Annotated in this window: 44 protein-coding genes, 1 other RNA gene and 1 pseudogene; 23 read left to right on the forward strand and 23 right to left on the reverse strand. The window is 42.9% G+C overall.

Features of this window, described 5'->3' with window-relative positions:
* The 4 genes from ACE1AT_RS07395 to ACE1AT_RS07410 all read left to right on the forward strand — a co-directional run.
* Positions 1 to 319: zinc ribbon domain-containing protein (locus ACE1AT_RS07395; RefSeq protein ID WP_374866822.1), on the forward strand; the 319-nt coding region annotated here is incomplete at its 5' end.
* A gap of 517 nt (positions 320 to 836) precedes the next feature.
* On the forward strand, positions 837 to 2000 hold the full coding sequence (locus ACE1AT_RS07400; protein ID WP_374866824.1) for a GuaB3 family IMP dehydrogenase-related protein: 1164 nt from the start codon (positions 837 to 839) through the stop codon (positions 1998 to 2000).
* Between the two features lie 441 nt (positions 2001 to 2441).
* Positions 2442 to 2789, forward strand: coding sequence for a thioredoxin (gene trxA, locus ACE1AT_RS07405; RefSeq protein WP_374866901.1), 348 nt, complete (start codon positions 2442 to 2444; stop codon positions 2787 to 2789).
* 491 nt (positions 2790 to 3280) lie between these two features.
* Positions 3281 to 4357, forward strand: coding sequence for an LOG family protein (locus ACE1AT_RS07410; protein ID WP_374866826.1), 1077 nt, complete (start codon positions 3281 to 3283; stop codon positions 4355 to 4357).
* A 147-nt stretch (positions 4358 to 4504) separates the two neighbouring features.
* On the opposite strand, the gene ACE1AT_RS07415 is transcribed toward ACE1AT_RS07410, so the two are convergent.
* From ACE1AT_RS07415 to ACE1AT_RS07430, 4 genes are all read right to left on the reverse strand, one after another.
* On the reverse strand, positions 4505 to 5986 hold the full coding sequence (locus ACE1AT_RS07415; protein ID WP_374866828.1) for a leucyl aminopeptidase: 1482 nt from the start codon (positions 5984 to 5986) through the stop codon (positions 4505 to 4507).
* A 107-nt stretch (positions 5987 to 6093) separates the two neighbouring features.
* Complete coding sequence (locus tag ACE1AT_RS07420; protein WP_374866830.1) at positions 6094 to 6579, reverse strand: GNAT family N-acetyltransferase; 486 nt, start codon at positions 6577 to 6579, stop codon at positions 6094 to 6096.
* Between the two features lie 60 nt (positions 6580 to 6639).
* A complete protein-coding gene (locus ACE1AT_RS07425; RefSeq protein WP_374866903.1) occupies positions 6640 to 7239 on the reverse strand; it encodes a tRNA-(ms[2]io[6]A)-hydroxylase in 600 nt (199 codons plus the stop codon).
* 285 nt (positions 7240 to 7524) lie between these two features.
* Positions 7525 to 8016, reverse strand: coding sequence for an Hsp20/alpha crystallin family protein (locus ACE1AT_RS07430; RefSeq protein ID WP_374866832.1), 492 nt, complete (start codon positions 8014 to 8016; stop codon positions 7525 to 7527).
* 245 nt (positions 8017 to 8261) lie between these two features.
* Between ACE1AT_RS07430 and ACE1AT_RS07435 the strand changes: the two genes are divergently transcribed.
* From ACE1AT_RS07435 to ACE1AT_RS07445, 3 genes are all read left to right on the forward strand, one after another.
* Positions 8262 to 8915: a helix-turn-helix domain-containing protein gene (locus ACE1AT_RS07435; RefSeq protein WP_374866834.1), complete on the forward strand. Its 654-nt coding sequence runs from the start codon at positions 8262 to 8264 to the stop codon at positions 8913 to 8915.
* 503 nt (positions 8916 to 9418) lie between these two features.
* Positions 9419 to 10819, forward strand: a complete 1401-nt coding sequence (locus ACE1AT_RS07440) for an amidase (protein WP_374866836.1) — start codon at positions 9419 to 9421, stop codon at positions 10817 to 10819.
* 261 nt (positions 10820 to 11080) lie between these two features.
* The gene (locus ACE1AT_RS07445; protein WP_374866838.1) at positions 11081 to 13465 is read left to right on the forward strand and encodes an AAA family ATPase; all 2385 of its coding nucleotides are present in this window, start codon (positions 11081 to 11083) and stop codon (positions 13463 to 13465) included.
* 162 nt (positions 13466 to 13627) lie between these two features.
* Here the strand turns inward: ACE1AT_RS07445 and ACE1AT_RS07450 are convergent, their stop codons facing one another.
* A complete protein-coding gene (locus ACE1AT_RS07450) occupies positions 13628 to 14533 on the reverse strand; it encodes a CoB--CoM heterodisulfide reductase iron-sulfur subunit B family protein (RefSeq protein ID WP_374866840.1) in 906 nt (301 codons plus the stop codon).
* A 250-nt stretch (positions 14534 to 14783) separates the two neighbouring features.
* Between ACE1AT_RS07450 and acpP the strand changes: the two genes are divergently transcribed.
* The 4 genes and pseudogenes from acpP to ACE1AT_RS07470 form a co-directional block, all read left to right on the forward strand.
* Positions 14784 to 15035, forward strand: coding sequence for an acyl carrier protein (acpP, locus tag ACE1AT_RS07455; protein WP_374866842.1), 252 nt, complete (start codon positions 14784 to 14786; stop codon positions 15033 to 15035).
* A gap of 162 nt (positions 15036 to 15197) precedes the next feature.
* Positions 15198 to 16448, forward strand: a complete 1251-nt coding sequence (gene fabF / locus ACE1AT_RS07460; protein WP_374866844.1) for a beta-ketoacyl-ACP synthase II — start codon at positions 15198 to 15200, stop codon at positions 16446 to 16448.
* 414 nt (positions 16449 to 16862) lie between these two features.
* Entirely contained in the window at positions 16863 to 18875 is a 2013-nt protein-coding gene (tkt, locus tag ACE1AT_RS07465) for a transketolase (protein WP_374866846.1), read from the forward strand.
* A 190-nt stretch (positions 18876 to 19065) separates the two neighbouring features.
* A pseudogene (locus tag ACE1AT_RS07470) lies at positions 19066 to 19206 on the forward strand (transposase); the annotation flags it as partial.
* Positions 19207 to 19451: 245 nt separating this feature from the next.
* Here ACE1AT_RS07470 and ACE1AT_RS07475 read toward each other — a convergent pair.
* Both ACE1AT_RS07475 and ACE1AT_RS07480 read right to left on the reverse strand, forming a co-directional pair.
* Entirely contained in the window at positions 19452 to 19787 is a 336-nt protein-coding gene (locus ACE1AT_RS07475) for a XisI protein (RefSeq protein WP_374866848.1), read from the reverse strand.
* Complete coding sequence (locus tag ACE1AT_RS07480; RefSeq protein ID WP_374866850.1) at positions 19775 to 20191, reverse strand: element excision factor XisH family protein; 417 nt, start codon at positions 20189 to 20191, stop codon at positions 19775 to 19777. Before ACE1AT_RS07480 ends, ACE1AT_RS07475 begins: the two co-directional genes overlap by 13 nt.
* 765 nt (positions 20192 to 20956) lie before the next feature.
* On the opposite strand from ACE1AT_RS07480, the gene ACE1AT_RS07485 reads away from it, so the two are divergent.
* Positions 20957 to 21085, forward strand: a complete 129-nt coding sequence (locus ACE1AT_RS07485; protein WP_374866852.1) for a hypothetical protein — start codon at positions 20957 to 20959, stop codon at positions 21083 to 21085.
* A 361-nt stretch (positions 21086 to 21446) separates the two neighbouring features.
* Here ACE1AT_RS07485 and ssrA read toward each other — a convergent pair.
* The 10 genes from ssrA to ACE1AT_RS07535 form a co-directional block, all read right to left on the reverse strand.
* Positions 21447 to 21836: a transfer-messenger RNA gene (gene ssrA / locus ACE1AT_RS07490) on the reverse strand.
* Positions 21837 to 21977: 141 nt separating this feature from the next.
* Positions 21978 to 22925: a F0F1 ATP synthase subunit gamma gene (locus tag ACE1AT_RS07495; protein WP_374866854.1), complete on the reverse strand. Its 948-nt coding sequence runs from the start codon at positions 22923 to 22925 to the stop codon at positions 21978 to 21980.
* Positions 22926 to 23045: 120 nt separating this feature from the next.
* A complete protein-coding gene (gene atpA, locus ACE1AT_RS07500) occupies positions 23046 to 24566 on the reverse strand; it encodes a F0F1 ATP synthase subunit alpha (protein WP_374866856.1) in 1521 nt (506 codons plus the stop codon).
* Between the two features lie 237 nt (positions 24567 to 24803).
* On the reverse strand, positions 24804 to 25358 hold the full coding sequence (gene atpH, locus ACE1AT_RS07505) for an ATP synthase F1 subunit delta (RefSeq protein ID WP_374866858.1): 555 nt from the start codon (positions 25356 to 25358) through the stop codon (positions 24804 to 24806).
* A 2-nt stretch (positions 25359 to 25360) separates the two neighbouring features.
* On the reverse strand, positions 25361 to 25906 hold the full coding sequence (locus ACE1AT_RS07510; protein ID WP_374866860.1) for a F0F1 ATP synthase subunit B: 546 nt from the start codon (positions 25904 to 25906) through the stop codon (positions 25361 to 25363).
* Between the two features lie 156 nt (positions 25907 to 26062).
* Positions 26063 to 26494, reverse strand: a complete 432-nt coding sequence (locus ACE1AT_RS07515; RefSeq protein ID WP_017311143.1) for a F0F1 ATP synthase subunit B' — start codon at positions 26492 to 26494, stop codon at positions 26063 to 26065.
* Positions 26495 to 26716: 222 nt separating this feature from the next.
* The gene (gene atpE / locus ACE1AT_RS07520) at positions 26717 to 26962 is read right to left on the reverse strand and encodes an ATP synthase F0 subunit C (protein ID WP_008233924.1); all 246 of its coding nucleotides are present in this window, start codon (positions 26960 to 26962) and stop codon (positions 26717 to 26719) included.
* Positions 26963 to 27075: 113 nt separating this feature from the next.
* Entirely contained in the window at positions 27076 to 27831 is a 756-nt protein-coding gene (gene atpB / locus ACE1AT_RS07525) for a F0F1 ATP synthase subunit A (protein ID WP_374866864.1), read from the reverse strand.
* Positions 27832 to 27930: 99 nt separating this feature from the next.
* Entirely contained in the window at positions 27931 to 28389 is a 459-nt protein-coding gene (locus ACE1AT_RS07530) for an ATP synthase subunit I (RefSeq protein ID WP_017311142.1), read from the reverse strand.
* A 207-nt stretch (positions 28390 to 28596) separates the two neighbouring features.
* A complete protein-coding gene (locus ACE1AT_RS07535; protein WP_374866867.1) occupies positions 28597 to 29781 on the reverse strand; it encodes a class I SAM-dependent methyltransferase in 1185 nt (394 codons plus the stop codon).
* A 42-nt stretch (positions 29782 to 29823) separates the two neighbouring features.
* Here ACE1AT_RS07535 and ACE1AT_RS07540 point away from each other — a divergent pair, with 42 nt between their 5' ends.
* The 5 genes from ACE1AT_RS07540 to ACE1AT_RS07560 all read left to right on the forward strand — a co-directional run bounded on the left by ACE1AT_RS07540 (position 29824) and on the right by ACE1AT_RS07560 (position 35758).
* A complete protein-coding gene (locus tag ACE1AT_RS07540) occupies positions 29824 to 30039 on the forward strand; it encodes a 2-phosphosulfolactate phosphatase (protein WP_374866869.1) in 216 nt (71 codons plus the stop codon).
* A gap of 304 nt (positions 30040 to 30343) precedes the next feature.
* Positions 30344 to 33757, forward strand: a complete 3414-nt coding sequence (locus tag ACE1AT_RS07545) for a phycobilisome rod-core linker polypeptide (RefSeq protein WP_374866871.1) — start codon at positions 30344 to 30346, stop codon at positions 33755 to 33757.
* A gap of 537 nt (positions 33758 to 34294) precedes the next feature.
* Positions 34295 to 34780: an allophycocyanin subunit alpha gene (gene apcA / locus ACE1AT_RS07550; protein ID WP_374866873.1), complete on the forward strand. Its 486-nt coding sequence runs from the start codon at positions 34295 to 34297 to the stop codon at positions 34778 to 34780.
* Between the two features lie 65 nt (positions 34781 to 34845).
* Positions 34846 to 35334, forward strand: a complete 489-nt coding sequence (gene apcB, locus ACE1AT_RS07555; RefSeq protein WP_374866875.1) for an allophycocyanin subunit beta — start codon at positions 34846 to 34848, stop codon at positions 35332 to 35334.
* Between the two features lie 220 nt (positions 35335 to 35554).
* Positions 35555 to 35758, forward strand: coding sequence for a phycobilisome linker polypeptide (locus ACE1AT_RS07560; RefSeq protein WP_035114929.1), 204 nt, complete (start codon positions 35555 to 35557; stop codon positions 35756 to 35758).
* Between the two features lie 158 nt (positions 35759 to 35916).
* On the opposite strand, the gene ACE1AT_RS07565 is transcribed toward ACE1AT_RS07560, so the two are convergent.
* From ACE1AT_RS07565 to ACE1AT_RS07580, 4 genes are all read right to left on the reverse strand, one after another.
* Positions 35917 to 36801, reverse strand: coding sequence for a metallophosphoesterase family protein (locus ACE1AT_RS07565; protein ID WP_374866877.1), 885 nt, complete (start codon positions 36799 to 36801; stop codon positions 35917 to 35919).
* 131 nt (positions 36802 to 36932) lie between these two features.
* Positions 36933 to 37343, reverse strand: coding sequence for a cupredoxin family copper-binding protein (locus tag ACE1AT_RS07570; protein WP_374866879.1), 411 nt, complete (start codon positions 37341 to 37343; stop codon positions 36933 to 36935).
* Positions 37340 to 37633: a peptidase gene (locus tag ACE1AT_RS07575; protein WP_374866881.1), complete on the reverse strand. Its 294-nt coding sequence runs from the start codon at positions 37631 to 37633 to the stop codon at positions 37340 to 37342. Before ACE1AT_RS07575 ends, ACE1AT_RS07570 begins: the two co-directional genes overlap by 4 nt.
* 23 nt (positions 37634 to 37656) lie before the next feature.
* Complete coding sequence (locus tag ACE1AT_RS07580; RefSeq protein ID WP_374866883.1) at positions 37657 to 38013, reverse strand: hypothetical protein; 357 nt, start codon at positions 38011 to 38013, stop codon at positions 37657 to 37659.
* Between the two features lie 766 nt (positions 38014 to 38779).
* On the opposite strand from ACE1AT_RS07580, the gene ACE1AT_RS07585 reads away from it, so the two are divergent.
* The 4 genes from ACE1AT_RS07585 (at position 38780) to ACE1AT_RS07600 (ending at position 42320) form a co-directional block, all read left to right on the forward strand.
* Positions 38780 to 39454: a sigma-70 family RNA polymerase sigma factor gene (locus ACE1AT_RS07585; protein ID WP_374866885.1), complete on the forward strand. Its 675-nt coding sequence runs from the start codon at positions 38780 to 38782 to the stop codon at positions 39452 to 39454.
* Between the two features lie 3 nt (positions 39455 to 39457).
* Positions 39458 to 40183 carry an anti-sigma factor domain-containing protein gene (locus tag ACE1AT_RS07590; protein WP_374866887.1) on the forward strand — a complete coding sequence of 242 codons (726 nt, stop codon included), beginning with the start codon at positions 39458 to 39460 and terminating at the stop codon, positions 40181 to 40183.
* 180 nt (positions 40184 to 40363) lie between these two features.
* Positions 40364 to 41533 (forward strand): FtsW/RodA/SpoVE family cell cycle protein, encoded by a 1170-nt coding sequence (locus ACE1AT_RS07595; protein ID WP_374866889.1) that lies wholly within the window; start codon positions 40364 to 40366, stop codon positions 41531 to 41533.
* A gap of 196 nt (positions 41534 to 41729) precedes the next feature.
* Positions 41730 to 42320, forward strand: coding sequence for a hypothetical protein (locus ACE1AT_RS07600; RefSeq protein WP_374866891.1), 591 nt, complete (start codon positions 41730 to 41732; stop codon positions 42318 to 42320).
* 116 nt (positions 42321 to 42436) lie between these two features.
* On the opposite strand, the gene galE is transcribed toward ACE1AT_RS07600, so the two are convergent.
* Positions 42437 to 43435 carry a UDP-glucose 4-epimerase GalE gene (galE, locus tag ACE1AT_RS07605; protein ID WP_374866893.1) on the reverse strand — a complete coding sequence of 333 codons (999 nt, stop codon included), beginning with the start codon at positions 43433 to 43435 and terminating at the stop codon, positions 42437 to 42439.
* Between the two features lie 302 nt (positions 43436 to 43737).
* Here galE and ACE1AT_RS07610 point away from each other — a divergent pair, with 302 nt between their 5' ends.
* Together ACE1AT_RS07610 and ACE1AT_RS07615 are read left to right on the forward strand one after the other, a co-directional pair.
* Positions 43738 to 44388, forward strand: coding sequence for a hypothetical protein (locus ACE1AT_RS07610; protein ID WP_374866895.1), 651 nt, complete (start codon positions 43738 to 43740; stop codon positions 44386 to 44388).
* 73 nt (positions 44389 to 44461) lie between these two features.
* Positions 44462 to 46213 (forward strand): ABC transporter ATP-binding protein, encoded by a 1752-nt coding sequence (locus tag ACE1AT_RS07615; RefSeq protein WP_374866897.1) that lies wholly within the window; start codon positions 44462 to 44464, stop codon positions 46211 to 46213.
* Positions 46214 to 46337: 124 nt separating this feature from the next.
* Here the strand turns inward: ACE1AT_RS07615 and hemN are convergent, their stop codons facing one another.
* Positions 46338 to 47720 (reverse strand): oxygen-independent coproporphyrinogen III oxidase, encoded by a 1383-nt coding sequence (gene hemN / locus ACE1AT_RS07620; RefSeq protein WP_374866899.1) that lies wholly within the window; start codon positions 47718 to 47720, stop codon positions 46338 to 46340.
* Between the last annotated feature and the right edge of the window lie 208 nt (positions 47721 to 47928).

The raw sequence follows: 47928 nt of genomic DNA on the forward strand, positions 1-47928 counted from the left end.
GGCGTTTTACCAATTGAGGTTGTTTGTTGAGTACAAAGCGTCGATTGCTGGTGTACCAGTGGTGTTTGTCCCACCCGCATATACCAGTCAGACTTGCTCTAGGTGTGGACATGTTCACCCCATTAAAGGCAAATCTTATCGGTCTGGTAAATCGTTTAAGTGTGGACATTGTGGTTTTGAGCATGACGCTGATATTAATGCTGCTTTAAATATTGCAGCTTTGGGGTTGTCCGTAATCCAGCCCAAAAGTCCGGGGATTAGTTGTCAGTTGAAAGGACAGTTAAATCTGTTTTCGACTAACTACTTTGAACTGGGCTGAAGCCCATCGGCTTTTAGCCGTGGGTTGCTTACGTGAGTGTCTAATTTCTATAATTTGATTAATATCTGATTTGAATAATCTGAAATTTATCCTAGCAATACAAATCCCTCCATGGGTTACTCTCAAAGGGTGAAATTTCCGTATTGGTCAAAAAAAGAGCTGTTGGGGAGTAAGGATATAGGAGTGTAATAGGATTCTGTGGCTGTGGGGTAAAAATCTCGGCGTATTTTAAAGAGATGAATGTAAGAAAAATTCTTGTTTTTTCTTACACTCTCACACCCTTACATCTTCACACCCTTATCCCTCACATCCTCACATCTTTACACCCTTTTGCCCTCATTAACTAACATCAACCTGAAGTAAAAAAAGATGCAAAAACTGATTCATTCAGCCTTGTTGTTTACCTTGATTTTTGTTGGCGTTTTTTGTAAGTTAGGTGGTTAGTTTAAAAAAAATCGCTGCAAATCTTCTCACAATTTGATACCCTAGCTTAAACAGATTTGGGAACATTAACAGCGTGGAAACTCAAATTGGGCGGGGGAAAACAGCTCGTAGGGCTTACGGCATAGATGAAATAGCTTTGGTACCTGGAAACAGGACGCTAGATCCAAGTTTAGCAGACACCAAATGGCGTATTGGTAATATTGAGCGAGAAATCCCAATTATTGCCAGCGCTATGGATGGTGTGGTAGATGTTCGCATGGCCGTGCTTCTGTCAAAATTAGGAGCATTGGGTGTATTGAATTTAGAAGGAATTCAAACTCGTTATGTGGACCCAGAACCGATTTTAGACAAAATAGCTTCGGTGGGCAAAGAAGAATTTGTTCCCTTGATGCAAGAACTTTATGCTGAATCCATTAAACCAGAATTAATTGAACAAAGAATTAGAGAAATTAAACAACAAGGCGGTATAGCCGCAGTTAGTGCGACTCCCGCAGGCGCAAGTAAATATGGTGCAGTAGTTGCAAAAGCAGGGGCAGATTTATTTTTTGTACAAGCAACAGTAGTTTCTACATCACATCTGTCCCCAGAATCTATAGTACCCCTTGACTTGGCTCAATTTTGCCGAGAAATGCCCATACCTGTGATTTTGGGTAATTGCGTGACTTATGAAGTCACACTCGACTTAATGAAAGCAGGGGCTGCTGCGGTTCTTGTCGGTATTGGTCCCGGTGCTGCTTGTACTTCCCGTGGCGTGTTGGGAGTGGGTGTACCACAAGCAACTGCGATCGCAGACTGTGCAGCCGCCCGTGAGGAGTATTATCAACAAACAGGTAAATATATTCCAGTAATTGCTGATGGTGGTTTAATCACTGGTGGTGACATCTGTAAGTGCATTGCATGTGGTGCCGATGGAGTCATGATCGGTTCTCCTTTTGCAAGGGCTGCTGAAGCGCCAGGACGAGGCTATCATTGGGGTATGGCAACTCCTAGCCCTGTGTTACCTCGTGGGACACGCATTCGCGTAGCTACAACTGGTACTTTAGAACAAATTCTTGTTGGTCCAGCCCAGCTAGATGATGGTACTCATAATCTTTTGGGAGCCTTAAAAACTAGTATGGGAACATTAGGAGCCAAAAACATTAAAGAAATGCAGCAAGTTGAAGTTGTGATTGCTCCTTCCTTGTTAACTGAGGGTAAAGTATACCAAAAAGCTCAACAACTAGGTATGGGTAAATAAAATAAGTTAGTTGTAGTAAGGAGAGTATGGAGAGTGTGGGTAGTAACTGTAAAAAAATAACCTACCATCAACTACCAACTACCAACTACCAACGACTATAAAAAAATTTTTCCAGACTCTAAAACATTTCCTGGAAAAATCACATATGTCGCCTACAATAGAAATAGCGGAGACGCATGTTTCCGTTCACTCCTCACACCACACTCCGCCCGGACTACTGTTCGGGCGGTTCCTTTTGTTTATAAAAAAATGCTAAAACCATATACTTTTTGTAAAAAGCAGAGATAAGGTTACACAGTAACGGGTAGAGGAAAATAAAAACTCTTTAACCTTTCCTCAATTATTGAAAGAATAACTTTTGCAAAAGATATCATATACAAATCTATCTTTCTCACTCCAAGCAGTGCTTTTTGCTATGGTAGAATTTCAGCACGATCAAAAATATATAGGCAAAGGTTTGTAGCCATGTCAGCAGCCGCACAAGTTACCGACTCCACTTTTAAGCAGGAAGTATTAGACAGCGAAGTTCCTGTTTTGGTTGACTTTTGGGCACCCTGGTGCGGTCCTTGCCGGATGGTAGCCCCAGTTGTAGATGAAATAGCAGCTCAATACGAAGGTCAGCTCAAGGTAGTTAAGGTCAATACCGATGAGAATCCTAATGTTGCTAGTCAGTACGGTATCCGCAGCATTCCCACATTGATGATTTTTAAGGGTGGACAAAAAGTTGATATGGTAGTAGGCGCTGTACCAAAAACTACATTAGCTAATACATTGGAAAAATATCTTTAAAGTTTCAGTTACTGCAAATACTTTTGGAGTGTTTTTCACTCCAAAAACATCCTAAATATTTGCCAGTAAAAATAAAGGAATACTGACCTTGGTTTCCTAAGTCTAATATTTTTCCAACTATGTAGTTTGCACTGTGTTTAACTACTAAACACACAATAGCAATAAAGCCTACCCTAAAAAAGTCATCTGTGATTCATTTTTCACCTTTGTTTGTCCTTTCACCAGTAGAAAAACTAGTGCAAAAGGTAAAAATACAAAGCTGTAAAGCTTTTCTAGCAATCTTTTAGCTTATTTTTACTGTTGTAGCCATTTTTGGCACGCTGCACTAGATTTATGTTGTTGCAAAGCAATTTTTGGTTGGTAAGGAAGTAGTAGCGCCTTAGTTTTTATAACTGGAGGTGCTTTTTTATTTCAATCAAAGGGCTTTCCAGAGAAATGTCATATTAGATCAAATTTAGGTAAAATATAATGCCGCATTGGCTACAGTTCTCATGACCTCATCTGCGTCGTTTAACATACTAGAGTTAGAGTCTCTCCAAACCGATATCGCCGAATTATTTGAGCGTTTACCAAAGTTGAAGAATCGACAATATATTCAGCAGGCGCTAGCTACCATAGTGCGTCTGGCTGAGAGCGAAGTCGATCGCCTGGATTGGAAAATTATGTCGGCTGCTTTAATAGATATGGAGCGTGGTTTCGAGCTCTTTCATGATTACCGACATGTCCGAAAAGTGACCATATTTGGCTCGGCTCGCCTATCACCAGAAAGCCCAGAATATCACATGGCTGTTGACTTCGCCCGCTATGTTACTCAACTGGGATTCATGGTTATGACCGGTGGTGGTGGTGGGATTATGCAAGCCGGTCACGAAGGTGCTGGACGAGAAAATTCTTTTGGTCTAAATATTCAACTACCTTTTGAACAGCAAGCAAACCCAATTATTGAGGGTGATCCAAAGCTGATTCATTTTAAATATTTCTTTACTCGCAAGTTATTTCTTTTAAAAGAAAGTGATGCTGTTGCTTTATTTCCCGGTGGATTTGGGACTCAAGATGAAGCTTTTGAGTGTATGACTTTAAGCCAAACAGGTAAGTTTGGCCCAGTACCCGTAGTCTTAATTGATCGTCCTGGTGGAGGCTACTGGCGAGCTTGGAGCGAATATATTGATAAACAATTGGTGCAAAATGGCTTGGTAAGTCCCGAAGATCCAAGTCTATATACAGTGACAGATGATTTGGTCGTAGCTTGTAATGCTATTACCCGCTTTTACCAGGTTTATCATTCTAGTCGTTATGTAGGCGATCGCTTAGTAATTCGCCTCAGAACAAATTTATCTGATGCGGAGGTCGAGCAATTAAATGCTGATTTTAGTGACATTCTGGTAACAGGACGAATTGAAAAAAGCCAAGCTTTACCTCAAGAAGGACAAGATGAAACTTTGGAACTACCCCGCTTAGTTCTTTACTTTAATCAAAGAGATTTGGGGCGTCTTTATCAAATGATTGCTGTTATCAATAGTATGGGTGCGCCTTCATTAGAAGATAGAGCGCACCCAGAATTGAAGTGACATTTAAATTTTGTAGAGACGCGATATATCGCGTCTCTACATACCAAAATTATGACGAAAAATCCTTAACCGAGGAGTATTTGGGTAGTTTGCCTACCCCTTGCAAATAAAAAATTAATTTGCTGATTCTGAAAAGAATAGTTGAATTTACGAATAACTCAACACCCAATTTACAAGAGTGCGAACACCGAAACCAGTTGCACCAGGCCCGTTATAACCATTTTCTTTGTCAGTCCAAACAGGCCCAGCTACATCCAGATGCGCCCAAGCCACAGTATCTTTGACGAATTGTTTTAAAAATAAAGCAGCAGTAATCGAACCACCAGGACGAGGCCCTGTGTTTTTCATGTCGGCAATACCAGATTTTAGTCCTTCAAAATACTTCTCTTCCATTGGCAACCGCCAAATTTTCTCCCCTGCACCCTGGGCTGCTGTTTCTAATTCTTGGGCTAAAGTATCATTAGGTGTAAACAAACCAGCAATCTCATCACCAAGGGCAATTATACAAGCACCGGTGAGGGTGGCTAAATCAACGATCGCATCGACTCCGAGTTTCTCAGCAAATACCAAAGCATCCGCTAGAGTTAAACGTCCCTCAGCATCAGTGTTATTAACTTCAATTGTTTTACCGTTAGATGCTTTGAGAATATCACCAGGGTGCATGGCACGGCCGCTAATCATGTTCTCAGTGACGGCGGAGATAAAGTGAACTTCCACATCTGGCTTGAGTTGACCAATTGCTTTGGCTGCACCAAAAGTTGCTGCTGCACCGCCCATGTCAATTTTCATGGTTTCGATCCCGCTACCTGCACCTTTGATGTTGAGTCCGCCAGAATCAAAGGTTAAGCCTTTACCAATAATTGCTAATTTGCGTTTAGGTGTCCCATTTGGCTTGTAAGTCAGGTGAATAAATTTTGGTGGTAAATCAGAAGCTTTTGCGACTCCCAAAAATGCACCCATACCCAACTTTTCACAGTCTTCCTGTTCCAGAATTTCTACGTGCATTCCTGTTTCGGAAGCGATCGCCATGGCGGTTTCTGCCATTGTAATTGGTGTGACTTCGTTAGCAGGAGCCGCTACCAATTGTCTAGCTAAAATTACTCCAGAACTGATTTGATTAGCACGAGCGATCGCAGATTCGTGTCCACTCAGCCCCAGTAATTCTACTGTTTCTACTTGTGGCCCTTTATCCTCTGGTTCTGACTTAAAGCGATTATCTTGATATAGTGCCAACTGTACACCTTCTGCCAAAGCTTGAGCTGTTTGGGCAGGATCGTTATTCCAAACGGGTAAACTTATACCAAGAGTTTTACATTTTTGCTTTTTGGCTTGGCGAGCAACCGCAGCAGCAGCACGACGCAGAGTATCCAATTTGACTGCATCTGGTTTTCCTAAACCCACCAAAATAACTTTACGAACAGGACTACCACTAGCTAATCTTGTGACAGCTGTGCTACCGACTTTCCCCTTAAATTCTTCTTCGGCAATTAGTTCTTTTATATACCCAGCAAACTTCTGATCTAAAGTCGCCAGTTCCCCAGTTAACTCTGCTGCATCTTCAAATAATCCTACTGCCAGACCCTCTCCAGTCCACTCTATAAGCGAGGTACTACTAGGTATAATTTCCATTTTTTTATTTTGTGTAAAAGTTCTTGTACCAGTATTGCGTAAAATTTGTGTTTTATGGATTGTTGACAGTTGTTGGTTGGTAATACTGCAATGGATAGAATTTTTCGTTATGCTAGTAGTTTTACATAAACGCGATCGCACCGTGTTGTCTCTACACCTGTTGCTGGTTGATAACCATTGCTTTCATATAATTTGACTGCTTCTGCTAAAACGCTGGCGGTTTCAATCCAAATTTGCTGAAAACCACGCTTGGCGATCGCTCCTTCGAGTTTTTGTAACAAATATTTCCCTAATCCTACACCCCTAGCACTCGGCAAAAGATACATTTTGCGGATTTCTACAGCTTTTTTGCCCCGATGAATGGGGTAGTATGCACCCGTACCCACAACGTGAGTTTGGTATTCAATTACCCAAAACTCTCCACCTGTGGCTAAGTAACATTCTTCGACTTGCAACACATCTCGATCCGCGCCATCTGGCTCCCAAGCAAGACCATATTCTGTTAACACCGACCGGATAACCTCTGAAGCAGGAATGCGATCGCCTTCTTCCCAATTCCGAATCAAAAAATCTTGGTAATAATGATTAATCATTGGTCAAGTGTCAATGGTCAATAGTCAAGCTTCATTCTTCGCGTCTTTGCATCCCCGATCCTAACTATGAATCCTCGGTTCAGGATGTAAATTTACTAGCAATGCGCTCTCAATAATTGCTAATTCATCTAGTCTTTGGATGACAATTTCACGGTCAAAATAAGTATCACCTAGCACCCAATAAGTACCAAAATGACGCGCTTCGGATGCCATCAAACCGTGATAAAATTTGGCTAATTTCGCTTCAGGACAATGAGTAGCTAATAAACCCAAACGTTCGTGACTACGAGCTTCAATTAAACCACTGACTAACAAAGAATCTAAAAAGCGATCAGGTTCCTGGGGGCGAATTTGGGCTTTTAAACCTGCGCCATAGGGAGGAGGTGTCAGGGGGCGCATGGGTATATTTTTATCTTCTAACCATTGATTTACTTGCTCGAAGTGTTCGAGTTCTTCGCGGGCAATTTTGGTGAGTTCCCGCACCATCTTAGCATTAGAAGGATAGCGAAACATCAAGTTCAACGCCACACCAGCCGCTTTGCGTTCGCATTGAGCATGGTCGAGGAGGATAATATCTAAATTAGATATCGCCTGTTCTACCCAAGCAGAACTGGTAGGTTGTTTGAGAATGTTAATCGTTGGTAAAGCAGAAGATAACACAGTCATCCGATTTTAGATTTTGGATTTTAGATTTTGGATTGATCCCACAGAATTTTCTGGGGAATTGTCCGCCGCGAGGAATTTTTTGTCAAAATTTAGAATTGTCTACTTTATTTTATATCGAGTGGACATTAAGCATTACAAACAAATAATAAACGACAAATAAAAACTATAAAAAAACCCCTTCGTGGTCTAGAATTTAATTTCTAGAAAACGAAGGCGGTGAATCTCCATCACACAAACAAACTAATAATTAGGTAAACTTTTGATTCGCTCAATTGCTAATTAAGCAGCTTGGGGTTCTTCAGTTGAATCTGCTTTTGCAACTGGTTCAGTAGTGTTATTTTCTAAATTGATTTTCACTACTTTCTGACGCGCTTCTATAACTTTAGGTAATGTCAGCCTCAGTATACCGTTTTTGTACTCTGCTTGCACTTGATCATTCTGAATTGCTACTGGTAGAGGAATTACCCGTTGGAATTTTCCATAGCGGAATTCTGAACGAACTTGACCATTGTTTTTGGCTTTGTTTTCGTAACGGTGTTCACCAGTAATAGCAACTGCTGCTTTTGTTACCTGAATATCCAAATCTTTTGCTTCTACACCAGGAATTTGGACTCGCAAAATCAGATGATCATTCGTATTTTGGAGTTCAACGGCTGGTTTCCAAGTTATTTCTGCCTGATGCTTAACTCTCAACATATCATCAACAATTCGATCCATTTGACGGTTGAAAGCATCAATTTCTGGGTAAGTCCGCCAACGAATAATAGTCATTTTAATTTCCCCTATTCGCCCTTAATTTTAGAGGTTTGATTTATAAATCTATGATGGCGATTCTTTATTGAAGACTTAGTGAGGTAAACCGGATGATTTTGGGCGTGAATACCAGTCTTTAAACTGAAGTGAAGAATGAGCGATCGCTCTAACTTAGCATTACCTAAACAATCTTTGTTAAGTCACACTTGACACTTTGGCGTTCAAATATGTAAAGTAGTACTTGACCACGAATCAACGAAGTTATGCAAAACCGACTGAAAGAACTTCGGCAACTGCACCAGTGGTCACAATCTGACCTCGCCAGGAAGTTAGGAGTTAGTCGTCAGGCGGTCAATGGTTTTGAATCTGGCAAGTTTGACCCCAGCCTAGACATGGCTTTCAAAATTGCTAGTCTGTTCAACGTTCCACTTGAAGACGTTTTCATCTACGAGGCAAAAAATTCTATGCAAATACTTGTTGAGCGATTCAAAAATCACTTTGGTTTCGAGCGGTTCACCGAAAAGGCAATCAACGCAATCAAGTTTGCACGAAATGAGGTAGCACGTTCGCAGAAATCACAAGTTGAGCCAGAACATCTGTTTGCTGGCTTGTTAGCTGATCCAACTACAACCTCTGCTCGTTTACTTCGAGCAAATGGCGCGACACTGGACATAGAAACCAATGAACATTCTTTTGAATCTCGCGAGAATCCAAAATTTAGCCCACAGAGTAAGTTCATTCTAGAGCTGGCATTGCAAGTCGTTCGGCTTCAGGGTAAGAAATCTATTGGGACTGAGCATCTGTTGTGGGGTTTAGTCCGCCTAGCGGAAACAGACAAGACTATTTTAAGCGACCTGTTTCAACGCTACGAAATTGATCTTGAAACCTTGAACAATCAACTAACAGAAGCGATCTAAATTCAGACCATAAACTAGCTAGGAAAGAAAGCGATCGCATTTCTTAAAATTGTTATAGAAGAGCGATCACACTAACTGAAAAGTACACAAACACAATTAGTTCTAGGCGTACTGCAATTAAGTGTCACACTTTTAACCCTCTAAATAGATTTGTGCTATAAGTTAAAAATTTATTTCTAAAACATGACATACGTGTTTTTATGTAGTTGTCGTGAAATCTAGACATCAGGATGCATAAGATACCGTTTTACCTCAATACGGTTCAGTTAAGAAGAAATGTAGGTTGGGTTGAGTGCAAGCGAAACCCAACAAAGCCTTGATAATGTTGGGTTACTCTGCGATCAGCCGCGCAGGGCGCGTCTACGTTCCTCAAACGCCAGGTGCTACAACGGGGGGTACCCCCGCAACGCACTGGCTCCCCAACCTACGCTAGTTTTAGTTTTTAGCCTTAACTGAACCGTATTGCGTTTTACCTAATCTTTAACCCTAGTCCTTAGTTTCTAATGAACTCAATAGACTTAGCCTTTACCCCAGCCCTGGAACAAGCACGGTTAATCCGACATCGGGAAGTGTCGCCATTAGAATTAGTGCAGATATATCTAGAACGAATTCAACGCCTGAATCCTCAACTAGGCAGTTATTTTACGGTGACAGCAGAACAAGCGATCGCTGATGCGAAAGCTAAGACAGAAATGTTGGTAAATAGCAACGAATTACCACCGTTTTTTGGTGTGCCAATTTCAATCAAAGACCTCAATCCTGTGGCGGGTGTTCCTTGTAACTTTGGTAATCCGGCGTTACTCAACAACATTCCTGACTTTGATGATGGTGTAGTTACGCGGATTAAGCAAGCTGGTTTTATTCTTCTTGGTAAAACTGCCACCTCAGAACTTGGTTCTTTTCCTTACACAGAACCTACGGGTTTTCCGCCAGCCAGAAATCCTTGGAATTTAGAATACACTCCCGGTGGTTCTAGTGGTGGTGCAGCCGCAGCAGTTGCAGCTGGGTTATGTGCGATCGCTCAAGGTTCTGATGGTGGTGGTTCGATTCGTGGCCCTGTGGCTTGTTGTGGATTAGTAGGAATCAAGCCAGCTAGAGGACGGGTAACTCATGCACCTGTGGGCGATCGCCTCAGTGGAATTGCTACTAACGGCCCAATTGCTCGTACTGTTGCGGATGCAGCAGCCCTTTTAGATGTCATGTCTGGCTATGTCACAGGCGATCCTTATTGGTTAAGCGATCCTGAACCATCTTTTCTCGTTGCTAGTAAAGAAAGAATTGGTAAGCTACGTATTGCCTATGGTACAGCGATTCCACCCATTGGTACAGCCGACGCCAATTGTCAGCAAGGCGTTCTGCAAACAGTAAAATTATTAGCAGAACTCGGTCACACGGTTGAAGAAAAAAGCCCAGATTTTAGCGGTTTACTAGAACCATTTCAGATCGTGTGGCAAACTAGTGTAGCGACTTCAGGCCTTCCCCCAGAAGCCTTGCAACCAATGAATCGTTGGTTACTAGCACGTAGTGGTTCTGCTAGTGAGTACCTGCTAGCAGTATATCAAATGCAGATGGTGTCACGGCAAATTGTCGCTTTCTTTGACACCGTAGATATACTAATTTTGCCAGTATATTTACATTCACCTATTCGTGTAGGAGAATGGGCGCACCTCAGCCCGGAAGAAACATTTCAAAATATTGTCAATTGGGTTGCTCCTTGTCCGCCAGCGAATGCAACTGGTCTACCTGCGATCGCACTTCCCGTTGGTTTTGACGCCAATGGTTTACCTATGAGTGTGCAGCTAGTCGGCAAACCCGCTGCTGAAACCACTCTCATCAGTTTAGCCGCTCAAATAGAAACTGCAAAACCTTGGATTGAGCATCGTCCTGCATTTGCTGCTTCTTGAACTTTAGGGAACGGGGATTGGGGATTCTCTTTACGGAGACGCTACGCATAGACGCGGAGAAATGTTAATAATATCTCCGTGTCCCCCTTGTCCTCCGAATCTAGATTTAAGTAATTTTTAATACTCATTTTATTTTGAATTAAATATAAATACTGATAATATTGTTCGCATAAACTTAGATAATGTAATATATATATCTATGTAAGTAGCAATATCGCGGTAAATAGAGTAAAAATCGATTTAATGATTGAAAAAAAATCTATGCCGCACAGCAATTTAACAGCAAATATACGGACAGATACCAATCATACATTGGTTGTTGGTCAGTACACTCTCAAAATCGGTTCTAGCCAAGGTGCGATCGCCGAATCAGGAATCACACAAGAACAACCGAGTTTGCGAGAACTGTCTACGCCAGAGTTGACACGTCAGCCTCTGAGTGAGAAACTTCTAGAGCGTGAAAAACCAATCAATGAAGCGATCGCAGCTTTAAAATCTGGACAAGCAGTAGAATTTTATAGTCCGCCGGGTTTTGGCAAAAGTTTTTTATTGCGTTATTTAGCATCAGAACTAGAAGCTAATTCTGTGTTTAGCGATGGTGTGATTAATCTATCTGCCCATCACCCCTATGTCAGTGATTTACTGCAATCAATTTGGGAAGCTTTCTATGAAAGTGATATCCCTTATAAACCCACGGATGACGAAATCCGGCAACAAATTCAGGATAAACACGCACTAGTCATCCTAGATGACGGCGCTCAACTTATTCAAGATGAAGTGCGACAGTTAAGAAATGCTGTTAGCAACTGTACTTTTCTGGTTGCTTCTGCAAAACAACGTCTCCGCCAACAAGCATACTCTACTGAACTTTCTGGATTGTCTATTCAAGATGCCTTAGTTTTTGTTGAAACAAAAATGGGGCGTTCTTTAACCATGGAGGAATTACCTGCTGCTAGATCCCTGTGTATTATCCTCAAAGGAAACCCGATGCATTTGCAATTAGCGATCGCTTACGCATTAACAGAAAAGCGATCGCTAGCTGAAATTGTTAGTCAATTACCAAATTCGCAAGCTAGCATCTATCTCATTCAACAAATTATCGAATTGTTATCACACCCCCAGAGAGAGGTTTTGGAAATTTTCGCAGTCATGGGTGAAGTGGGATTGTCAGAGGAAGAGATTGCAGCGATTACAAAACAACCAAACGCCTCTGAAATTTTAGAAAATTTGCAACAGCGTGATTTGATTCAACTGAAAGATTTTCGGTATCGCATCAGCAAAACAATCAGAGAAATATTACCGCCAGCCTGGAAATTAGGAACACCCTTAGAAAACGCGATCACTTACTTTATCGATTGGACACAGTTGTATCATCAGCAACCACAAACTTTACTGACAAAAATTGATGCGATCGTCCAAATACTAGAAGTGTCAGTTAGAGCTAGCCGTTGGCAAGTAGTTTTACACTTAGCAAAAGCAGTAGAAGGTTTGCTAGCTTTAAGTAAGCGCTGGGGTTTGTGGGAACATGTGCTACAACGTGGACTGCAAGCATCTCAAGCCGAACCAGACAAAGCTTCTGAAGCTTGGGCTTTACATCAACTTGGTACTCGCGCCCTATGTTTAGAAGAAAACACGGTAGCATTTAGATACTTTACGAGAGCCTTAGAATTACGAGAATCTTTGAGTGATTTCACAGGATTAGCACTCACTCGCCAAAATTTTAATTTGCTTCCCTCATCTTTATCAGTTCCCCAGCCTCAACATTTACAGAATGGTAGCGGTGAAACTTCCATCCAGCCAAAAATCGAGCATAGCCCCAACTCTAAAAATCACAGCACAAAAAAAGTTCCTCAATCTGTTCAACAATCAAAAGTTGACTCGACAAAAAACGGTAATCAGCCTGTTATTAATAACCGAGTTGCTGAGAATATTAAAGAAAAAGATGTCCAGACTTTGCCGTCTTCCTCAGTGTCACCACTAACTCGGATGAACATAGTAGAAAGACAAGCTGCACCTTCATATCAGCCTTTGCAACAAAACTTTTTACTCTCACCAAAAGGGGTTATTACTACCGGAATTTTGGCTTCCGGTGGATTCTTCGCTTGGTTTTATTCGAGTCATTTAGCATCTTCACCTAATCAACCTGAGATTAAATTACCTCAAGCAACATCTGAACCATTAGCCCAGCCCAAATCCAAAGTCACATTTACACCATCACCAATTGCTAAACCCGCAGCTTCAGAAATCCCCGCACTGTCACCTTTGAAGCCAACTCAGCCCACAATAGATCCAGTACTGACACCGACATTCCCCAAACCAGAATTCGATCAGCCTCAGCAGTCAAGTAAACCTATATCTACACCAGTACCAACATCTTCACCCACACCCACTGCTACTCCAGAATCAACACCATCAGTAGAAACTGAACCAAACATAAATTTTACACCAACGCCAAGTTCTAGATTTAATCTGCCATCTTTTACAAATTCGCCAATACCCACTTTTGAACCATCATCTCCGGAGACGACATCGGCACCTATTTTTACCCCCACACCTACCCAAAAACCAACATCACAATCAATAAATATACCTTCTACTCCAGAAGTCACGGTGACACCAATGGAAAAACCGTTTTTTCAAAATTGATTGGTCGTCAATGGGCAATGGGCATGGGGCATTGGGCATTGAGAGAAATTTCTCCCTTGTCTTTCTTGTTCCTCTTCTCAATTTTTAATTTTTAATTTTTAATTTTTAATTGATACGTCCTCCTTCCCTTGTCTTCCCACACTCCCCACACCCTTCACACCCTCAAACCCCTAACTTCTCCAAGACGGGCTGAGTAGAAACTATGTGTCTTTCCAAACCCAGTTCTTTCGGACTAATGCCGATCGCTAAGGCAACTAACTGTGGTAGGTGTAGAACTGGTAAACTCAATTTGTGTCCAATCACCTTTTCTACTTCTGGTTGACGAGAATCTAGGTTGAGGTGACATAAAGGACAGGGTGTCACCATACAATCAGCACCCGCTTCTATGGCTTCTTGAATATGCTTACCAGCCATTTTGAAAGACTCGGTAGTAGCATAACTAGCAAGAGGCCAACCACAACATTGTGTACGACCTCTGTAATAAATGGGTGTAGCCCCTACTGCTCGAAACAGATTTTCCATTGTTTCTGGCTGGAAGGGGTCATCATAAGCCATAAATTTTTGGGCGCGCAAAAGATAACAACCGTAAAAAGCAGCACATTTGATCCCCGTTAATTTACGGTTAACGCGTTGTTGAATTTCCTCTAAGCCATAATCTTTGGCGAGAGCATAAAGCAAATGTTTGACTTCTGTGGTTCCCCGATAAGGTGAACAACCTTCTTTTTGAAGCAAACTGTTAACTTGCCCAACATAAGCCGGATTTGTTTTCTGACATTCTTTAAGTTGTTCATCAACATGGCCAATTACACCTTGACAAGTACTGCAATGAGTTAGTAAGGGTAAATTTAATTCTTCTGCCAAAGAAATATTTCGAGCATTGACAGTATCTTCCAAAAGTTGAGAATCTTCCTTAAAAGTGCCAGAACCGCAGCAAGCAGCTTTTTTGAGTTCAATGAGTTCAATACCCAATGCTTTACTCAAAGCAACTGTGGATTGATGAAGTTCTCGACAAGCCCCTTGAGCAACACAACCTGGGTAGTAAGCGTACTTCAATGTATGGGATAGCATAGAAATTGTAAGTTATGAGGTATCATCCCTCGACAATAACTGTTTTATTATCGCTTTGATCATCACCGCTTAGTTTTGGTTGCAAGACTGTTGGTGCTGAGGCGTGGTTCTGAAAAAATTTTAGTAAGAATTGCAAAACAGAATTGTTTAAAGGGTGTATGCGATCGCCCTTTCGGATTAAGATGTATATGCTCAAAACCATGTAACCCATAAAGAGCGGACTATAGCAACTGGTTGAGGAATTAAATCTATGAGCCAAGCGGACATTTTTGAAAAAGTTAAAGAAATCGTCGTAGAGCAACTGGGTGTTGAACCCGAACAGGTTACACCACAAGCTAATTTTGCTAATGATCTAAACGCTGATTCCCTCGATACTGTTGAGTTAGTAATGGCTTTAGAAGAAGAATTTGATATCGAAATTCCTGATGAAGCTGCCGAAAAAATTACCACAGTTCAAGAAGCATTGGATTACATCAACAAAGAAGTTGCTACATCCGCATAGAGAGCTTAGGGCATAGGGCATAGGGCATAGGGCATTGTAAAAATTACATCAAGCCCAATTCCCAATTTCCAACTCTCAATTCCCAATGCCCGATTTGCAAGTCCTAATGCCCTATGCCCAATCCCTGTTTTGTCCTACCGGAGAGCCACTTGTAACTTAGTCATGACAGATTTCATACGTAAACGCGTTGTTGTCACTGGTGTTGGCGCGATTACACCGATAGGTAATACACCAGCCGAATATTGGGAAGGATTGGTAAGCGGGCGTAATGGCATTGGCGAAATTACTTTGTTTGATGCTTCGCACCATGCTTGCCGTATTGCTGGCGAGGTAAAAAATTACGATCCGCACGATTACATGGATCGTAAAGAAGCCAAGCGCATGGATAGGTTTTCTCAATTTGCCGTTTCAGCGGCCAAACAGGCTCTAGCGGATGCGCGGTTAACTATTAACGACCTTAATGCTGAACAAATAGGTGTGATCATCGGTTCTGGTATTGGTGGTCTAAAGGTAATGGAAGAGCAGCAAACGGTTTACCTTAACCGTGGTCCAGAACGCTGTAGCCCGTTCATGATTCCCATGATGATTGCCAATATGGCTGCGGGATTCACAGCAATTCACATTGGTGCCAAAGGACCTAATTCTTGCTCTGTAACAGCCTGTGCTGCTGGTTCTAACTCCATTGGAGACGCTTTTCGCCTCATTCAAGGTGGATATGCCCAGGCAATGATTTGTGGAGGAGCAGAAGCAGCTATTACACCTCTATCTTTTGCTGGTTTTGCCGCCTGTAAAGCACTTTCGTTTCGCAATGATGACCCTGCTCACGCCAGCCGCCCTTTTGATAAAGACCGTGATGGATTTGTCATGGGCGAAGGATCAGGAATCTTAGTTCTGGAAGAAATGCAACACGCCATCAGTCGTGGTGCGAGAATTTATGCCGAAATCGTCGGTTATGGTATGACCTGTGATGCTTATCACATGACTTCTATTGAACCAGGTGGAGTAGGAGCGTCACGCGCCATCCAATTAGCGCTTAAGGATGCAGGACTAACTCCAGAAATGGTTAACTACATCAACGCGCACGGCACTAGTACTCCAGTCAACGACCCCAACGAAACCGCAGCTATCAAAAAAGCTTTAGGTGATCATGCTTACAAAGTAGCAATTAGTTCTACTAAATCCATGACTGGTCACTTATTGGGCGGTTCTGGTGGCATTGAAGCAGTAGCAACAGTACTAGCGATCGCCAACGACCGACTCCCACCTACAATCAATCTGGAAAATCCTGATCCAGAATGTGATTTGGACTACATAGCAAACGTCAGTCGCACTGCGCGCGTTGAGGTAGCACTATCCAATTCTTTCGGTTTTGGTGGTCATAATGTGACGCTAGCATTTAGAAAATTTGTTTAGGATCGGGGATCAGGGATCGGGGATCGGGGATCGGGGATCAGGGAGCGGGAATCGGGGATCAGGGAGCGGGAATCGGGGATCAGGGAGCGGGAATCGGGGATCGGTTATTTTCCTTTGTCACCACTGTCACCACGTTTCCCTGCTCCCTTGTCCCCTTTCCCCAATCCCCTATCCCCATCAAGAACGTATTGTCTTTGACACCCTGATCAAATCATTCCGTCCCTTTAAGAACTGAATATTGAAGCTAATCCTTCCTAGAATAATCCTAAAATCCCAAATAAAAAATCCTCAATTCTACGGCTTGTTTGTCAACAAGCACCAATGGGATGATGATACTATCGTGGGGAATTTTGCTCCCCAGCAGGCGAAAGAAGCTTAAAGAGTGCTAACCCGTCGTTAAAAACAATCTTAATTATGGCTGTTGCAACCCAAACCCTTGAAGAACTTTGTATCAACTCGATCCGCTTTTTGGCAATTGATGCCGTAGAAAAAGCCAAGTCTGGTCATCCAGGATTGCCAATGGGCGCTGCACCAATGGCATTTGTGCTGTGGGATCGATTTATGCGGTTTAATCCCAAAAATCCCTATTGGTTCAACCGCGATCGCTTCGTCTTGTCTGCTGGTCATGGCTGTATGTTGCAATATGCCCTACTGCACTTGACTGGTTACGACAGCGTTCAGCTAGAGGATATCAAACAATTCCGTCAATGGGGTTCAAAAACTCCTGGTCATCCAGAAAATTTTGAAACACCAGGTGTTGAAGTAACCACTGGGCCTTTAGGACAAGGAATTGCCAATGCGGTCGGTTTAGCGATGGCAGAAGCCCATATCGCCGCGAAGTTCAATAAATCCGATGCCAAAATTGTTGACCACTACACCTATGTGATCTTGGGTGATGGTTGTAACATGGAAGGTGTATCCGGTGAAGCCTGTTCTTTAGCAGGACACTTGGGCTTGGGTAAACTAATTGCCCTGTACGATGATAACCACATCTCTATCGACGGTTCTACCGACATTTCCTTCACCGAAGATGTAGGCAAGCGTTTTGAAGCATACGGCTGGCATGTGCAAGTTGTCAGCGATGGCGACACCAATTTAGAAGCAATTGACAAAGCGATCGCAGCAGCGAAAGCCGTCACCGACAAACCATCTTTGATTAAAGTTCGTACCACCATTGGTTACGGTTCTCCGAACAAGGCGAACACCGCAGGTGTTCATGGTGCAGCCCTTGGTGGTGATGAAGTGACAGCCACTCGCAATAACTTGGGTTGGGAACACGAACCATTTGACATCCCAGAAGATGCCCTCAAGCACTTCCGTAAGGCTATAGAACGGGGTGCTGAGTACGAAAGCCAGTGGAATAAAGTTTTTGCTGATTACAAAGCTAAATACCCTCAAGAAGCGGCTGAATTCGAGCGGCAAATTAGTGGCAAATTACCCGAAGGCTGGGAAAAAGCACTACCCACCTACGAACCAGGAAGTAAAGCGATCGCCACTCGCAAAACTTCCGAAATGACCCTCAATGCCCTAGCACCTGTGCTACCAGAAATGATCGGTGGTTCTGCTGATCTCACCCACTCAAACCTTACAGAACTCAAGGGATCAGGTGACTTCCAAAAAGGACACTATCAAAATCGTAACCTCCGTTTCGGTGTACGCGAACATGGTATGGGTTCGATTTGTAATGGCATTGCTTTACACGGTTCCGGGTTAATTCCTTACTGCGCTACCTTCTTAGTTTTTGCCGACTACATGCGGGCTGCAATTCGCCTTTCGGCATTGTCCCAAGCCGGAGTCATTTACGTTATGACTCATGACTCCATCGGTTTAGGTGAAGATGGCCCTACTCACCAACCAGTAGAAACCATTGCTTCTCTGCGGGTGATTCCCAACCTGACAGTGATTCGTCCCGCCGACGGTACTGAAACCTCTGGTGCTTACAAAGTTGCCATTGAAAATGCCAATCAACACCGCCCCACCTTGCTAGCATTGTCGCGGCAAAACCTGCCTCAATTAGAAGGAAGCAGCATTGAAGGTGTCACTAAAGGCGCTTACATTCTTTCTGATAGTGAAGGAACTCCTGACATCATCCTTATTGGTACAGGTAGCGAAGTACCTCTGTGTGTTGATGCTGCTACTAAACTCCGCGCTGAAGGTAAGAAAGTTCGTGTTGTTTCTATGCCTTCTTGGGAACTATTCGATGCTCAAAGCGAATCCTACCGCGAATCAGTGTTGCCCAAAGCAGTTAAAAAACGTTTAGCTGTTGAAGCTGCTTCTAGTTTCGGTTGGTGTCGTTACCTGGGTGACGAAGGCGCAATGATTAGCGTTGATCGCTTCGGTGTTTCTGCACCTGGTGGTACAGTCATGGAGAAATTCGGCTACACCGTTGATAATGTAGTCGCAAAGGCAAAAGAATTGTTGGGTTAATTTGCAACAGGATAATTTTTGAATAATCTCTAGTGAGGGTGGGTGAAATCCTGCCCTTTTTTTTGTTTATTTGTAATACTCGTCTACAATGACTTTGATATGCCTAATATTTTTGAGTATTTATTTTAAGTTTGTACTTCCACTTTTTAGTACAATAATACTATATTTGCAGTGAAAAGTTACTATTTACAGGTTGATCCGGGTGACTGTCTCCACCGACAGAACGGATTTTATCGCTACAAACGATTTATCTCAAGACTCTACGGACGTTGTGCAAAAAGTGTGTAAGGTTCGTTGGAAAGTTGAGGAGTTTCATAGAGAATTAAAACAATAAAAGAAGAAGCTTATAATGCTATAAAAAATAAAATAGATGAATTTAAAGCTATATAGCACATTCAACAATTAATATTTTGAGTAGTCCGCATTTTGCACAAGTACAGAACTTGACAGTAGTACGGTAGATAAAAAATTATACTTGCCGCCTATCACAATATTTCACCAATTTTCTCATCTGTTCTAAGTAGATGCCTAAGTCAGAAGGGTGACTTCCTGGCTTAGGCATCCATCTAGGAAAAATTAAGCCGCAGAAAAATCAGTAAATTGACGCTGCTCAGGACGAATAAAACCTAAGACAATATCTTCTTTAGCCACTCCTAAATTCAGTAAATCCTCAGTTATACCCCTTTCCGTTCCATCCCATTCAATCCACACCTTCCCCTCAACAATCCGCAGATGCAATGCCACAGCATGAACCCTACCCGTTTTATCCCAACCTGTATCCATCAATAAATAATTATCAGATTCTCTGTCACAAATAGATAGACTTTCAATCTGCCCATGACTTGGTTGATATTGAGCGTGCTTTTTCACAACACTTTCAATTATTTGTCTGTATTTTTCTAATTTATCCATTGCACAATTACCTCCTGATTCGGGTCAAAAATCAGATAATTAATCTGTTGGTCACTTAAAATATCTTGAATAGCTGGTTTTTGAAAAAAATCTATATAAACAGTTTCCGTAATTGCTAAATATAACTTACGTTCTGGATTAATTCTTTTCAACACGCTGAGATAAATACTATATTGTCCCAATGTTTTTTCTAACTCAGTGATTAAAGAAGGACTGTTAAAAACCTTTATCTCAATTACAATTTTTTGCAGCATTTTTTCAGCAGATAATAACTTCTCTGCCCCTAAATCTGCATATAAACGTAAGCCCTTATATTCTAGTGTAAACGGGTCATCAGTAATCACCCATCCATCTTTGACTAAAGCATTTTTGACCTCATTGTGATACAAATCGTACTGTGGCATTTCCAAATAAAAAATATTGGTTTTATTTTAACAATGTACCAGTTACAAAGTAGGGACATACATGGCGCTGCTATCATCAGGACGCGCTTGCAAATAGCGGCTGGTAGTCGCCACATTGTCATGTCCCAATCAGGACTTACGCAAAAATTGCCGAAAAGCTTAATTTATCGAACCGCCAAGACGCCTTAGACGCGCAAGCGGCTTCCGTAAGGTAGAACGCCAAGAATTCGTAGAGTGTGCGTAAGTCCTAATATATACAGAAATCTCAAAATCATTTTTATTTTATATTACAATGTATTATAAAATATAATTAAGTAGCGCCCAGTTTAGGTATTTAATCGCGATCGCCTTAATGACTTCCAAATCAAAAAACATCCAATTGTTGGGGTGTATCAGGAGTGCAAAAACCTTGTACCACTATGTTTATTAGACTTCTTGCACAAGTCGGTGAAAGACGAAGGAGGGAAGAATCAAACCCACATTCCGCACCCTAGCTGTCACAAGTTCATAAGTACTAACAAACAGAGTAATGAGTAGTATTTTAGAACTATCAACTGAAATGATATTTTCGGAATTATTGATAATAAATATCATTAACTAGAGTAGATGATCACTTGGGGAGCGATTAGAGGAGAGAAGACATATTCGCGATAATTACTCGCGAAGCTGTTTGGGAGCATCCCAGTTTTTATTCTTCCAAAAAAGGTAAATAAAGCATGAGAAGGTAAAGGAATAATCCACGCGCTCATGTTAATGGGAGGCGTTATGACTGAAGAAGAAAACCAACATTTAATCGAACACGCTCCTGCGATCGCGAAAATACTCTACAAAAATGCTCCAATCGAGGAACTAACAAGCTTAGGAAAGATTGAAGGGAGCATCCCAAATGTTTAAAAAACTCGCCTGCGATTTAAATCTCAGTCTCATATTTCAAGTTTGCTTAAGCAAACTGTTTGATTGATTTGAGTTGTCTTTAGACGACTTGTGCTATTAGCTAAGGGTTTAAACCCTTAGCGGTACATTAAAAAAATTGGGATGCTTCCATTTTTGGGCTTGCCCAAAGATTTGGTGCAAGATTCTAAGTAGAATTCAATTTACACTGTTAAATGCCTGCTTTTATAGTGATATTTACAATTCTTTTTAGTCAAAACTTGATCAATATCAGTTTTTCCCGCCAGAGCAATCCCGCCACTCATTCAAAGTCTCGAATAAACAAAATCCACCTAATTATCTTAGGTGGATTTGATTTTTATTTTAGTGGATCCGAGCAGAGTCGAACTGCTGTCCAAACTGGGTATTGACCCTCCACTCATTCACAGGTTTAGCCTTTTTTACCCTCAAGGCGGGGAACGTTCATTGTCCCGAACGGTAGGATGCTCTGGTAAAGTCTTTGCTAATCAGTCCACCAGAGGGAACTTATTAGCGCATCCGTTGGGGTTTGCCTCTAGCCCTTAACGGAGTCAGACTAGAAGCGCTCGGACCTATAAGAGGCTATTAGGCAGCTACAAGAGCTTCCTTACGAGCAAATTTTACGATGTTGTTCGCATTTACTTTTTTTTTGAGCCTTGGATTTCCGAGAGATGACTCACTCTCGACCTGAATCACAAAGTAGCTTTCGCCAGCCTGTCAAAACCGGTACGGACCCATGAAGATTATATATTCTTATTATAATGCGGAGTTTTTAAATTTGCGACTTGAAATTTTAGATTTTGGATTTTCGATTCTGGATTGAAAATTATGTACTAATTTCCATCTAAAATCTAAAATCTAAAATCTAAAATTTTTTTTAGGTCAGTGCCTGAGCGCCGCCCACAACCTCAAGAATTTCCTGAGTAATTGCGGCTTGCCGTGCTTTGTTGTAAGACAAAGTCAGACTGTTGATCAATTCACCAGCGTTATCGCTAGCATTGCTCATCGCTGTCATACGCGCAGCTAGTTCGCTAGCTGAGGATTCTTGTAATGCCCGTAATAGTTGGTTGGTCAAATACAGAGACAGCAAAGAATCCAAAATTTGTGCTGGATCTTGCTCAAAGATCATGTCGCGAGGTAAAGCGCGAGTTTGGGTAGTGACTTTTTGTCGTTCGACTTCAAATCGACCACCACGACTAGTCAAACGAAAGATTTCGTCATCTGCGGTTTCTAAACCTTGAGTATCGAGTGGAAGCAAAGTTTGCACTACTGGCCGAGAACTAACCAAAGACACAAAGCGAGTGTAAATCAATTCAACACGATCTACGCTTTCTGATAGAAATAGGGAAAGCAACTCATTGGCAATATTAGAAGCTTCTCCTGCGGTCGGGATTTGTTCTAAACCAGTGTAGGTTGCATCAATTGGTTGATCACGACGTTGGAAGTACTGTGTAGCTTTTCGTCCTACCAGTACTAATTTATAATCAATACCTTCTGCTTTGAGTTCCTTGATGCGATTTTCCGCACGCTTGATGACATTGGTGTTGTAACCGCCACAAAGACCGCGATCGCCTGAAACAACCAATAGTCCTACTGATTTAACTTCCCGTTTTCTCAGCAGAGGCGAGTTAGCATCTTCAAACTGCAAACGAGCTTGTAAACCGTAGAGTACCTGGGCTAGACGATCAGCGAAGGGGCGGGTGGCTAATACCTGCTCTTGGGCGCGACGTACCCTGGCAGCAGCCACCAGCCGCATGGCTTCTGTAATTTTTTTGGTATTTTTTACCGATTGAATGCGATCGCGTATTGCTTTGAGATTAGCCATAATCTTTGTCCTTAGTCATTAGTCATTAGTCCTTAGTCATTAGTCATTAGTCATGAGTTATTTACCCAATGACCAATGACTATTGTACAGACGCGATGAATCGCGTCTACCAATGACTACTTATGCTGTTGCCAAGAAGGTCTTCTTGTATTCGTTGATACCTTCTTTTAAAGCTGCTTCTTCGCTGTCACCTAGTGCTTTTTGTGTTTGCACACCTTCGACATACTTAGGTTTGCTGGTCTTGAGGTATTCCCGCAGACCTTTAGCAAAGGCAGTAACTTTATCGGTAGGAATGTCGTCTAAATAACCATTCAGACCAGCATAGAGAATGGCTACTTGCTCGTACACCGATAGAGGGGAGTTTTGGGGCTGTTTGAGGAGTTCCCGTAAACGCTGACCTCGTGCCAACTGGTCTTGAGTGGTTTTATCAAGGTCAGAAGCAAATTGAGAGAAAGCTTGTAATTCGTCAAATTGAGCCAATTCTAGCTTCAACTTACCAGCAACTTTCTTCATTGCCTTGGTTTGAGCCGCAGACCCCACACGGGATACGGAAATACCAGGGTTAATAGCGGGACGAATACCAGCGTTGAACAAGTCAGAAGACAAGAATATCTGACCGTCAGTGATCGAAATCACATTGGTGGGAATGTAAGCAGATACGTCACCTGCTTGGGTTTCGATGATTGGGAGGGCGGTCATGCTACCTTTACCCAATTCGTCACTCAGTTTCGCTGCTCGTTCCAATAAGCGGGAGTGGAGGTAAAATACGTCTCCAGGATAAGCTTCCCGTCCGGGTGGACGACGCAATAGCAAGGACATTTGCCGATAAGCTGCGGCTTGTTTGGAGAGGTCATCGTAAATTACTAGGGTAGCTTTGCCTTTGTACATGAAGTACTCAGCAATTGACGCCCCAGTATAAGGAGCCAGGTATTGTAGAGATGCCGGTTCACTGGCGCTAGCAGCAACGACGACGGTGTAATCTAGTGCGCCTTTCTCTTGCAATGTCTGAATGACGTTGGCGACAGTAGAAGCTTTTTGACCGATCGCAACATAAACACAAATTACATCTTCTTCTTTTTGGTTGATGATTGTATCAATTGCGATCGCTGTTTTCCCAGTCTGACGGTCGCCAATAATCAATTCCCGTTGACCACGACCGATAGGAATCATTGCGTCGATGGCGGTGATTCCAGTTTGCATCGGTTCGTGTACTGAGCGACGAGCAACAATACCAGGTGCGGCAGATTCAAGTAAACGGCTTTCTGCTGTCTTGATTTCACCTTTACCATCAATTGCCCGACCCAAAGCATCGACAACCCGTCCAACCAAAGCTTCGCCTACGGGAACCTGAGCGATTTTACCAGTAGCGGTAACGGTGCTGCCTTCTTGAATTGAGTGACCTTCACCCATCAACACCGCACCAACGTTGTCTTCTTCTAAGTTGAGGGCGATACCGACTGTACCATCTTCAAACTCTAACAATTCCCCAGCCATGGCCTTTTCTAGACCATAAACACGGGAAATACCATCACCTATACTAAGAACGGTACCAACGTTAGCAACTTTGACTTGTTGGTCGTATTGCTCGATTTGTTGCTGAATAATGCTGCTAATTTCGTCAGGTCTGATGCTAATTGCCATTTGTCTATCTTGCTTTTTGGTGAGACAACAGGAGTTAAGAAGAATTTTAGGTTTTAGAGTTAGTGGTTAGTAGTTAGTAGTTAATGACCGTTTTCTTTAACCAACAAATAACTACCAAAAATCACCAATCCAAAATCCAAAATCCATAGACGCTTCTGCGGCAACCTACGGTAGGCGCGTTAGCGACTTCTGCAAGTAGCCACTTCGTGTCGAAGCGCAGGGTAATCCAAAATTCACTTAGGCGCTCGTTAAGCGCAAAGACAGGCGACGCAGTTGACCCCGCAAACTAGCGTCAATTACCTGAGAACCTACTTTAATAATGACACCACCAATAATGTCAGGGTCGATTCTGCTTTCTAGCTCTACTTCGCGAGCATTGGTCATGGCGATGACCTTTTGTCTAACTGCTGAGGACTGGTCTTCGCTCAGAGGAACAGCAGAAACCACTTCTGCTAACACTGTTTGTTTGAGTTGCCGCAACAGTGCTAAATATTGTCGGCAAACATCTTCCAACAACATAATGCGCCGTCTATCTACCAACAGCATTAAAAAATTACGGAAGTAAGTGTTAGCACCTTCACCCAAAATCCGGTTGAGAACTGCTTTTCTATCCTCTGTCTGGATAAATGGGTTATTGAGAAACTGTTGTAGTTCCTCACTGTTAGACAACAAGTTCAGCAAAGCACGAATGTCTTCGCCGAACTCTTCTGTCAAATTATTTGATTGCGCTACCGACATTAAAGCCTCTGCATAAGGCAGGGCTACTTCTGTTAATCCTGCATTGCTTGTCATTTCTAGCCTCCCAGTAGCGCGATACTACGATCAATCAATGCTTGTTGAGCATTGTCGCCAATTCCACTGCGGAGTTCCGACTCGGCTTTTTGCAATGCCATGGCTACTACCCGTTGCCGCAGTTCGGCAAAGGCTCGCTCTCTTTCTGTGTCTAAATCGCGGGCAGCAGTTTCTTTCATTCGTTCCACTTCCTCTGCCGCCCGTGCCAAAATTGCTTCACGAGCTGAACGAGCGTTTTCTTCGGCAGCTTTGCGGATTTGTTGCGCTTCTGCTTGTGCCTGGGTCAAATTTTGTTGCACGTCGGAAAGTTGGGCTGCTGCTTCTTTAGCACGCTCTTCAGCTTCCCGAATTGCAGTTTCAATATTTGAGCGTCGCTCGCTGAGGGTGTTACTGATAACTTTACGCCCAAAGTAAAATAAAACACCAACTAGAATTGCCAGGTTAATTATATTGGTTTCAAGAATGTTGAAGTCTAGACCAAAACCGCCTGGCGATTCTGCTTCTGCCGCCTCTGTGGCTAATAATAAGACAGTTTCTACAATACCCATCTACAACTGCGCTGCTCCCTTGCTAATCGTAAGTTAGAACTTTCCCCAAAGGAAAAAAGTGCCAATACGTGACACTTAATTCAGCGCTCACCGGACGAATGCCCCGCAGCGCAAAATACTTTTTGGAACCGATGTTGCGAGCTATTAACAGTCACTTTATTTGACTAAAGAAGGTCCCAAGAGTTTTTCCAGAATCTGCCTGCTGAAGGCATCTACCTGTTGCTCCAAGGAACGTAAAGCTTCCTGCTTCTGCTGTTCTATTTCTTGAGCCACTTGTTCTCGTTGCGCCTGAGCTTCTTTTTGGGCTTCAGCGATTTTCTCGGCAGTAATTTTTTGAGCTTCAGTCTGAGCTTGGGCAATGACATTTTGAGATTGCCTGCGTGCTTCTGCTAGCTGTTGCTCATATTCCTTGGTCAATCGCTCGGCTTTAGCCAAGCGTTCGCGAGCTTCAAGGTTATTCGTTCGGATGTAATTATCGCGATCGTCCAGTACCTTGGTCAATGGCTTGTAGAAAATCACATTTAAAACAGCTGCCAACAGCAGGAACTGCAATGCCATTAAGGGCAAGGTAGCATCGAAATCAAACATTTCTCTCCTCTTTGGCTGTAACAGCAGTTTTTGTGGCTAGCAATTTTGATTTACCTTTAATTAAGGTTAAATCCTGTCTCAGAGACGTGATACCAAATTAGGATAATTAGGATTATTCTGAAATGAATCAAACAGCCTTTTTAGAAAAGCTTTTAATCCAAAATCCAAAATCCAAAAGTGGTATTAGTCATCACGTCTCCCAAAAGAAAAAGTTTTAGAGATTTAAGAGAATGGGTTAGCAAACAGCAATACTAGTGCAATCACCAAACCATAGATTGTCAGTGATTCCATGAATGCCAAAGTTAACAGCAATGTACCGCGAATTTTTCCTTCTGCCTCTGGCTGACGGGCGATACCTTCTACTGCTTGACCTGCGGCGTTACCTTGACCAATACCAGGGCCAATCGCAGCTAAACCAATTGCTAAAGCAGCAGCGAGAACTGAAGCAGCAGAAACCAATGGATCCATGTTGATTTTCCTTACCTTGAGTACAAAACTAACGGTTTGCGATTTTGCTTTTTAGATTTGTCACTAAATCAAATATCCAGTGCCAAAATCTAAAATTACATCAACTGAGGACTCTAATGTTCCTCATGTCCTTCATCACCATGTCCCTCCATGGCCTCGTGAATATAAGCTCCTGCAAGAGTAGCAAAAACCAGGGCTTGAATGGCACTAGTAAACAAACCAAGAGCCATCACAGGTAGAGGAACAAATAGAGGGACTAATAGAACTAGTACCGCCACCACTAATTCATCCGCCAAAATGTTTCCAAAAAGACGGAAGCTTAGGGAAAGAGGTTTGGTGAAATCTTCTAGAATCGCGATTGGTAATAGAACCGGTGTTGGTTCGATATACTTCTTAAAGTAACCCAAACCGCGTTTGCTAAAACCTGCGTAAAAGTAAGCTAAAGAAGTCAATAACGCCAGTGCTACTGTCGTATTGATGTCATTAGTCGGTGCTGCTAATTCACCAGATGGGAGTTTGATGAGCTTCCAAGGAATTAAAGCGCCCGACCAATTGGATACAAAGATGAACAGAAATAATGTGCCGATAAAAGGCACCCAAGGACGATATTCTTTCTCACCTAACTGGTTTTTCGTCAAATCCCGAATAAACTCCAGGGCATATTCCATAAAATTTTGTATGCCACTGGGAATTCTTTGGGAATTGCGAGTAGCGGCAATTGAAGCCATTACTAAAATCGCAATCACGAACCAAGAGGTAAGAAAAACTTGTCCATGTACTTTTAGATTACCCAATTGCCAGTAGAAATGATTTCCTACTTCTAATTCGGCAAGGGTTAATGAATTGAAGAAGTTCAGGAGATGGAGCATTTTCTTCCCAAATCAACTAATTCTCCAATCTTAAGCTGGAGAAAAAGAACTAGAAGCCTGGTGTGGATTTACTTGAAGGCAAACTCACATTGAGCCTTGTTAAGGTTTTGGAATATTTGGCAAGCCAGAGATAAAAGCTTCTCTAACTACATAGAAAATGAGCGTGGCTTTATATGTCAGAAATCCCAAAAATATGGGCAAGATTTGCAGTTCATTCCACCGAGATGCCAGCAGAATTATCACTACTAACAGGGCGAACCGATTTTTATTCAGTTGCCGTTTTTGTGGGCCTAAGCGCTCAACATCTTTTGCCAACATCCTCATGTAAAGCATACCCGTAAATGCCCCAAGAAGATAATTAAGGGCAATATTTAGGGAATAAAAAATCCACACAGAGATAAAAACAATCCCCGTCAAGACAAGCGTGATTAGCAAAAACTCTTGGTAGAGTTGATAAAACTCTTTCATAGAGTCTACTGGTTCTGTGTCCTCAAAACCAGGGCTTGAATCTTGTTGTGTTGTCGGTGTGGGATCAGTTGATTGATCAGACAAGCTCACGGGACTTGAAACCAGTACAGCTAATTATGTTGACTGCACATTCAGCCAGCTAAATCATATCACGCTCAGGTAACAATACTTTAGAAAAAAACAATTAACTTAGCCATTGGGGATCGGGGAAAAGGGATCGGGGAAAAGGGAATAGGGAAATTAGCTGTCCAAAATTCCCACATATTTCCTGATCCCCGATCCCCGTTCCCTGATTTTTCAGCTTGGTGTTAACATCATCAGTTGCTGATTTAGGAGCGATCGCACTTGCTTTAACTCTAGCTGTACATTCTCCCGCAAAATTTCTGCTACTGTTTTTTTCCCCTCGCAGGCTTGCAGAAATTGTAATTCGGCTGCCGATAAATGTATTATCTGGTAATCGTAATTGAATACACACTGGCTCGGAAAACCATCTATACAAGGATTACGTTCAGCTATCGCTGTCATTAAAGCTTCATCGCTTGACCAGTCGGCTTTGGTGATGGGTAGACGACCAAGAAAAAATTCGTAGTGGGCGACTTCTGGATCTAGTAGTTCTATCAGACGGTAACGTTGGTGATCGCTTAACTCACCTGCCCTTACCATCAATTCCGGTGCTTTGCCCAAAAGTCGTTCTAATTGCCAGAAACCAGGATTTGAGAAGCCGATAAACTCTAATCCGGAAGCGTCGATGAGTTCAAACAGCGTGTCTATATTGTAATCAATTTCTTGGGGATGGACATACATGTCAGCAAAGCATTCATCTCGCTGATTTTCTAAAGACCAACGCTCTTTTTCTTTCTTGACAATTCGGTTCTTCTCTGGTAGCGATGCAAATATTTGTCGCCCAACTTGGACACCATCGCGATAATCACCCTGTTTTTCACCTTGGATGAGAGCGATCGCTTTTTGCATGAGTTGAATTTCCCAGCGTCCCAATTCTCCATAGACAAAAATGTGCATTAAGCCGCCTGGGGCTAATTTCTTGGACAAGGCTTGAATACCGCGAATTGGGTCGCCTAAGTGATGCAGTACCCCTACACAATTAATTAAATCAAACTCACCCGGAAGTTGTGCCACGTCGTAAAGGCTGAGGTGATGAAATTCGACGCGGTTTGCACCGGAACGTTGACAGCGTTCTTTGGCGACCTCCAAAGCACCTGCACTCAGGTCAATTCCGACTACAGAAGCATGAGGGTTGAGGTGAACTAAATACTCTGTCCCTACTCCTGTCCCACAACCAGCATCTAAAATCCGGATGTCTTGCTTTTGGGGTTTTTGCCTAGTGCAAAAGTTGTAGGCTGCTAACCAATTCCAGCGCCAATTGTAACCGGGGGGTGGTTCATCAAGTAATGGTTCTGGCGGAAAAGGATAGGTATCGTAGAGTTTAGCAACAGCAGTACTAACAGTTTGGGAGTCGGACATAACAAGCTTTGATGGCAGTATTTTTGAGTTTATGGCAAAAATATGATCTTTAACCAATCGGAATTTGACCTAGAAATTGCTGTGTCTGCTTTTCATGCTGTAAACAAGAATTTGTTGGCGTATTTCAAAAAATCTAGTTCTGGCAAAGAATTAATTGCACGGGGGTTTGAGTCAGATGTAGAAATTGCCGCCGCTTTAAATGTGAGCGATTGTGTACCTTTGTTTGTAAAAAATGCTTATCTGAAACAGATTGTGTAATTAATGAACTACACTTGCACCTTTACCTGCGACTTCTTCACCTAGAGATACAAAACTTAGATTTTTTCTCAGAAATCTAAAGTGTAAGTGTTAAAGAACTGATACATCAAGGCTACAGTTTCTACACACTTCTTAATAAATCCCCTGACAAATCCCAAAACGTTCTAATCTAAAAGCTGACTGGGTTAATTTTTTCTGGCAACTTAGAAGGCGGCACAGGGGGAGCATGAAAATACCGAAGTGTCAAGCCTATGTAACCCAGACTTAACACATAAACGCATATGATGGGAGTTTTACAAATCCGATGAGTGTTAAGGCAAGTGGTGGAAGCTCAGTTGCGCGTCCGCAACTATATCAAACCCTAGCTGTATCAACAATTTCCCAGGCGGAGCAGCAAGACCGTTTTCTGGGAGCCGGAGAATTAAGTGAACTGGCAAGTTATTTTGCATCTGGTGCAAAACGTTTAGAAATCGCTCAGGCGCTCACGGACAATTCCGAAATTATTGTTTCTCGAGCTGCCAACAGAATTTTTGTTGGTGGTTCGCCAATGGCTTTTTTGGAAAAACCCAGAGAGCCAGAATTGGCAATGGCAGTAGCAGCAGCTGCATCCACTGCGGATGTTAGAGATACAATGAAACTCGGAACTGTCACCTACGTGGAAACTCGTGGTGGGTTCCTAGAAAACTTACGTTCGATTTTTAACTCTTCGCCTAGTGGTCCGATTCCACCAGGTTTCCGACCAATTAACATCGCTCGTTATGGTCCAGCCAACATGGCGAAGAGCTTGCGGGACTTATCATGGTTCTTGCGCTACGCTACTTATGCGATCGTGGCAGGTGATCCGAATATCATCGCTGTCAACACACGCGGTTTACGGGAAATCATTGAAAACGCTTGCTCCGGTGAAGCGACAATTGTGGCTTTACAGGAATTGAAAGCGGCTGCACTTTCCTATTTCCGTCAAGACACTGGGGCAACAGATATTGTGTCTCAGTATATGGATGTTTTGATTACAGAATTCAAAGCACCCAGTCCTTCTAATAAACTACGGCAACGTCCTTCTGGTGATCAGCAAGGGTTACAACTGCCTCAAATTTACTTTAATGCGGCAGAACGGCGACCCAAGTTTGTCATGAAGCCAGGTTTGTCTGCTGCTGAGAAAACCGAGGTAGTCAAAGCCGCTTATCGGCAAATCTTCGAGCGCGATATCACCCGCGCTTACAGCTTGTCAATATCTAATTTAGAATCCCAGGTGAAAAATGGCGACATCTCGATGAAAGAGTTTGTCCGTCGCCTTGCTAAATCTCCACTTTACCGGAAACAATTTTACGAACCATTTATTAATAGCCGCGCTTTAGAACTTGCTTTCCGTCACATTTTAGGACGGGGGCCAAGCAGCCGGGAAGAAGTACAAAAGTACTTTGATATTGTTTCCCGTGGGGGTTTATCAGCATTAGTTGATGCTCTGGTAGATGCTGATGAGTACTCAGACTACTTCGGCGAGGAAACAGTACCCTATATTCGGGGTCTGGGCCAAGAAGCTCAAGAGTGTCGTAACTGGGGACCGCAGCAAGACCTGTTTAAATACAGTGCGCCTTTCCGTAAAGTTCCTCAGTTTATTACAACTTTTGCAAAATATAACCAGCCGCTACCTGACCAGCATGTTTATGGTTCTGGTAACGACCCACTAGAAATTCAATTTGGGGCAATTTTCCCGAAAGAAACTCGCAACCCCAGCAGTAGTCCTGCTCCTTTTGGTAAAGATACAAGACGTATTTTGATTCACCAAGGGCCGGGAATTAATAACCAAACTGGTAATCCTTCTGCGCGTGGTGAGTTTCCTGGTAGTCTTGGACCAAAAGTTTTCCGCTTGGATCAAATTCCCAGAACCTTGAGTAAGGGAACTGGTAAGGGAGCAAGTGTAAAATTCTCCGAAAGCTCTACTCAAGCGTTAATTCGTGGAGCTTACCTGCAAGTATTTGGTCGGGATGTCTACGAAGGTCAGCGCTTAAAAGTCCAGGAAATTAAGCTGGAAAACGGCGAAATTTCGGTACGGGAGTTTGTTCGCGCTTTAGCGAAGTCGGATTTATTCCGTAAGCTTTACTGGACACCCTATTATGTGTGTAAGGCGATCGAGTACATCCACCGTCGCTTGTTGGGTCGTCCCACCTATGGCCGTCAAGAAAATAACAAATACTTTGACATCGCCTCCAAGAAGGGATTCTATGGGGTGGTTGACGCGATTCTTGATACCGAGGAGTACAGTCAGGCGTTTGGTGAAGATACGGTTCCTTACGAACGCTACTTGACTCCTAGTGGTGTAGCATTGCGGAAACTGCGCGTTGGTAGCATCCGTGAAGATGTCGGTGGAAAAGTCGAGAAACAAGAAACACCTAAGTTTGTAGAATTGGGTACAGTCAACGAAATGCGGACTGAACCTGATATCCAGTTCCGGATCAACCAAGGTGTCAGCAAAAAACGCGACCAAAGAAAAATATTCAAGTTGGTTGCGGGGACTGACGACAAGGTCGCTGTACAAAGTGTGATCAGCGCCGCCTATCGGCAGATTTTTGAGCGGGATGTTGCACCATACGTTGCTTCTTCCAGAGAATTCAAAGTCCTGGAAAGTAAGTTGGGTAATGGTGAAATCACTGTGAAGGAATTCATCGAAGGTTTAGGCTGTTCTGGCTTATACCTGAAAGAGTTTTATACACCATACCCCAACACGAAAGTAATTGAACTGGGAACTAAGCATTTCCTGGGACGCGCCCCCTTAGATCAAGCAGAAATCAGGAAGTATAACCAGATTCTGGCAACTCAAGGTATTCGCGCTTTCATCCGAACGCTGGTAAGTACTCAAGAGTATCTGCAAGCTTTTGGTGAGGATACAGTACCTTATAACCGCTTCGCGACCTTCCCGGCGGCAAACTTCCCCAACAGTCAAAAACTGTATAACCAGCTGACCAAGCAAAGCAAGGATATTGTTGTCCCCAGCTTTGAGCCGACTAAGTCGCGGATGAATGTTGCCCAAATGCCAATTATGGCGAAGGCGATCGCAGACATAGCAGCACAAGCAAAGGCGATAGACAAGAGCAAACCACTGTTTGTGGAACTTGGTCGTTCCTACAACGATGGCCGTGGACAATCTGTAGAAGTTGGTGTCGGTACTAGCCGCCGCAAACCTGCACGTATTTACCGCATAACTGTAGGGGCAAATCAAGCAGAAATCCAACAGGTAATCAATGCTATCTACGTTCAGGTCATGGATGTGTTTAGCGGTCAAATTCCTGAATACTTCCGCCGTACAGACCTCGAAAGCAAACTGCGGAACGGAGAAATTTCCGTACACGAGTTTGTGCGTGAGTTGGCGAGTTCTGAAATTTATCGCAAGCGCTTCTATACTCCTTATCCCAACACCAAGGTGATAGAATTCCTGTTCCGTCATCTGTTGGGACGTGCGCCAGCAACTCAAGCCGAAATTCGTCAGTACAACAAAATACTGGCTGATAGTGGCTTGAAAGCGGCTGTAGAGGCTATAGTCAATAGCCCAGAGTATGCCCGTTACTTTGGTGAAGATGTGGTACCTTACCAGCGCTTCCCATCCCTACCTGCGGGTAACTATCTCGGTAGCGTGAAGGCAGCAGCTGACTTGGTAAAACAATCTTGGTCTAGCTTGTCACCTTCTGTACTCACCGGACGTTACACCCAGGGGGGTTAAACTCCACCTTAAGGAGATTGGGGATTAGGGATTGGGGAATAAGGACAAGGGGAGCCACTGCGCCCTTGCGGGTTAAGAGCGTTGTAGCACGTGGCGTGGACAAGGAGGACAACTTCTCAGTTATCAGTTATCAGTTAACAGTTACCAGTTTAATTTGATCACTGATAACTGATTCATGCCCCATGCCGAGAAAAGTGGGATGAGCTTAAGTTTTCCAAAGCGTGGAGAGCTAAAGTAATCTTTCGTAACATTGTTTTCAGATTGTAAAAATCGAAGCAAACATGAAAAAGAATGTTACAAACTGTTAAGAGCAGTCATATATGCTCAACATAATGCCCGAAAATAATTCCGGGAGGTAGCTAAGTTTCAAAGCTTGAGTATTTGTGATCACTCAGGCAAACTCGAAATTAAACAGTTTCAGTAGTCATTGAAATTACTAAATCTGGAAAAACGAGAAAACAAGGCTACTACCAACGCGTAAAGTCGCACCAGTGTAATCTAAAATTCTGGTTTCATTAGTACTGGAGGAATCCATTAATGAGTATCGTCACGAAAGCCATCGTGAATGCTGACGCAGAAGCTCGCTACCTCAGCCCTGGCGAATTGGATCGGATCAAGAGCTTTGTAGCAGGTGGCGATCGCCGCCTTCGCATTGCTCAAGTCTTAACAGACAACCGCGAACGGATTGTTAAGCAAGCTGGTGATCAACTGTTCCAAAAGCGCCCTGATGTTGTTTCTCCTGGTGGTAACGCTTACGGTACAGAACTGACTGCTACCTGTCTGCGTGACTTAGACTATTACCTTCGTCTTGTCACCTACGGTGTAGTTTCTGGTGACGTTACTCCTATCGAAGAAATCGGTATTGTCGGCGTCCGTGAAATGTACAAGTCTCTCGGAACACCTATCGATGCTGTTGCTGCTGGTGTTAATGGCTTGAAAAATGTTGCTGCTTCTTTGCTGTCTGCTGAAGACGCTGCTGAAGCTGGCGCTTACTTCGATTACGTCGTCGGTGCTTTGTCGTAGGTTAAAGCTGTTTGCCTACTCAAACGGAAGTATTGCAATAACGTTGGAAATAAGGAATTAACAACATGGCTCAAGACGCAATTACCGCTGTCATTAATTCTGCAGACGTTCAAGGTAAGTACCTCGACACCGCAGCTCTAGAAAAGCTCAAAGGCTATTTCTCCACTGGTGAACTACGTGTGCGTGCTGCTAGCACCATCGCTGCTAACGCTGCTGCGATCGTTAAAGAAGCTGTAGCTAAGTCTTTGTTGTACTCTGATATCACCCGTCCCGGTGGTAACATGTACACCACCCGCCGCTACGCAGCTTGTATCCGCGACTTGGATTACTACCTGCGCTATGCTACCTACGCTATGTTAGCTGGCGACCCCTCCATTCTCGACGAGCGCGTACTGAATGGTTTGAAAGAAACCTACAACTCTTTGGGTGTACCCATCGGTGCTACCGTACAAGCTATCCAAGCAATCAAAGAAGTAACTGCTAGCTTGGTTGGCCCAGACGCTGGTAAAGAAATGGGTGTTTACTTAGACTACATCAGCTCTGGCTTAAGCTAGAAGCTAGTTTGCACTTAATGGTTTAGGTGCGATAAGGTCTGGAGATCGATCGTGAGTGCTAAGACGTTTAATCGCTTATCAAGCTAAACTGATGAATGATGAGTGTTAAAGGTCTGGTATTGACGCTTGATTTCCAGACTTGGAGTAAATAAAGCATTGTTTTGCACTCAGAATTTTGAAATAAAAAAGTTTTCACCTTTGCTACTGGAGATTTAACACCATGAGAATGTTTAAAATTACTGCTTGCGTTCCCAGCCAAACTAGAATTCGCACCCAACGAGAGTTGCAAAATACTTACTTTACTAAGCTAGTTCCTTATGAAAACTGGTTCCGCGAACAGCAACGTATTCAAAAAATGGGTGGCAAAATCGTTAAAGTAGAATTAGCTACTGGCAAACAAGGTACAAATACTGGTTTAGCTTAATTTAATTCCTAATTGACTAAATTATTGATTGTAGGGAGTTGTGAAGGGGTCAAATAGACCTCTTTTTTATTTACTCCCATGGCTTTAACTCAAAACGAGCGTAGCGATGTTTTGATCGCCGTGGGAGTGTCAATTGAGACAGTTGTTGAACTATATTTCTACCGCAGAGCATGTTGATCAACTCTACTATCCTTCCCGGAAATTACCTCAACTGTGCGGAATCCAAGCACCGCCAATAGATTATTTTCGCTTAGTTTGACGGGAGCAGGTTGCTCACCGTGACCTGGAGCGGGGAGGGGATAGGCAGTCGCCGCAGCGGTGTGGAAGCGAATATTGCCTTCGCTATGCTCAATCACTTGATGGATGTGTCCCGTTAACACTGTCACCGATGCAAAGCGAGATAACAGTGAGAGCAACTTAGCAGAATCGGCAGTTGCCCATCCCCATTTGGGATAAAGGTCATACAGGGGAATATGGCTGAAAACAACTAGAGGCGTATCCTGTTTCTGCCCTGCCAAATCTTTTGCCAGTAAGTCCAATTGCGCCTGACCCAGTTTGCCCGTACCGGTTGCCCCAAAGTCTAGCACATTGGTCAAGGAGACAAAGTGGATTCCCGCCTGATCCCAAACTTGTAAACCTTCTTTGACATCCTTGCGGTTAAAGGCTTCCTCATAAGCTTGGCCGCGATCGCCAATTGTATCGTGTTCCCCTGGTAAGGTAAATAATGGGGCTTTCAATTGGGAAAGCAGTTGTTTGGCCAGATCAAATTCTTCTGGTTTGGACAAATGGGAAATGTCTCCGGTGTGAATGACAAAGGCGGGTGGAGTGGGTAAGGTATTGATCGCATTGATCGCTTTTTGGAGCGTATCGGTCACATGTTCGTTTGCGGGTTTTTTGAAACCGATGTGCGTATCGCTAATTTGAACGAAGGAAAACGGTGAGGTCGTGGATGATTTTTGAGTGTTTGGTTCTCCCACCTGACAGGCAGTAAATAAGCCATTTGCACCAATCGCCCACACAATACCGAGTCCAGTCCAGCTCACGTGTTCAAGAAATTTTCTGCGTTGCATTGGTATTCCTCTGGTTAGTTTTTCTATGGTGTTACCGTTAGCGTCCTGCGGGGAGGGTGTAAGGGTTGAGGGTGTAGGGAACACAACTCAAGTCCCTTACACCCCTATCCCCCTACACCCCTGGTTACTGTTAGTGTCCCTTTCATAAAGGGATGAATTGAGCAAATATAGGGATAAGTACCCGGTTTAGTGGCGGTGTAGTTCCAGGTTTGATTGGTATCGAGTGCTTTAGAGTTGAAAGTACCATCCGTAGCCGTAGCCGTGTGGGGTTCTTCATCGACATTGATAAATTGGACAGTTTTACCAACACCTATCGCCAAATTCGCTGGCTCAAATTTGAAATTATGAATTTTGACCGTAGCATCGGCAGTTTGTTGGTTAGTTTGGGGTTGATCTTTGATCACCATTGGTTGGCTAGTCGTTGTCTTATGGTTCGGACTACAAGATGACAACGACAATAGGATGACCAACAAGGTACTAGCGATCGCTATGAAAAAATAAGAAATATATTTCATGAGCGTCCTCCGATCCGCTTTGGTTGATGACGCTTAGTAAACAGTCCAGTCATGGTCAGTCCCGTAGCTACTAAGCCAATCAGACCTAGCCCATTCAAAACTGGCACAATGGCATCGAGTTTGAAGATTTGCAAGGTGTGAATGGTGATTAAAAATGCAGCCAGTTCTTCTTGATGCAACCATGTATCGGCGATCGCAACGCTAATGCCAGTCAGAGCAGTAAAGAGTAAGGGCAAACAAAAGACCGTGGCAATTAGCCGATGGTGCTTGCGAAATGTGTTTTTCATCATATTAATTGACCAACGCCAGTTTTTTAGTCTGCTGTAAATCCTTGCAGTTGCTCTTCAAGGTTAAAGCGATAGCCTTGATCGTTTAGCGTTTGCTCAGGTAGTCGATTCGCTTTGACAGCAGCTTGAATAATATCTTGAGCCGTGATTGTTCCAGACGCGATCGCATCGATTAATGTACCACTACTGGGAATGCCTTGGTCTTTTAAGTAGCCTTGATACGCCAGATAAGCCAGATTAAAAGGCTTAAGCTGGTTTGCCCTAGATTGATTTGCCGCGTAGGGATTGAGGCTGGTTGGTGCGGTTTGGGCTTGCGCCACAGCAGGCGAAATGGTGGCAGACAGAAGCAGTGTTGTTAACACTACAGAAATAGAACGTTGCATAGAATTACCTCTGAGATTCAGTTATTTGGCTACAGCATTTTTACTGACCTTGAATGTTATATAAAGCACAATTTTTCAAGCAAGTTGGTTGCATCCAAACTGCCAAAGGTGCAAAATTATGACATCCCAAAGAAGGGCATTGCGGATTAACGATGTAAATTTCGTCAGGACATTGCACTGCAATGCCCAGTTTTAAAAGCTGTAGGAGTTGGCAGGTAAGCAATTAGCGTGATTTCAGGAATTTAGTTGCAACTTATGCCTGAAAAGAATGCTAACTGGGTGACTTACTTGTCTCTACCTTTAAGACGACTGAGAATCAATTTTGGATTTAAATTCTTCAAAAGCCTAGCATTTTTATATGCTTAGGCTTTTCGGGAGCGATCGCTACCTCAGTTTCCAGAATGTCTGATTGCTTTGACGAAAAACCCATTTTCAAAAGAAAAGTTTTCACCTGCTCGTTTCGCGCACCTGAACGGTAAGGAGCAATAATCGTCTTTAAATTTTTCTGCTTGGCAAAATCAAAAAAGCTGCATAAAAAGCATTGCTCTACTTTGCAATCCCCAGCCCCTGATAAACTATTTGTGAATAGGGAGCGCGAGCGATCGCTTCAAACGAAGCATCCTGTTGGTTTGAGGCGCGAGAAGAACGTTAACCAATCAGAACGAAATAACTCACTTCTACAAAATTTCGACGCTAGACTCATCCAATTAGCTTCACCAATCGTTTGAGAGATGAAAGTAAGTTTGCTCTATGCTTAAAAGAAGTTGTGAAATCAGGATTGGCACTCACGCTGCAAGATGCATTGAGCATTTTTGCAGAGAAATTAGCCTTGGTCTATTCACCTGAATCTATGGATCTAAGTTCTCCTGATCGCCATTCATCAGAATCGTCATTCTCCAGCGATGCCGCACTTCTGGATGACCTGAAGGCAAAGCAACCAGCAGCGTTAAGGTGTCTCTACGATCGCTACGGCAGCGTGGTGTATGGAGTGGCGCTGAAAGTGTTACGGAGCCAGCCGGAAGCCGAAGACCTGACCCAGGAAATTTTTCTATCGCTATGGCAACATCCGGTTGACCCTGCTAAACACGGTCATTTGATGCGCTACCTGATTGTTATGACTCGATCGCGGGCGATCGACAAACTGCGATCGCGCAGTCGCAACCTTAATTTGTTGCAACGTTGGGAGCAGAACATGACTGCTGCATCCCCCGCGCATACTCCGGTTGAGCAGGCTGTTTTCAATGAGCGATCGCAACAAGTACGGCAGGCATTAACCCAGCTTAATGATCAGCAACGACAGGTGATCGAATTGGCGTATGATGTCGGACTGAGCCAATCAGAAATTGCCCAACAATTGCATAAACCCCTGGGAAGCGTGAAAAGCTGGACTCGCCAGGGACTTCTGAAACTGAAGCAACTTTTACAACACTCCATTGACTAAGGTATGACTGAACCTCTTACTCCTAAAGCAATCGAAACCTTGGCAGCAGGCTATGTCGTGGGCGATCTTGATCGCGCTGAAGTAGAAGTTTTCGAGCAACTGTTGGCAGAAAATCCAGCATTAATGGCAGAAGTGAAGCGGCTTCAGGCAACCTTAGATCAGGTTGTTTACGGCTTAAACAGCGTTGAACCCCCTCCTCATCTCCAATCTGCCATTCTGGCTGCCGCGACCACGACTTTCCAACCCTCCCAGCACAAACCGTCTCGGCTTATCTGGCAAACCGTCATCGGTAGTGTCGCCGCACTCCTGATTCTGTATTTAGGAGTAGATAACTATCGCTTGCGACAGGATTACCGCATGGCTGCTGACATCAATACCCTACTGCAACAGTCCCAGACGCAACTTTTCTCTCTCAAGGCTGTGAATGCATCGGATACTGCTGCGGGTAGCTTTGTTGTGAATCTAGGACAACGGCAGGGGATTCTAGCTGTGCAGAATCTGGTGGCTCCACCCACAGGTAAAGTCTATCGACTTTGGGCGATCGCTGATGGCGAAAAAATTCCCTGTGGCACTGTGAAAATTAATCCCCAGGGAAAGGTGCTAGATAAATTTTGGATGCCTGCCGACTTTTATGACACAGGTATTTCCGGGTTATTCGTGACGTTGGAATCGTCTGAAGCTAGCCGTTATCCTACTGGAACTATCGTGATGCAGAGTAATTCATACTAATATCTAAAACACCGATTCAGTAATCAGACAGAAGTACAGGCAAGCTCAGTAGTGTTAGTAAAAATTTTAGATAGGTATTGGTATTTTTCGGAGATGTCAATGTTTGGCGTTTTGATTTAGATACATCGTCCCAAGACTTCGACCTATAAAATAATTACATTATTTAAAAATATCGAAGTCGTGAATCTACGCCGTTTAATTCCATTATTTGATGACTCGGTGTCTGAGTGGGCATTAGAGGCACGCTTGTTACGCTGGTTGACACTGGTTTGGCTGTTCGTAGGCTTAATCATGCTGTTTTCAGCGTCTTATCCTGTTGCTGATGTTCGTCAGGATGATGGGTTGTACTACTTCAAACGTCAACTTGTTTGGGTATTAGTTGCTTTAATAGTCTTCAACATTGTTGTGAACTTACCCTTACGTAAATTTGTTGGGGTATCTCATTGGTTTATTTTCCTGCTACTAGGGTTAATTTTTCTCACCCTTGTACCAGGATTGGGAAAAAAAGCTTTTGATGCGTCTCGTTGGATTGCTTTAGGGCCAATTCCCATTCAACCTTCCGAATTGATTAAACCCTTTTTGGTGCTGCAAAGTGCTAGAGTTTTTGGGCAATGGGAACAACTGAGTTGGCGTGTTCGTTTGACTTGGTTGGGTATTTTCTGTCTTGTGATTTTAGGGATATTGGCGCAACCCAACTTGAGTACAACTGCACTGTGTGGGATGACTATTTGGTTGATTGCTTTAGCTGCTGGCTTACCTTATAGATATTTGGGAGCAACAGCAGTTGGGGGATTCTTGTTGGCAATATTGAGTATCAGTATTAAAGAGTATCAGCGTAAACGTGTGATGTCCTTCCTTAATCCTTGGGCTGACGCCACTGGAGATGGCTATCAACTAGTTCAGAGTTTACTCGCAGTGGGTTCTGGTGGTAATTGGGGCGCTGGTTTTGGACTTTCTCAACAAAAACTATTTTATTTGCCAATTCAAGACACAGATTTTATTTTTGCTGTATTTGCTGAAGAATTTGGTTTCGTCGGTAGTATTGTGCTGTTGGTAATGTTAGGTTTATTTGCAACCTTGGGGTTAATAGTTGCTCTGAAAACGACTCATCCTATACATAGATTGGTAGCGATCGGTGTAACAATTTTGATGGTAGGACAATCATTACTCCACATTGGTGTTGCCACAGGCGCTTTACCAACTACTGGTTTACCGTTACCGATGTTTAGTTATGGTGGTAATTCGATGATTGCCAGTTTACTAGCAGCTGGGTTATTGATTAGGGTAGCCAGGGAAAGCAGTGAAGCAGAGGTGATACCTTTACGAAGAGGACGCAGAAGTAAGTCGTGAAATGAATGTCACCTATTTCCGCAAGGGGGACTTATCAATTAAAAATTAAAAATTGGTAAGAGGGACAAGGAAGACAAGGAGGACAAGGGGGAATAAGAAGACCATTTAATAGGGGCGGGTAGTTGTTCGTCCCTACAATTATTGTGGTGCGAACTCATGAAAACTGCTGAAAGCTATTTCCTTGCTTTGCTAAGTCATGTCTAATTACTTATTATTACTGTTTATTTTTGTTAATTTTCTTTCAGGAATTCACCCTAGCTTTGCTCACAAAGTCAAAACCACAGCAGATGTCGGTGCTACTCTACACATCGAACCAAATGATACTCCTCGTGCTGGAGAAGCGACAAGAGCCTGGTTTGCTCTCACGCGCAAAGGTGGTAAGGTGATTCCGCTAGCTCAGTGTAATTGTCAATTACTGATTTATGCCGAACCTCATGCTTCTGGAGAACCGCCCCTACTGGAGCCAAGCTTAAAATCAGTCTCGGCAGAACGCTATAAAGGAATACCTGGGGCAGAAATTACCTTTCCCAGACCAGGTAGTTATCAACTGCTGTTACTTGGAAAACCAACAGCAGGGTCAAAATTTAAACCGTTTCAGTTGAAGTATAGAGTTACCGTAGCAGTTGGAGTAGCACAGACACAACCAGACTCACAAGTGGTGAAAAATGTCAATCAGAATATTACTGAGAAACCAGAACAAGGAATACCCATTTGGGCGATCGCAGCTTTAGGTTTTTTTAGCATGGGCGTGTTGTTGTTTGTGCTGCAACGAGTGAATAAGGATTAGGGATCGGGGATCGGGGATCGGGGATCGGGAAGAGACTTGTGAAACGATTCTCCCTTGTCTCCCTTGTCTCCCTTGTCCTCCTTGTCCTCCTTGTCCTCCCAATTCCCGATCCCCGATCACTTGTGTCTCTGGTTATGCCACTGCCAGGCGTGGTTGATAATTTGTTTTAGGGATGAATATTGTGGTTGCCAGTTTAAGATTTTTCTGGCTTTGTCGCTACTGCCAATCAAGGCAGGTGGATCACCAGGACGGCGATCGCATTCTACAACTTTAATATCACAACCTGTTATCGACTTAGCTGCCTCAATAACTTCTTTGACAGAGAAACCGTTACCATTTCCTAAATTGAAAACTTCACTGTCACCACCTGTTAATAAATATTCCAAGCCTAAAACATGAGCATTAGCTAAATCAGTGACGTGAATATAGTCTCTTATACAAGTACCATCGGCTGTGGGGTAATCCGTACCAAAAACAGATATTGATTCGCGTTTACCTAAAGCTGTTTGTAATACTAAAGGAATTAAATGGGTTTCTGGATTATGGTCTTCTCCCAACTTGCCACTAGGATCAGCACCAGCAGCATTAAAATAGCGGAAAATAACTGATTTGAAATCATAAGCATTACCAAAATCAGATAGAATTTTCTCTACCATCAGCTTAGTAGCACCATAGGGATTAATAGGATCTTGGGGATGGTTTTCGGGAATTGGTATGGTCTGGGGAACTCCATAGGTTGCACAAGTAGAAGAAAATACAAATTTATTTACAGAAGCTTCTAGCATTGCTTCTAGTAAGGTGAGAGTTCCTAAAACATTATTGCGGTAGTATTTGGCAGGATTAGTAACCGATTCTCCTACATAAGCATAGGCAGAAAAATGCATCACTGCTGCAATGTCATAGCTTTGAAATAACTTATCTAATAAAGGGCGATCGCTTGTATCACCAACTACGAGTTCCACTTGTAAAACTTTTTCTACTAAATCTCGGTGTCCGTACACGAGATTATCGAGAATCACCACTTCATAACCAGCCTGCAATAGGGCAAGTACGGCATGAGAACCAATATATCCAGCCCCTCCCGTTACCAAGATTGTACGCTTTCCAGGTGACATAGTTTTCCTTTTGCTGAGACGACTACTTAAATTAAACTAATCTACCTAAATCTGAATACTGATCTGGAAAATTACAAAAACTGCGGTCAGTTGAAAAAATTTGCTCTAAAATCACTACGACGGTGGTCTTTGTGTGAGGGGGAGTCACCCCCCCAGTGCGGAGATATTTCTCTGCCCAAAGGGAGTGACATTATTAGTTATTTTTGGCCAGATAAAAGTGCAACACTTCTATTTGACTGTAAAATAACTCAAATGCCCAAAACTGCTAGGCTGACTGCACCAGAAGATTTGAGAGTTCACTTATGTTTGTACTTCTAAGCCGGGTTCTTCTTTGGCTGCTTCTTTTAGCGGTTCTAGTCTCTTTGTTCCAGAGATTTTATCCGAAAGGAACTTTTGTCGGGCGATTATTTTTAGTAATTTTGGCTGCTGTTGTACTTCTGTCGTTTGTTAATCCAACAGAACCAGCCATTGCTTCTTTGTGGAGAGTAGTGTCCTTTCCGCTCAAACCTTTGGGAGCATCAATTTTATTAATGATTTTTGCCGCCCAGAATTTAAAAGATGGGTCGATTGGCAAGCCAGGAGGATCATATGTCGCTGTGGCGTTAACGATTTTGTTGTTGGCTAGTACGCCAGCAGTCGCCTATTTTTTAGTGCAATCGCCGATCGCCAGATTTGCTAACCCTGATATTGCTCTGTCTGCACCCACATCTGGGACATTAGTGGCATTAAAACCAAACTCTACTGTAGCGAACGTGTCAGATGTAGTCGGCGATCGCATTCTTTCGCAAGCACAATTAAATCCATATCTGTTACAAACTCCAACCGAAGTTCGCAGACGTGGGTTGCAATTGGAAGACTTTGTACCCAGTGCGGACACATTGGCGTTGACAACACGAGTTTGGGAAAGTTATCTCAACCAGATTTACTTTTTCTTACGTGGTGGTCAACGATAAAGCAAACAAAGCTGCAATTCGAGAGGCCACAATGCTACATTTGTAGCTGAGTGGCCTTATTTAACATGCTGGAATGGCAAAAACACGACGTCTTGCTGTACTTGCTACTTACCTGCGTCCCCACTGGCGGGAAGCAACATTTGGTATTGTCGCTTTATTGACTGTCAATGGACTAGGTGTTTACATTCCTTTATTGATTCGTTCAGCAGTTGACAAACTTTCAACTACATTTAGCTTAAATCAGTTATTCGGTTACGTACTACCAATTATCCTGCTGACTTCAGCAATGTGGTTTATTCGCATGGCGTCGCGCATCTGGATATTTGGTATAGGGCGTCAAGTCGAATTTGAACTGAAACAACGAATTTTTGAACACTTACTCAAGCTAGAGCCATCGTATTTTACTACCAACACAGCTGGTGACTTGATTAGTCGCGCCACTAGCGATGTAGATAATGTCAGGCGATTATTAGGTTTTGCAGTATTGAGTCTGGCAAATACCTTTTTTGCTTACGTTTTGACATTACCAGTCATGCTCTCAATTAGTGTAGACATGACATTGGCAGCGTTAGCAGTCTACCCTTTGATGTTGTATTTAGTGCGTCTGTTTAGCGATCGCCTCCGCAATGAACAGTTAGCAGTACAAAATCAACTCTCGGAGATCAGCGATTTGATTCAAGAGGATATCAGTGGTATTGCTTTAATTAAAATTTACGCCCAAGAAGAAAACGAACGGCGTGCTTTTGCTCAGAAAAATCAGCAATTATTGGCAGCTAACCTCAAATTAGCAAAAAGCCGAAATACACTGTTTCCCTTAATTGGTGGAATAGCTAATGTTAGCTCACTCGTCATCATCTTGTTGGGAGCAACACGGATCGCCGCCGGAACCCTGGATGTTGGCAGCTTTGTCGCACTGCTGTTGTATGTAGAGCGTTTAGTTTTTCCCACTGCTTTGTTAGGATTCACAATCACCACCTACCAACGAGGTGAAGTGAGTATTGATCGCGTCGAGTCAATTTTGACTGTCACAGCCAAAATTAAAGATGAACCAGATACAATTCATTTGCCAACAGAGCAAGTGCAAGGACAGTTGACAGCAAAAAACCTTTGTTATATTTACCCTGGTGCTTCCACTCGTGCCTTAGATAGAGTTAGCTTTAGTATCGCACCAGGAGAGACAGTCGCAATTGTCGGTGCTATTGGTTCGGGGAAATCAACTTTGGCTAATGCTTTACCTCGCTTGTTGGATATTGACGAAGGACAGTTATTCTTAGATGGAATAGATATTACTAAAATTGCTCTAGCAGACTTACGCAGTGCGATCGCCTACGTACCCCAAGATAGCTTTCTATTTAGCACCACCGTCAAAAATAACATCCGCTATGGTGATCCTTTAGCAGAACAGCAAGAAGTAGAATCATCTGCCAAAAATGCCCAAATTCACCCGGAAATCTTAAATTTTCCCCAGCAATACGAAACTATAGTTGGTGAACGCGGTATTACTCTTTCTGGTGGTCAACGTCAACGTACAGCTTTAGCAAGGGCAATGCTAATTAATGCTCCTGTTTTGATATTAGATGATGCCCTATCCAGCGTTGACAATCAAACGGCTACAGCAATCTTGGACAATCTTTCTGGTGGGACGAAACGTAAAACTGTGATTTTTATCACCCATCAACTTTCAGCCGCCGCTGTTGCGGATCGAATTTTTGTGATGGATAAAGGTAAAATCGTCCAAACAGGCACACATGCAGAATTATTGCAACAACCAGGTCTTTATAGAACTTTGTGGAGTCAGCATCAAGTCGAGGAATTGCTGCATTAGCTAAAACAGCAAGAAGCCTCACGGCGATTAGAAATCGTACGCCAGGGCTACTTAAATTAGTGATAATAAAAGAGGACTAAAGTCCTCACTACGAACATCGCCTGATCAAAAATACCAGTAAAAATTAAATCGCCCGTGAGAATTTTTGCTCTTGTGTGAGGCGATGAGCATCAAAATTAACGGCAATATTTCTTACTAATAATCTGCCAATTTCTGTAATCCCAATTTCATCTTTTGATAGGCTGACTAATCCATCTGATTCTAAAAGTTGCAATGCTGCTAATTCTTGAGCAAAATACTCATCAAAACAGATATGATACTGATCTTCAATGTCTTGTTTATGCAGTTTGGCATGAGACATCAGCCGCATAATCACATCTCGTCTGAGAATATCATCACCAGTTAACTTAATGCCTTTACCAATGGGTAAAATACCCGCATCAATTGCTTGATAATAATCACGCAATCGCTTGTGATTCTGGGCATAGGCATCTTCTAGCATACTCACAGATGTGGCACCAAAACCAAAAAGTTCTGCTTGCGCCCAAGTAGTATAACCTTGGAAATTACGCTTGAGTGTGTAATTGCGTTGAGCGATCGCTAATTCATCATGAGGTTTAGCAAAATGATCCATACCGATGAAGAGATATTTATTATTAGTTAACTCTTCAATGGTCATTTTAAAAATCTCTAATTTTTCTTGTGGTGCTGGTAGCGCATCCTTTGCAATTTTTTTCTGAATTGGTTTTACCCATGGTACATAGGCAAAATTAAAGACTGCGATGCGATCAGGATCTAACTCAATAGTCTTTTTAATTGTCTCGTGAAAGCTTTGATAAGTTTGATACGGTAGACCATAAATTAAGTCTACATTCACACTTTGAAAACCTGCTTCTCTAATCCAGTCCATCACTTCAAATAGGTTTCTTTCTGGATGGACGCGATTGATAGCTGCTTGCACTTGGGGATTAAAATCTTGAATCCCAAAACTAATACGATTAAAGCCAATCTCTTTGAGAAAGAGAATATATTCCTTATCAACGTAGCGGGGATTGATTTCGAGAGAGATTTCTGCTTGGGGATCGAAGCGGAAGTGACGAGTAATATTATTCCAGAGATTTTCTACCTGTTCTAAACTTAAATAATTTGGTGTTCCACCACCCCAATGCATTTGTACTGCTTGTCTATTTGTATCAATTAAAGATGCTGTACGCTTGATTTCTCGCTCCAGATATTCGAGATAGGTTTTGGCAATATTTTTGTTATTAGAAATAACTACATTGCAGCCGCAGAAATAACAAGCACTCTGACAAAAGGGAATATGAAAGTACAAAGACAGAGGCGTTTTTCTTTGATTTGAACAAGCTATTGCGTCTTGAAATTCCGATGCTGTAAATGCTGTGTTCAATTCTGTAGCGGGTGGGTAACTCGTATATCTGGGTGTGGGAATATCGTACTTTTTGATGATATCTATGTCGAACTTCACACCAGGAATTTGCAAAACCATCGAATTTTTTCCAATCACTAAGGGTATATGGGTATAGATTTCAGAGGTTATTTATAAAGTAAAAATCAAATCACTGTAGGGTGTGTTAGGCGCTTTTATAATGTTTTTCGTGAAAAATTTAGCTCATAAAAGCGCCTAACGCATCGCCAATAACTGGTGTGTTAGGCTGAAGCCATAACACACCCTACTTAAGATTTACTTTATAAAT

This window comes from Pelatocladus sp. BLCC-F211 (assembly GCF_041928655.1).
Taxonomy (GTDB): Bacteria; Cyanobacteriota; Cyanobacteriia; order Cyanobacteriales; family Nostocaceae; genus Pelatocladus.

Excerpts from the sequence above, each read along its gene's own strand:
- ACE1AT_RS07540 (WP_374866869.1), top strand. The coding sequence starts at position 29,824 with ATGATCTTTAACCAATCGGAATTTGACCTAGAAATTGCTGTGTCTGCT.
- ACE1AT_RS07440 (WP_374866836.1), top strand. The coding sequence starts at position 9,419 with ATGAACTCAATAGACTTAGCCTTTACCCCAGCCCTGGAACAAGCACGG.
- ACE1AT_RS07480 (WP_374866850.1), bottom strand. The coding sequence starts at position 20,191 with ATGCCACAGTACGATTTGTATCACAATGAGGTCAAAAATGCTTTAGTC.
- ACE1AT_RS07610 (WP_374866895.1), top strand. The coding sequence starts at position 43,738 with ATGTTTGTACTTCTAAGCCGGGTTCTTCTTTGGCTGCTTCTTTTAGCG.
- atpH (WP_374866858.1), bottom strand. The coding sequence starts at position 25,358 with ATGACAAGCAATGCAGGATTAACAGAAGTAGCCCTGCCTTATGCAGAG.
- apcA (WP_374866873.1), top strand. The coding sequence starts at position 34,295 with ATGAGTATCGTCACGAAAGCCATCGTGAATGCTGACGCAGAAGCTCGC.
- ACE1AT_RS07580 (WP_374866883.1), bottom strand. The coding sequence starts at position 38,013 with ATGCAACGTTCTATTTCTGTAGTGTTAACAACACTGCTTCTGTCTGCC.
- fabF (WP_374866844.1), top strand. The coding sequence starts at position 15,198 with ATGACAGATTTCATACGTAAACGCGTTGTTGTCACTGGTGTTGGCGCG.
- ACE1AT_RS07515 (WP_017311143.1), bottom strand. The coding sequence starts at position 26,494 with ATGTTTGATTTCGATGCTACCTTGCCCTTAATGGCATTGCAGTTCCTG.
- ACE1AT_RS07575 (WP_374866881.1), bottom strand. The coding sequence starts at position 37,633 with ATGATGAAAAACACATTTCGCAAGCACCATCGGCTAATTGCCACGGTC.
- ACE1AT_RS07420 (WP_374866830.1), bottom strand. The coding sequence starts at position 6,579 with ATGATTAATCATTATTACCAAGATTTTTTGATTCGGAATTGGGAAGAA.
- ACE1AT_RS07430 (WP_374866832.1), bottom strand. The coding sequence starts at position 8,016 with ATGACTATTATTCGTTGGCGGACTTACCCAGAAATTGATGCTTTCAAC.
- atpE (WP_008233924.1), bottom strand. The coding sequence starts at position 26,962 with ATGGATCCATTGGTTTCTGCTGCTTCAGTTCTCGCTGCTGCTTTAGCA.
- ACE1AT_RS07435 (WP_374866834.1), top strand. The coding sequence starts at position 8,262 with ATGCAAAACCGACTGAAAGAACTTCGGCAACTGCACCAGTGGTCACAA.
- ACE1AT_RS07535 (WP_374866867.1), bottom strand. The coding sequence starts at position 29,781 with ATGTCCGACTCCCAAACTGTTAGTACTGCTGTTGCTAAACTCTACGAT.
- galE (WP_374866893.1), bottom strand. The coding sequence starts at position 43,435 with ATGTCACCTGGAAAGCGTACAATCTTGGTAACGGGAGGGGCTGGATAT.
- ACE1AT_RS07475 (WP_374866848.1), bottom strand. The coding sequence starts at position 19,787 with ATGGATAAATTAGAAAAATACAGACAAATAATTGAAAGTGTTGTGAAA.
- ACE1AT_RS07510 (WP_374866860.1), bottom strand. The coding sequence starts at position 25,906 with ATGGGTATTGTAGAAACTGTCTTATTATTAGCCACAGAGGCGGCAGAA.
- ACE1AT_RS07485 (WP_374866852.1), top strand. The coding sequence starts at position 20,957 with ATGACTGAAGAAGAAAACCAACATTTAATCGAACACGCTCCTGCGATC.
- tkt (WP_374866846.1), top strand. The coding sequence starts at position 16,863 with ATGGCTGTTGCAACCCAAACCCTTGAAGAACTTTGTATCAACTCGATC.
- ACE1AT_RS07450 (WP_374866840.1), bottom strand. The coding sequence starts at position 14,533 with ATGCTATCCCATACATTGAAGTACGCTTACTACCCAGGTTGTGTTGCT.
- ACE1AT_RS07615 (WP_374866897.1), top strand. The coding sequence starts at position 44,462 with ATGGCAAAAACACGACGTCTTGCTGTACTTGCTACTTACCTGCGTCCC.
- ACE1AT_RS07495 (WP_374866854.1), bottom strand. The coding sequence starts at position 22,925 with ATGGCTAATCTCAAAGCAATACGCGATCGCATTCAATCGGTAAAAAAT.
- ACE1AT_RS07600 (WP_374866891.1), top strand. The coding sequence starts at position 41,730 with ATGTCTAATTACTTATTATTACTGTTTATTTTTGTTAATTTTCTTTCA.
- ACE1AT_RS07570 (WP_374866879.1), bottom strand. The coding sequence starts at position 37,343 with ATGAAATATATTTCTTATTTTTTCATAGCGATCGCTAGTACCTTGTTG.
- atpB (WP_374866864.1), bottom strand. The coding sequence starts at position 27,831 with ATGCTCCATCTCCTGAACTTCTTCAATTCATTAACCCTTGCCGAATTA.
- ACE1AT_RS07560 (WP_035114929.1), top strand. The coding sequence starts at position 35,555 with ATGAGAATGTTTAAAATTACTGCTTGCGTTCCCAGCCAAACTAGAATT.
- ACE1AT_RS07415 (WP_374866828.1), bottom strand. The coding sequence starts at position 5,986 with ATGGAAATTATACCTAGTAGTACCTCGCTTATAGAGTGGACTGGAGAG.
- ACE1AT_RS07590 (WP_374866887.1), top strand. The coding sequence starts at position 39,458 with ATGACTGAACCTCTTACTCCTAAAGCAATCGAAACCTTGGCAGCAGGC.
- ACE1AT_RS07445 (WP_374866838.1), top strand. The coding sequence starts at position 11,081 with ATGCCGCACAGCAATTTAACAGCAAATATACGGACAGATACCAATCAT.
- hemN (WP_374866899.1), bottom strand. The coding sequence starts at position 47,720 with ATGGTTTTGCAAATTCCTGGTGTGAAGTTCGACATAGATATCATCAAA.
- ACE1AT_RS07545 (WP_374866871.1), top strand. The coding sequence starts at position 30,344 with ATGAGTGTTAAGGCAAGTGGTGGAAGCTCAGTTGCGCGTCCGCAACTA.
- acpP (WP_374866842.1), top strand. The coding sequence starts at position 14,784 with ATGAGCCAAGCGGACATTTTTGAAAAAGTTAAAGAAATCGTCGTAGAG.
- apcB (WP_374866875.1), top strand. The coding sequence starts at position 34,846 with ATGGCTCAAGACGCAATTACCGCTGTCATTAATTCTGCAGACGTTCAA.
- atpA (WP_374866856.1), bottom strand. The coding sequence starts at position 24,566 with ATGGCAATTAGCATCAGACCTGACGAAATTAGCAGCATTATTCAGCAA.
- ACE1AT_RS07410 (WP_374866826.1), top strand. The coding sequence starts at position 3,281 with ATGACCTCATCTGCGTCGTTTAACATACTAGAGTTAGAGTCTCTCCAA.